Genomic DNA, 45,320 nt, shown 5'->3' with positions numbered 1-45,320 from the left:
CTGTTTCTTGAAACGCTTGTTGGTCTAAATGTTCCTCTGATTTAATGGCAACAGAATAGGTTTTAGTTTTTGCACCTTCTTTAAAACATCCTTCTTGCGTATCTTCTACAGCTTCTTTTAACACGTTCAATTTTTCCTTTACAGCTGGTAGATGAGCGATTTGTGGTTTATTTTCAATAATGGCAATCAATCTTTCACAGTAAGTTAATTCATCTTTTACTTCGTTAGAAGTATTCTTCTTTGGAAATTTTTCTTTCATGGATTTATCAAATTGATACACTGCTTTGCGGGTATGTCTTGATTTTTCTTGTAAAAATTCTTTCGGTGATTTTTGGTTATAACGTGCTTTGGTATGTGTTGCGTCCACAATGATTGTTTTACTTTTGATAATGTTCTTTTCGAGTGCGATTTCAACTGTTTTTCCAATGAGCATATCTAATAAACTTACGTCTTGAAGACGAAGTCTGCGGAATTTTGTGAGTGAGCTTGAATCAATCACGTCATCTTCTGGCGCCATTCCTAAAAAATACTTGAAAGACATGTCATATTTTGAACGTTCGACAAGGTCTACATCAGATACATTAAAAATGGCTTTTAACAATAAGTACTTAAACATTCGAATCGGAGGAATCGCATTTCTTCATTGTCTAAACAATATTTTGTTTTCAATTCTTCTAAAATGAATGAGAAATCCACTAGTTCGTTAATTTGACGAAGCATATTATCTTTTGGCACGACAATATCGTAAATGGCCATATATGGACTTAAGTTGAAAGTCTCTTGGTTTGAAATCATTGAGAACACCACCTGCATTTAGTCTCTCAATTATAAATTAAAAAGGCGAGGTATTCGACGATTGAATCGTCGAATACCTCGCTAAGTGGAACCAATTGAAGTTTTTCAGTGCCCTCATATATTATCGAACTCATGCCCAAACCACTGCCAAATGAAATACCGTATCTAACTTTTAGGTGTCACTTCACTTTACGGTAAGACTTGATAAAGTTTATACTTTCAATTTTCTCAATATGAGCTTTTCACAGTCTTGTAATCTTTCATTTCATATACTCACACATTTTTTTCTTTAGCTAGATTGTTTGTTTACTTTTCTTGATGTCAATCACATGCTTTAACTCCAGAACAGATATTGAAACACATTATTAATCAAAGATAGTAGTCCTACAATCAAAAATCCTGAACCGACAATTTTTTGAGTTTTATTTTTTCTCTTTCTATTTAACAACAAGATAAGTAATCCAATCAAGACACAGACAATGCCGAAAATAATAAAAACGACATTCCCCATTTGAACAACACTTTCATCCACTCTTGGTAAAAATGACGGAATTGGCAAGCCAGATAAATACATATTTTTTCTCCATTCAACTTTTAATTTTATAATCTATTAACGTTTCCGGTTGTTGTTTTAATATTAATTTCATTGGTTGGGTCACCCACGATTTCTGAGCTACATCTTCCATTTTTCACAAAACTTTCTATCTTAATACAGTAATCACTTAAGCTTGGATTGATGGTCAACTCAATAGCTCCTGTGGTTGTTTTGATGAATTCCCTACGGAACAGCTTATTATGAATAACTGTTATTTTCCCTGTAGTGCTTGAAATAAGAGCTTGGCTGTTGTCATCTTCACTGTCTAAGCTACCCATTGTGATATCTCCAGTTGTTGATTTGATGGATACATCTTTTCCAACTAAAGATCGAACAGTTATATTTCCTGTATCGGTTTTAAAAGAGGCATTTGGAACAATAAGATCATCGGCTATGATTGAACCTGTTGTCGATTTGATACCGACTTGCCCCATATAAGATTCTGGCAGTTTAATTTGAACATAAATTCCATTGAAGAAATTTAAAGGCATTAAAGGATTTTCTCTTTTCAATTGAAGAGAAAGCTGGCTACCTTTCAAATTCTCTGTAAAGACAAATGATTTTGCCTGTTCCCTATTCGTAAAATAATATTCAATTTCAAGATGATTACCGGGAATGTGTTCAATCTTTCCCTGACCTCTCTCAAAAAATATATTCAGTTGGTCAATCTTAGATAAATCAAATTTACACGTTTTTTTTTCTGACTCAATCCCTTTAGATTGATAATTGTCATAAACCTTTTTAGCTAATAAACTAGAAATTGTAACTGACGACACCAGAGAAATTAATTTTATAGGTTTCATATTCACACCTCTTTTAGTTCATTCTCTATATTCATAAATTGATAGAATCTGGATGTTGGTTGATATATTTTATTAAATGATCCTGCATCAACGACTTTTCCGTCTTCCATAAAGATTATTGAATCATACTGAGATAGTAAGTTTTGATCCAATTTATGCGTAATTGTAATCAATGTCTGTTCAGGAATATCTAGTAGATCTTTTTCTACCTGATAGGCCGTCTGCATATCCAATGCAGAGGTTCCTTCATCCAGAACTAGCAAAGGTGATTTACGAATCAATGCCCGTGCCATTACAATTCTTTGTTTTTGTCCGCCCGAAAAATTAGAGCCATTTTCTTTTACTGGTATGTCCAATCCGGTTTCATCTATATCAATAAATTGAGAAACACCGCTAGCTGCCATTGCAAGCTTTTGCTCTTTTTCGGTATAAGTCTTGCTCAAACAAATATTATGGGCAATCGTTGTATTGAATAGATAAACGTTCTGATGAATAATAGAACATAAATTCTTTATCCCCTTCTTATCTATCTTTCTAATTTCTTGATTATCATACAAAATTTCTCCATCATAATTGGTTAAAGTCGACGTTAGTAGATTGATCATTGTAGATTTTCCACTGCCGCTTGGTCCGACTACAGCATATTTTTTTCCTTTTTCAAAAATCAGATTTATATTCGATAATACAGGCTGATTTTCTTTATAAGAGAATGTAAGGTTTTTACAGACAATTTTATCCGAAAATGTTGGCTGAGGTAATGCCACTGTTTCCTCTATTTTTTTCACCGTCAATTCTTCTACCTTTGCGATCAATGGGCCAACACTCTTCATTTTTGTAGTATTTTGCATAATCATGATCACTGGACTAATAAAGATGCTAGTCAGCTGAACAATAGCTACTAAAGATCCTAATGTCATTTCTTGATGTAGTACTTGATAGGAACCGATGAAAATAACCAAAAAAATAGTTCCCATAGCAATCACTTCAGATAGTGCTTCATTAACAGCTAATAATTTATCAAATGAAAACTTTGTTTTTACAAGACTCGTGTTAGACTTTTCAAATTCATTGGTACTATCAGATTCCATTTCATAATCTTTGATTACTTCAAAGCCCGAAAATAGATCTTTCGATTTTTCTGTGAATAAAGATGCTTGAACGGAAGTTTTCTCCTGTTTCGTCTGCAATGGTTTACCGAACAGCGCTGGTACTACAGACATGATGATTAGGCAGCCGAATAAACTAAGCGTGATTATCGGACTTAACGTCAGTAGAATAACTAAGGCGAATACAAATACAAATGCATTCTGCAGACATAAAAGTAATGGTTGTAAAAAGTTTTCCTCAATTGCTTTAACATCATTTGTAACGATCGATAAGTAGCTAGCTGTATTTTTTTCAGCGAACTCCTGATGATTTTTCCTCATCACTCCGAGAAAAACATCACTTCTCATAGAGTAGACAATTTTCTTTATCAATTGTTTTCCGCATAATGAATACAGATATTTTACTAAACCCATTCCTAGGAAAAATATGATCGAAAGATACATCATATTTTCGAACGTCGAAAAATCACCATTTGTTGCTGCATCAATAATCTTTTGCAGCAGCAATGCAATCAATGCAGTAGAAGCTCCACTTAAACCTCCCAGTATAGTCGTAATAAGCACAAGCCCTTTATTCTGCTTAAGGTATTTCTTCATATTTCATCTCCTCAAATTATTTATCATGCAGAGGCAAAACATTGTTTGAGTAGAATGTTTTACCTCGCATGCTTTTACTAGTTAAAAAATTTCGAACTCTTCCAATTCGCCATTCATTGGCAATTCTTCGTATACTTCCCGCACGTCTGCCAAATCATTTAGCATTCTTGCAATTTTTTCGGGAGTTTTCAATTTGAATATTTCAATTAAAGGGATTTTCTTATTAAATTCTTTTTCTATACTATAAGATAGAACAGAAGCATTTAGTGAATTCCCACCCATTGCAAAAAAGTCGTCTTCAATACTGATTATTGATTGCTGTAGCACTTTTTCAAATAGATGAACGATTTTTTCTTCCGTTTCATTTGTTGGTAATACTTCATTCCCCGTTCTTTTTTTCATCGTTGGAGCAGGTAAGCTCTTCTTATCCAGCTTTCCGGTTCTACCGAAACTAAATTGTTCAATATATTGATAAAATTCCGGAAGCATATACCCTGGTAAATGTTTAGCCAGTTCATACTTGATTTCAGAATCTAGAAGCTCCTCTGAACCAATAAGATAAGCACATAATGTCTTTTCTCCGTTTTCATTAGTGTAAACAGTTACTGCTGCATTATTGACAGTTGGAATAGCTTTCAGACAACGTTCGATTTCTTCCAGTTCAATCCTAAATCCACGAATTTTTACTTGCTCATCCACTCGACCAATATAGATTACTTGACCCTTCTCATTCACATATCCCAAATCTCCGGTACGGTAGACACGTTGTCCTAGTTGGTCATTAAATGTAAATGTCTGTTCTGTCAATTCACTATTATTTAAATAGCCCCGTGCAAGACCGCATCCTGCAATATATATTTCACCTGGGATACCTATTCCACTTAGTAAATGGTTATTCATACATAGAACACTTGTCTGGTTAATTGGATAACCGATCGAATTTTGTTTATACTCTTCCGCTTCTGAATACTGCTGAACTGTAGCCCATACTGTTACCTCACTAGGACCATAGCAGTTGTACAGCTTAGTAAGATCACTTCCAGCTATACTGCGATATTTATCGATCATCTCTATTGAAACAGCCTCACCACCGAAACATAAAGTCTCAATCTCGACTAATTTTTCAGTTTGTCCGCTTTCAATTGCATAATCTAAAATCATATTGAATAAACTCGGTGTCAATACAACAAAATGGTTAGCCATTTTTTGAAGCATTATTTTAGGATTAGTCAATTCATTTTCTAAAACTATATCTAAAGTAGCTCCTAGCGCTAAAGAAGGGAAAATTTCAAAGACCGATCCGTCAAATATATAGTTGAAACATTGCAAAACAAGAGACTGTTCATTAACCTTCAAAATTGAGTTCAATGATTGAATTAGGTTTACTACTCCTCTGTGCTCCAGCATAACACCCTTAGGATTTCCAGTTGTACCAGATGTGTAGATGACATACATCAACTGATTAGGTTCAACCGGTGGGAGAAAAATATCCTCAGAAGCTGTCAGATTCATTTCATTCATGTTTATGAATATTACGTTTTCATCTGCCTGCTCACTAAGAAGCTTACCTTCTTCATTATTGAATAGAACAAATTTAGTCTGACTGTCTGTCAAGATAAACATCAAGCGGTCGATTGGGTGCTTAGGATCTAAAGGTAAATAGGCACCGCCTGCTTTAATTATCCCTAACATCGCTATAAACATTTCAATTGATTTATCCATCACCAATGCAGAGATATCTTCTAATTGAATTCCCTTCCGTCGGAGCTGACTAGCCAAAATCGTTGATTTCTCATCTAGTTCTCTATAGGTAATCACTTTATCTTCGAATCTAACAGCATTTTTCTCAGGAAAACGAGCTACTGCTTCTCTAAAATAATCCAAAAATGTTATGGAGCTATATTGTTCATAGTTTTGATAATTTTTCTCCAGTAAGAATTGCTGCTCTTTTTCTGGCAGCATCTGTACCGTGCCCACTACTCCCAACGGATCATTCAAAACAGAACCTAAAAGATATAGAAAATGTTCAGATAAACGGGATATTGTTTCTTCTTTGAATAAATCTGTCGCATACTCCCAATATAAATGGTATTGACCACTAAGTTCACTCATGCTCAATGTTATGTCAAATTTCGAAACCTTACTTTTAATTTCCAAGAATGACATTGAAAAATCTGCAGTCTGCATTTTTATATCATTGTCATTTTGAAGTGCAAACATAACACTGAACAGTGGATTACGGGATATGTCTCTTACAACAGTGACCTTGTTTACCAATTCCTCAAGCGGATATGCGTGATTTTGGAAAGCATCTAAACATTTATCTTGAACCCTGTCTGCCAAGTCAATAAATGTTTGCTTTTCATCAATCTGGTTACGAATCGGTAATGTATTGACGAACATTCCAAGCATATTCTGAGTAACCTCATGGTTTCTTCCACTGAAAGGTGTTCCCACAACAATTTCATCCTGCCTGCTATATTTACTCAGCAACAGTGTGAAAGCAGTCATCAATACTGTATATTCTGTATATTTATGCTCCTGACAAAACGCTCTTAAATGGTTCCTCAACTCGTCAGGCATTATACTAATAAAACTTTCCCCTTTATTCGTTGGAATATTCGGTCTTGGATAGTCTGTTCGAATATTCAAAGTAGGAATTTCTCCTGAAAATTCTTCTAACCAATATTTCTCCTGTTCAGATAAATCGACCTGATTCTGCCAGGCAGCAAAATCTTTATAGTGCAGCTCTATTGGGGTAAGCTCTTCTCCTATATACAGAGAAAGCAGTTCTTCAATCCAAATTGTTGTTGAAGCTCCATCGGAAATGATATGGTGAATGTCTACCAATAAAATATTGTCTCCACCTGTTATTTCTATAAAGAGTGCTCGAATCAAACAGTCCTCTGCCAGATCAAATGGCTGGACAAAATCGTCATACATATCTTTTAGTTGCTCTTTTGTCCCTTTTTTACTCTCTAATTTGAAAGTTATCTTATCCTTTACCGCTTGAACAGGATGACCATCCTTCAAATAGAAGTTTGTTCGCAAAGATTCATGACGCTCAATCAGCTGAACAAACGCTTTTTCCAATTGCACCGTATTAACAAAACCTTCAACAGAAAGAGCTGTAGGAATGTTATAGAGTGTCGATTCTTTATGCAACTCACTTAAGAGATACATACGGTTTTGTGCAGGGCTCAACAGATATTCAGCTGTTTCATTGGTAACTGGTTTTATCTGCATAATCGGTTGTTCTTTATGAATTTTTTCCGAATCAATAGTTTTTGAAACTGCTGAAATCGTAGCTAACTCTTTAATTTCCTTGATCGTCAAAGTCACATTGAATACTGCATCGATTTTACTAATTACGCGCATAGTTCTTAAGGAGTGACCACCCAGTTTATAGAAATCTTCCTCCAAACCAATTCCGCTGACTTCAAGCACTTCCTCAAAAATAGTTCCCACAAGCTTCTCAGTTTCTGATCGTGCTTCCCAAGCATCAGGTTGATTCAACTTTCGTTCAATTTTAGGCAGCTTCAACTTATCCACTTTACCATTGCTATTTAGCGGCAAATTAGGTAATTGAATCCACGATATTGGAATCATATACTCCGGTAATACCTCCCGAAGCTTTTGCTTCACAGTTTCAATAGAAATCGTTTCTTTTCCAACAAGATACGCAATCAAGTGAGGATCTCCAGTCTCTTTTTCGACCGTAACATAAGCTTCCTGAACTTCATTCAGCTCAACAAGACGACTGACAATCTCCCCCAATTCGATCCTGAAACCACGAATCTTGATCTGTTCATCTGATCGATCAAGATATTCAATATCTCCCATTTCATTCATTCGAACAATATCGCCTGTTCTATATAATATTTGATTAGGGATTAAAGGATGGGTAATAAACTTTTCTTCCGTCAGTTCTGGACGATTTAAATAGCCTTCAGCCAACCCGTCTCCTCCGATAATCAGCTCTCCAGGCATCCCCACATCACATAACTGTCCATAGACATCAAATAGATAAACTTGTGTATTGGAAATCGGCTTCCCAATAGGCAAAGATGGAAATTTTTCAATATCTTTTACAGGATAATAGGTAGTAAAAGTTGTATTTTCTGTAGGTCCATAAATATTATTTAATTTTACAGACGGTGTTTCTACTAAACACTTGTTCATATGCTGCTCTGAAGCTTTTTCTCCGCCAACATACAATTGAGTCAGACCTTCAAAAGCTTTATTGTCTAAGTCAATCAATGAATTAAATAAAGCAGTAGTTATAAACATTGTTGAAATGTCATGATTTTTAATCATTGCTTTAAATATCTCTACATTGCTGAGTCCGTTTTCAGATGCAACGTACAAATAGCCGCCATTTAGAAGGGCTCCCCAAATTTCAAAGGTTGCCGCATCAAAAGCCATGGATCCAGCTTGAAGTAAACGGATATTCAAAAAATCACAATAGTTTGTATTTATAACTAAACGAATGATACTTCTTTGATTAATTAATACCCCTTTAGGCTTTCCTGTAGTACCGGAAGTATAAATTAAGTACGCCGGAGTAGAAGCCGTAATCGACGGCAGACTGACCTGAGTTGCTGACTTTATTAATTCACTATAATTTATTACTGGGACTGCTAACAGATTAGCTTCATCCTCCATAACAACACATAGTTTACATTGGCTGTCTGTCAAAATCATATTCATTCGCTCTACAGGATAGTTAGGATCTAAAGGTAGATAGGTTGCACCGCTTTTCAATATACCGACCATTAAAATAATAGTAGCCGCACGCTTATCTGAGATAAATCCAACGATATCCTTTTCTTTAATTCCCTGTTCTGCCAGACCAGAAGCAATCTGATCAGAAATTCTATCTACTTCTTCATACGTAAATCTGTCCGATTCATCTTCTAAAACAACTTTATCCGAATAAAGGGATACCTGTTTTTTAAATAATTCAACGATTGAAAGTTCACTTGGATAAGGTACTGGCTGATTATTTAATAGAAGTAATTCTTCTACTCGTTGAGACTCCGTGTGTGCCACATCAGCAATTAGACCATCTGGATTTATGACTATTTTCGTTAATATAGTCATAAAATAACCGGAAAGTCGCTCTATTTCACTTTGAGTATATAAATCATACTTGTATAAAAACGAAAGATTCAAGCCGTCTTTTTCATAAACACTTAATGAAAGTGGATAATGAGTTTCTTCACTTGCATCAATCAAATCTAAATTCAAATCCGATGCATTTTCTTCCATTTTATAGTAATTTTCAAAAGCGATCATTGTTTGTATTAAATTTTCCTGACTAGCTGTCAATAAGTTAATTTCAGCCAATGGATATTTATCGTATTCACTAGAGTTTATTGCCTGATCCTGTACTTTTTTCAATAGCTCAGCTACAGTCATTCCTTCTTCAGTTCTGATTCGAACTGGAATCATGTTAATAAACAGCCCTAACATTTCTTCTGCTCCAGAAATTGCAATATCTCTACCAGATACGATTTTCCCAAATACTGTATCATTTGTATAATTGAATTTATGCAGAACTAAGCCCCAGACTGCCTCAAAAATAGTATTTTTAGTTACCCCATACCCCTTAACCAGTTGGTTAATTTTTTGATTGACTTCAGCAGGAACTTTTTTATCTATCTTACTTACCTTACGGATTCTTTCTTCTTTTATTTCACCTTGTTTATAAAAAGGAGAAATGTGATTGACTGCATCATAATCTTTCAACAGCTCGCGCCAATACTCTCTAGCTTCTGTTTTATTTTGGCTTTCATTTGCCTTGACGATATCACTCAAACTTGCCTGTTTATTTTGTTCCACTTCTTCTTCTAAATCCTTGACAATCTTACCAGTAGTTAATTCTCCGTAAAACTTAGTGAAATCATTCAATAAAATCGACATACACCAGCCGTCCATCGCAATATGGTGGAAAGTGAATATCAGATAATTTTGATCAATTTCCTGCCCCTCTACAATAGTTAATTTAAATGGACTCTCATTTTCTAAATCAAAGCCCTGAAGTATTTTCCTTTGTGCAACTTCTTCAATTTTCTCGTTTTCATCCAAAGTATAGGCATCAAGCAATAAATCATCTTGTTTCAAAATAACTAGTCTCGGCTCAGAATATTGACTGCATGCAACACGACTTCTGATGATTTCATACTTTTTACTCAATAGATCAAGAACTTCTTGAATTACTTTTACATCAAATCTTTTCGGATTACTGTATACTGATTGCACAATATAATTCGTTGATTGAGGCTCAGATAAATAATGATATAGAATTCCTTCCTGCATTGCAGTTAAAGAAATCAGTTTCTCAATTTTTCTACCGCTACCATCAACTGAAGCAACAAGACGTTCCAATTCCAACTCAGGCAGAATCAGTTCTTGGTAAGTCTGTGGTTTTTCAAGTTCTTTCTGACAGTATCCAATAAGTTCAAGAACAGACTCCTTAAATAGTTTCAGTAGATCTTCCATTTCTAGTTTAGTGATTTTTTTAGCATTAAACAGTATTTTTATGTCCATCTGATTATTGATGATAACTATATTGAAGGAAATAGGTGTACTAAAATTATTCTTAGAGCTGAATTCCTCTCCTACAGGAAGATCACTGATTTTAAATTGATCTTCATTTGAAAGTGTTTCATTTCTAAATTGTCCTAAATAATTCAATGTAACTTCTGGCTCAGCAAATGCCGTTTCCTCTTGATAAGCAGTTAGTAAATTATAGCCGATCCCTTTATTAGGAACTCCTTGTAAAGCTCGTTTGATTTGTCCAAAGCTTTCCCGAATGCTTTTCTCTCCATGTTCCACAACAATAGGATACGTAGAGGTAAACCAGCCAACTGTTCTGTCTATATGAATACGTTCATATAAGTCTTCACGTCCATGACCTTCAATCAATACAGATACCTGTTTTTTCTGATGGTACTGACCTAACGACCGAATTAATGCAGCCGTAATACTTTCAAACACAGAAGTATTAAAAGCTTTACCTATTTGATAAAGTAATTGCTCAGTCTGCTCTTGAGATAATGAAGCTTCAATATACCCCTGTTCATATCCTTCAGCATCAGAATTTAAAAACTTGCTTTCTATCACTCGATTAGTAACAGCTTTCCAATAAGGTAATTCTGACTGGGCCTGTACTGTACCGGCAAACTGTTTCAACTGTTCACTCCAAGATTTATAGGATTCTGTTTTTTGTCCTAATCTAACTGGAGAATTCTTTCTTATTTTTTCGTACAGATGATTCAAATCTTCCAACAATATTCTCCACGATATGCCATCGATCACTAAATGATGTACACAAAGGAATAAATAATTCTTTGTGCCAGTTTCAAATACCGCTGCTTTAACCATAGACACTGTTCTGTCTATTTCATGATGAATTTGATCAACATGCTCAGCAATTAGCTGCTCTTTTTCCTTTGAATCTGAAATATGGCTCAAATCATTGATTTGAATCAACTGCTCAGTGATTTCTTCACTTTTCCGAATATACAGCTCCTGTTCTTTTACGATTGTACGTAGAAGGTCATGATGCTTCAGTAATTCAAACATCATTTTTTCTAATATATCAATATCGAGTTTATCGGAGTATTCAAACATCATAGCTTGATTGAAATGATCAGGCTCTTCTAAATTGCTTTGGAGAAATCTTTGCTGAACAGGTGTCGGAATGAAAACACCAGATACTTCACTTTGGTCTATCTTAGTTACTTCAGAATCGCCTAAAGCATTTTGAATATTGATAATCGTTTTTTGCTCCATGATTGTTTTTACATCAAAGTGAATCCCTAACTCACGAAGCTTAGAAACAATTCGAATCGCTTTAATCGAGTCCCCTCCCAGCATGAAGAAACTATCATCGATTCCCATATCTTCTACACCCAGAACTGATTTAAAAACAGCAACAATTTCTCTTTCTTCTTCGGTTCTAGGCATCATGATTTGTTTATTTAGGCTGATTTTCGGCTCAGGTAAAAGTCGCTTAGCTATTTTTCCATTTCTCGTCATCGGGAAATAGTCTACCTGCATAATAACTTGTGGAACCATATAATCTGGTAAAGTTTGCTGAAGATCTTTTTTCAGTTGTTCCATATCCATTTCAGCAGTACCGATTACATATCCTACTAAAGCTTCTGTCTGATTTAATACACTTTTTATACAAACAGCATCCTTTACTCCAGACAACCTACGAATATGCTCTTCCACTTCTGAAAGTTCAACTCTAAAACCTCGAATTTTGACTTGCTCATCGATTCGACCTAAATATTCAATATTTCCTTTTTCGTCCCAACGAGCTAAATCTCCTGTGCGATATAATCGCTGATCAATCACAAATGGATCAGGTAGAAACTTCTCCTTAGTCAACTCAGATTTATTTAAATAGCCTCTAGCAACACCACTGCCTGCAATACAAAGCTCACCAGGTACACCAATTCCGCAAAGCTGATCGTCTCTCATAATATATATCGATACGTTGGCTATTGGCCCGCCAATTTGATTGGAGCCCACGATATTGTTTTCTCCAAAATCATTAGCTGAGCAACAGACAGTTCCTTCAGTTGGACCATAACAATTGGATATTTTACTTAAATCAGCCTTACAGATATTCTTATATTTATCGAGAATATCTTTAGTAACAGGTTCTGCTGCTAAATAAACACGTTTCATCTGAGTCAATAAATGAACCATGTCATTTTCCTTTGCATAGTCGAGAAGTGAGTTGAACAAAGTCGGTACGATTGTAATATGTCTATTCGGCAATAATTTCAATAACCGATCTGGTTCTTTTCGACACTCCTCTGGAACAATTTCTAAAGTATTACCACTTAATAGCGGAGGGAATATCTCCCAAACAGAACCATCAAAAATATAGTTAAAATTTTGTAGAATAATTGCCTCTTCATTATATTCACCAAACTTGCTTTTCCATTTGGCCAAATTAACTACTGAATGATGCTCAATCATTACTCCTTTAGGATTTCCGGTCGTACCTGAGGTATAAATGATATATGCTAGGTCTTCAGGACTAACTGTTTCCACGATAACTTTCGATTTAGTTTCCTGCAGCTGATCCATATTAATGACTGTTAACTTTAATTCTTCTAATTCTTTGCTTAAACTTTGATTATTCGTGATAACTGTATTTATCCGACTGTCATCACAGATATATCGCAACCGTTCCGGTGGATATTCAGTATCCAAAGGAATATACGCCCTTCCAGATTTTAATATACCGAAAATAGAAATAATTGTATCCAACGAAGGCTTTAGATAAACTCCAACTAAAAAATCTTCTGCTTTATGATTTTGCTGTATTATATGAGCAACTCTATTTGCTTTTTCAACCAGCTGTGCATAGGTAAGTTGCTCTGTCCCCATCATCAAAGCTATTTTATCTGGGCATTTTTTTACTATTTCTTCAAACATAGAGTTAATTGTTTCGCCTTTTTTATCTAGCCTACGATCTGATGACAAGGAGGAATTTATACTAAACTCCTTTAACATCAAATTTTGCTCATTAGCGTCAACCATAGAGCTTTCTCCAACTTTTTTCATTGGATTATCAAGAACATCAGCAAGTAATGTTTGATAGTGATGGGCTAATCGCTGAATTGTCGATCTCTTATACAAGGCCTCCATGTAGGTCCATTCAACAAATACCTTCCCATCTTCTTCTATGATAACCGTACTAATATCAAATTTACTTGTCTCATTTTCATATTTTATTGATTCTAAACGTTGTTTATCAAAATAAAAAGTGGAGGCAGGATTGACTTGATAAGCAAAAAACAAATCAAAAATAGGGTTGCGCGAACGATCTTTTTGATGTGGAATCTTTTCAACCAACTTTTCAAAAGGATACGCTTGATGTTGAATAGCTCCTGTAACTTTTTTATTGACTTGCTGAACCAAATCATTAAATGTAGCATTATTTTCAATTTCCGCTTTAATTGCTACGGTATTTACAAACATCCCAATCATATCTTTTGTCGGAGCCAGAACCCTGCCTGACATCGGTGTTCCTAAAATAATTTCTTCGTTTCTTGAATAATGGCTGATTAGTAGCATATATGCGCTCATAAAAATTACATAATTAGAAACACCCATTTTTTTGCTTAGATCATTCGTCTGCCTAATGATTTCGTCACTTAAGGGTATTTCAAGATAGTTTCCTGTATTGTTTCGCTCCTGAGTTCTTTGAAAATCAGTTTTCAACTCAGCAGAATCTACCTCGTCCATGAATTCTGTTAGCCAATACGTCTCATCAGCCTGTAAATTTTGCTTTTCCTGCCAAGCAGCAAAGTCTTTAAACTGCAGTTCGGCCTTTAAAACCTCTTCTCCATTATAGAAGCGGGTCAACTGTGTCAGTAAAGTCTCATAAGACCCCCCATCATAAATGATATGATGGAGGTCCATAAACAGATAGCTGATATTTAATTGTTTGTCATACAAGACTTTTGTCCTCATAAGCGGCGCTTCGCCTAGATCGAATGCTTGAACAAATTTTTTCTGTTCTTTCCTTAAATCAACTGTTTCTTGTTCGTTATAATGATAAATCGGCTGAACTTTCTCACTTATTTGCTGAACAAATAATTCTTTTGTATGAATGAAACTTGTACGTAGTACTTCGTTATGCTCGTGTAATTTTTCCAAAGCTGCATACATTTGCTGTGTATCAATCAAGCCATTTATACGAAATATCATAGGTACATTATAAGCATTTTTCATCTCTTGTATTTCTTCTAAAGCAAAAATCCTTTTCTGCGCTCCTGACATTCTATAACTTTTTTTCATTCAAACCTCCAGCTCTTCTGCTGCTTCTATTTCAAAGTCACAGCCGATTTCTTGATTTTTATTTATTTTTAAACATATATTACGAACTGTCTCGCTTGTATAGATAACCTCTAATGGTAGCGAAACATTCAATTGCTCTTTGATTCCACGAATAACTTCCATAGTCTGTAAAGAGTGTCCACCTAATTCAAAGAAAGAAGTTTCTACTGAAACATGCTCCAGTTTTAAAACCTGACAGAAAATACCTGCAACAACTTCTTCTTCTCTCGTACTTGGCAGAACAATCTCTTGTTCTTCATTAAAGTCCACTTCTGGCAATAATTTCTCATCTACTTTTCCATTAGAATTCAACTTCAGCTCGTCGACCCAAATAAATTTTGATGGAATCATATATCCCGGTAATGCCTCAGACAGATTTTCTTTGACTACCTCCAACATTTGTTCACCGATAAGATATGCTACAATATGCTTTTTCCCTGCATTTTCTACAACAGTAACAAAACTATTTTGGATTCCGGGAATTCCTTTCAGTTTATTTGTAATTTCATTTAATTCAATGCGATAACCTCGAATTTTAATTTGTTTATCGATTCGACCCACATATACAATTTCACCATTAGGTAGCAATTGTCCAAGATCTCCTGTTCGATAGATTCGTTCTTTTGTTCCTAATTCACATTGTGTAAAAGATTTTGCATTCAATTCCGGATTATTTAAATATCCAATAGCAAGACCATTTCCTGCTAAACATATTTCGCCAATCATTCCCACACCACAAACAGATTTTCCATTCAACAAAAAGACTTTAGTATTTTTTAGCGGTTTACCAATAGGTATACACTGTAAATCATCTTTTGGATCAATTAGATGGAATAGCGAGAACGTTGTATTCTCAGTTGGTCCATATATGTTGTGAATCCGACCCAATCCTGTTTGTAAATATTTTTCAACATGAGATCTTGATATTTGTTCCCCTCCAACATAGAGTTGTTCAATATTTTTGAATATTGTTGGATTTAATTCGATCAACTTATTGAATAATGCTGTAGTGATAAACATCGTATCAATCTGATGGTTGTCAATAATATCAGCCAATATAGCGTCGTCTATATATTCTTCTTTCTTACAAAGGGTCAAACAACCACCATTTAATAAGCTGCCCCATATTTCAAAAGTTGACGCATCAAAAGAAAGAGAGCCCATTTGAATAATCTTTTTCTGATCCAATTGCACGTAGTTGGAATTTTTCACCAAATTAATGACGGATGATTGCCCGATAAGAACTCCTTTTGGCTGTCCAGTAGTTCCAGAAGTATACATCACATAGGCATGGCTCCCTGGATAAAAGTCAGATATTTTCTCCGAATTACAAGGAATTGCACTTTCTACTGATTCAATTCTTATTTGTTGATAATTATCTTCATAGCTGTACTTTTTAGAACTTGTTTTAATTAAACCTTTTGCATTCCCATCTTCCAACATAAAGCGGGCTCGTAGAGGAGGAACCGTCTCGTCAATAGGAAGATATACGCAACCAATCTTTATGATCGCCAAAATCCCTATAATCGTTTCTACATTATGATTAGCTTCAATTCCAATTACTGCGCCAGGTGATAGCTTAAGTTCCTTCAGTCTCGCCGCATAATGATCTGACCAGTTATCTAATTCTTTATACGTCCAAGTTCGAGTTAGATTTCGAACAGCTGGTTTATCAGCATACATTTCTACTTGTTCTATAAATAATTGACTCAGACTAGTTTTATTTTCAGGTGGAGAGGTTTCTTGATTAAAGATTGTATATATTTGCTGCTGTTCATTTTCATCTAATAACAATAGGTCAGCTACCAAATCATTTTCATTTTTCATCAAGTTCATCAATAGTACATATAATCGATGACTCATGCGTAAAATAGAATCTCTATTGTATTTTTGATGATCATAGAGTAGCTCAACTGTCAGTACATCCATATGCTTGATGCTTAATGTCAGCGGATATACAGCACGCTCATTCACCTGCTCTAGTTGCAATGTTATAGTACTATTCGGAAGACCGAACTCCTTATCACCAAAGGTCGAAAACTCATACAGACTTTTCAGCTCTATGTTATTTTGCCGCTGAATCTCACTCAGGGAACAGCGGCTGTTCTCAATACTGACCATATTCTGATTCGTTTGTTCTTCAAATAAATCAGATATTCTTTTCCCATTTTTATCTGTTACTCGAACAGGAACCGTATTAATAAACAAGCCTACACTTTCTTCAATTCCTTCTATCGCTATCTCTCTGCCTGAAACGACTTTTCCAAAAACAATATCTTTAGTAAATGTATATTTTTGAAGAAGTACTCCCCAGGCAATTTCAAAAAATGAACTGACTGTCAATGCATTTTTATGACAGAATTGCTCTATCTTTTCTGTTTCCTTTTCAGTTAATAGCAGTTTAACTGGTGTCGTTTCTGAAGTTATTTTCTCTGGTCCTGTCAGAAATTCTCTGGCCGGTTCCAATGCAGATAAAACATTGTTCCAATATTCGTATTGCTTATCTAAAGACTCCGGAGCATCCTGTCTTGTGAATTCTTCAAAAACTTTATTTTCAGTTTGAGTACTGTAAAGACTTTCAAAATCAAATTCTTCGAGCTTATCATAAAAGGCAATCAGATCTCTATAAATAAGTTGACCGCACCAGCCGTCCATTAATATATGATGGAAAGTAAATAGCAACAGGTAATCTTTCTTTGTTTTGATCAAGGTAAACTGAACCAGTTTTTCCATTTCAAAAGTTATTTCTTTCTGTGCATCATTATCGATAATTTCCTGTATTTCAACTTCTGATTTATTCGAGGCATCTATAAAAACGAATAACTGGTCCGTCTTGTCAAGTTTTATCTGTCTAGGTATTGCGACTTCCTGATAGATAATTTTCGATCTTAAAACACCATATTTTTTTGCCAGTAATTCTATAGCTTTTTCTAACTGTATAGTATCTACATCCTCAACAATCCGTAATACATTCTGCACGATGTATTTCCCTGGAAAAGGATTTTTCAATGTTTCATATAACATTCCGCCTTGAGTACTTGTCAGGGGATAAATCGATGCAACAGTCAATCCTTTTTGCTCCAGTGTCTCTTGTACTGCTTCAAATTCTGATATCTTCCAAACATATTCACCAAAATCAGACGGGGTACAGTTGACTCGGTCAATATGTTCTACACAATGTTGGACAGTGTTCTTCAGCTCTCTTTGGAAATTTTCGCTTAAATTATTAATATATTCTTCTGAGAAGTATGCTTGATCAAAACTGAATGTACATGAGAATTTCTTTTCTATCACTACAGTATTAATAGAAATTTTAGTACCAAAGATATTTTCATCATGGACCTCTTTACCAAAAAAACTATTACTCAGCTGAAACATTTTATTTGAAGAATCATCAGCAAATTCACCTAGATAATTGAATGTAATACTTGGCTTTATATTGTTAAGACCAACATCACCTAGCTGACTTAACACTCCATAACCAATACCGTTTTTAGGGACTCTTCGCAGATGTTCTTTGACCTGTTTAATCGCTACCGGTAACTCTTCTTCTAAGTTTTCAACAGCTACCGGATAGACACTAGTAAACCAGCCGACTGTCCTATCTACTTCTATCAGTTCATCTAATATTTCTCTACCATGTCCTTCTAGGCATACCCCCAAAATAGAAGATGGCTGTACGGCTGCCATTGCTCTGAATAGGCTGGTCAACAAAAGGTCATTCATCTCCGTTGCGTATGCCTGATTAGAATTCAGGAGCAAATCTTCAGTAAATGTTTGAGAGAAAGTGACTGTTTGATGCACCATTTGCTGTACTTTTCCAGTCACTGGTTTGGAAGGGGGTGCTATTTTTCTAATCTTCTCTTCAACATCTAGCCAATAATCAATTTCTTTAGTCAGCCCTTTATTTGATAGATATTTCTGAATTTTGTTACTCCACGTTTTAAAAGAGATTGTTTTATCTAATAGCTGAATATCGTTTCCTTTTACTAAACTCTTATACAAGGTGTTCAAATCTTCAATAATCAACCGCCAAGAGACACCATCGACAATTAAATGATGTGCCGTCAGCATCAGGTAATTTTCTTTCTTTCCTTTTATCAGCGAGGCCTTGAATAAAGGCGGTTTAAACATCGTTATACTTTCCTGAATATCATTATTTTTTTTGGTTAAATATTCTTCCTCAGTCATCCCTTCATTATCCAGCGAATAGTCAAATTCAAACAATTCATAGTAGTCATGCTCTCCAATCTGCTTAACTATTTGCTGAATTGAATGATCTTCCCCTTTTTCATAAACAGTTCGTAAAACACAATGGTGCTCAGTTAACTTCTCCAATGATTGTTTTAAAATAGAAAGATCCAATTGCTCTTTTGTGGATAACATGATCGACTGATTGAAATGATTCGGAAACGGTAAATCACTAGCAAAAAATTCTTTTTGAATAGCAGTCAATGGAACAAGACCGGTTGAATCATCTTTTTCTGGAGCCATCTTTGTACGCTCTGCCATCTCTTTTGCAATATCCTTCAATATTTTGTTTTTCATGATTACCTTAATCGAGATGTCGTAGTTCTTCTGACGAATACGAGATACTACTCGAATCGCCTTGATTGAATCTCCACCTAAAGCAATAAAATTATCCTCTATAGAGATTCCCTCATGCCCAAGCACTTCTTCCATTACTTCAATAACAAGCATCTCTTTTACTGTCAGTTTTCTATCATTGTTAATCTTTTTCTTTCTCTTCGGAATCGGTAGTTCTTGCTTGGCGATTTTTCCGTTCAGTGTCTTAGGAAATTCGGACACCCTGATATAATGTTTCGGCATCAAATAATCAGGGAGATAGTGACTCAGCTTTTGATAAAAATGTCCTTCTTCAATTTCCTTCTCACTCACGTAATATGCACATATTTCTAACTGTCCTTGAACAGACTGAATCATTACTAAAGCATCAACTACACCAGTATATTTCCGTAAATAATACTCTATTTCATTTGTTTCCACTCGATATCCGTTAATTTTTATTTGATCATCACTGCGTCCAAGTAAAATAATTTGACCGTCTTTATCCCAATATGCCAGATCACCCGTTCTATATAAACGTTGATTTCCTAATTCAGGGATCCTAACGAATTTCCTTGCGGTCATTTCAGCTTTGTTCAGATATCCTTCACCTACACCAGCACCTCCTATACAAATCTCACCAATCATATCTATTCCGCAAAGAGCATCACCATTCAAAATAAAAATATGGACATTTGAAATTGGTTTGCCGATAGGAACGATCTGACCATCTATAGATTCATCAAAAGTAAATGAGCTGGCACAAACGGTTGCCTCTGTTGGACCGTAATTATTATGAAGCTTCCCCAATTTTGCTCCTGGTAAGCGGCTGTATATTTCTATCAACTCTTGTGTTACTGGTTCAGCAGCTAAAAATAAGTGATCAAAGCTGTTCAGCTGTTCGACTTTCTGATGCTTCTGTGCATAGTCCAAAAGTTCCCTGAAAATGGAGGGTACCATTGTGATTTGGGCGTTTGGTAGCAAAGATAATAACTTTTCAGGATCTTTTCTTTCTTCATCAGATAAAATATGAAGCTCACATCCTGAAACAACACAAGAAAAAATTTCAGGAACGGATCCGTCGAAAATAAAGTTGAAATTTTGTAAAACTTTCGTATCTTCGGTATAGTCTCCATACTTTGTAAGCCAAGCTGCCAAATTGATCACACCGCTTTGTTTCAAAAGTACACCCTTTGGCTGTCCAGTAGTCCCCGATGTATAAATGACATAAGCCAAATCTCCCCGAGGTGCTTTTGGACTTGAACAAGGTTGATTCTTTGTTTCTGCTATGGAAACAACGTTGATCAAATCAAATTGACTATTCAGCTCCATATCAGCTGGTAGTAATCCTGTTAAAATTACATTGACTCCCGCATCTTTCAACATAAATGAAATACGTTCCTTCGGATGGCTTAAGTCAATCGGCAAATAGGCCGCTCCGGCTTTTAATATTCCATAAATGCCAATAATCATGTCCAAGGACCGCTCTGACATTAACGCAATAACTTCATTAGGTTTAACACCTTTTGCCACCAGTTCATAAGCAATTTGATTGGCACGCTCATTTAGTTCTCGGTAAGTCAAGTATGATGTACCAAAAGAAATAGCTTTCCTTTCTCCGTGTAACTCTGCATGTTCTTCTAGATAATCAATTAAATAATCCTTTAGTTCAAATGGCTCATCAGCTTTTACGAAATTACTTAGAATTTTATTTTTTTCTGAATCTGAAACCATTTGTGTAGTCATCTGGTCCGCAGAATCAGCCTTTTTTATTTTTTCTAAAAGCAATTCAATTCGTTCACACCATAAACCTACTTGCTCTTCTGTCACTGAGTCAGCTGTGATGGAAAATGATATAGTTTTCTGATCTTTATGTTTCTGGTAAGCTACACCTATATTTTCTTTCCCTTGTAAAACTTCTTTCTCTATGATGTCAGCTTGATATAGAAAAATACCGTCTGTTATTGTGTCGGTTTTTTCTATTTCTCCTTCATTCAGCACATATACCCCTGTCTTCTTCACTAAATAAACTGATTTATTCAGTAAAAAACGATCAACCTCTTTATAAACAGACCATGCAGTGATGAGGTCTTTCTGCAATTCGCATTCATCAACACTTTGACTGTGATAGTCTGCATTTATGCTAAACATATATTTTTTTGTCATTTGCTATAAACCTCTTTTCCAGATCATCCATTAAATTGTCTAAACAATTTTTCACAAGACTTTCTTCATTTTTTCTCACCGGTAAGGATACTAACAAATTATCTGCATAATTGTTTATATATATTTCCATCGATACTAGATTTGTCGTCATCTGTGAAAAGAGAAGAAAACTGTCATAATCTAATTCGAAAACTCCTTGGAAATTAACAGTAGGCACTTTTTCGATCAGGTCTGTTTGATGAAGTTTTCTTGAAGCCATCAACTCTAAATAGTTTATTTTTTCTTCTTTTTTTATCGATTGAAGAAGACTGATTTCTTCTTCAAGCTCTTTTGACTGATTGATAGTCAGCGGTAAAAGATCTAAAAATGGACCTATTCTTCCTTGATAGTCTCCAGATAACTGCTGTCTGTCTTCTTGTAATAAAAACACTGGAATATCATCCGATGAAAAATTAATTTTTATAATTTCACTGATAATCTTCTGAATAATTAACCATGGACTCTTCTGATACTGCCTTTCAACTTCTGCGCCCATTTTTATCGTGAAAACTGTACAGTAATCGAATTCCAGTATTTTATCAAATTTAGATAAATATTCCTCTACAAACTGAATTCTGCCCTCAATTTCCTTTTGATAGGACAGAGGCTGCTTATCTCTTATTTCTTCTGCATAATCCCTAAAGCTCGCAATACCTGATTGCTGAGGTTCATTCATCTCTAGTATATTTAGTATTTTTCTATGGAATAGAACAGTACTTGTTTTATCCCACACTGAGTGACAGCCGATAAAATGAATATCATAGTGTTTTTCAGTATGTTGTATAATCACAAATTTGCATAATAATGACATTTTAGTGTTAGGTTTATCACCGATTGGATAGTTCTCTACTACTTGATTCAAATAATCTTCCACATCTCCCTGATAACTCGTACGGGAAATAAAATCTATATTAGATAGAGATGGATAAACAATCAACTCTTCTCCATCATAAGCTGAACGCAAAATATTCTCATGAGAACAGATGAGTTGAATAGCTTCAATAATCTGTTCTTTAGTATAAGCACCTACTACATGAATGGTTTCCTTGATATTCTTTCTCACATCTTCTAAATAATATCTTTGAAGGACTGTTGGTTTAAATGTCTCTTCTACTCTCAACGGCTTTGTTACTTGATCAGTTATACAATCTGATTCCTTTTCCGCCTCGAACAAATGTTCACAAATAAACTGTCTGAACTCTTTCTCATTCATCTGAGGGGATAACCAAGTCATATCTTTCGATTGCAAAATAAAATCTGGGATTTTCGATATTTCAACATTTCGGAAAAGATACTGCTGGATTTCCTGCTTCAATTCATAGGTCAGATTTTCTATAAATAACAATGAATATTCTTTCTCTTCTGTACACAGGGTATAAAGGACTGTTTTCCTCTTATACTTGGATAAAGCCAATATTATGGAGTCTTTCTCTGAAATAGATCTCTTCTGCTCAACAAAAGCATTTGAATAATTAGACGTTAGCATTTCTTGTAGATTCTCTGAGGCTGCCTGAATGATCCTCTTCAAAAGTGATATATTTTTCCATCTGTCTTTATTCGGGTAAAAATTAATATGCATTTTTCCTTCAAAAAGCACAGCTGTAATATCTAATGCTCCCCCAATACTGTTCTCTTCACTTATATCCCTTCCATGCTCTAAATCAGATAAAACAAATGCCATCTGTTTCGTCTCTGATCGTTCCATTTCTCCTAAATAATTAAATGTAATATCCGCGAACGGTTCCTCTACTTCACCATTGACAGTCAGCCCGTAGCTAACTCCTCCATGAGGAACTTGTTCAAATACGTCCTTCACATAACCTATTTGCTGCTGTAAAACCTCTTGTTTTGAAAAATCAAAAATGATTGGATAAACACTTGTAAACCAACCAACTGTTCGATCTGTTTCAATCGGTTTGGATAATATTTCTCTTCCATGTCCTTCTAGATTCAGTGCCACTTTCTTTTGTTTACCTGCATCTCCTACAGCTTTAGCAACAGCTGTCATCAATAAATGCTGCATTTCAGCTCCAGTTTTATGACAAATTTCAGTAAGCAGCTTTTTGGTATCCTCTTTATTTAAAACAATTGAACAGTCAAAAGAAGTATCAGCGTCTATTTCCTGTGCAACAGGAAGCTCAGCATGTATTAATTGACTTTCTACTTGTGTCCAATAATCTTTTGTTTTCAGAATTGCTGTTTCATTCTTTTCATTCTCTAGATAATTGGACCAGTCAATAAAGGAAGCTGTTTTTTTAGGTAAAACAATTGATGCTCCTTTTTTCTGTGTTGCGTAAGCATTTTGGAAATCTTCAAATAAAATCCTTAAGGACACTGCATCCATCACCAAATGATGGAACGAAAATAGTAAAAATGTCTTGTCGTCTGTATAAATCAAACCAATTTTAAATAAAGGACCAGATTTAAGATTGATACTGCTCTTGATACGTTCAGCCTGGTAAATCAGCTCTTCTTTCCATGCATCATTCTTACGTAAATCAATGACTTGCAAATCAAAAAATCCTTCTTCAGTAAAATCGTGTATTACCTGTTCTTCGTTTTTGAAAGTTGATCTTAAATTATCATGATGTTTGACCAAACTATTCAATACAGCTCTTAATATATTGCAGTCAACTTTTTCATCCGCTTCAATCAGCAGCGACTGATTGAAATAATGCTGCTTAGTCATTTTTCTCTTGAAAAATGTTTTCTGAATCGGCGTCAGATTAACCTTACCTGAAACAGTTCCTTGAGCGTATTTTACCTCTTGCTCTATCATCAAAGCTTGAGCAATTCCTTCTACTCTTTTCAGACTCAGAATATCACTGACCAAAATCTTATATCCCTGTTCTCTAACTTTTGATACTACCTTGATTGCTTTGATTGAATCTCCACCTAAATCAATAAAACTATCATTTATACTGACTTTTTCTAAACTGAAAATTTCTTTAAACACATCAGCTATTAAGACCTCTTGCTCATTTCGTGGAGCTACAAACGCTTCTGTCATCAATAATGAAGGCTTAGGTAATTTTATCGAATCTAATTTTCCATTGATTGTCTTCGGCAAAGTTTCCAACATAATCATTTGAGATGGGATCATATAATCAGGTAATCTTTTATGAAGTTCTGCCTTGATTATATTCTCAGTTACGGTTTCCTCACAGACAATATAAGCACAAAGAATCGGAGTATTCTCGATTTCTGATAAAATAACAGCTGCTTCTCTTACGTTGGAAATTTGAAGTAATTCCTTTTCAATTTCAGCCAACTCAATTCGGAAACCTCTTAATTTAATCTGCTTATCTTTTCTGCCGATACATTCAATTTTCCCATCACTGTTGATGAATCCCAAATCACCCGTTCTATATAGCTGTTCATTAGATTTGAATGGATGTGAAACAAAGCTGTTTGCTGTCATTTCAGGGCGGTTCCAGTATCCTCGACTGACACCTTGACCTCCAATACAAATCTCACCTTTTATACCAACAGGGCAAATTTGCTCATCCTGCATGATATAAACTTCTGTATTGCCGATTGGTTTTCCTATTGGAATCCGTAATCCTTCCGCTTTTGTAATTTCATTTGTCAGAGCAAACGTTGTTGTTTCTGTAGGTCCATAACCATTAATCAGTTTTATTGTCGGGTTATGGCTGATAAACTTTTTAACATGTCTAACAGATAGATTTTCTCCACCAATCAACAACTGCTTTACAGACTCTCCGAAAGAACTCTTGAGAGATACAAATTCATTGAATAAACTAGAGGTTAACCATAGTGTATTAATTTGATATTCATCAATAATTTGATGGAATTTATCCACATCCAACAATGCATCTTCTTCTGCTAAAAACAGTGTCATACCATTTAAGAGTGTTCCCCAAACTTCGAAGGTTGCTGCATCAAAAGCTAATGAGCCAGTTTGAAGTAAACGAACATCCTTGAAATCAACGTAATCAGTATCTTTGACTAAACGAATGATGTTACGATGTGTTATCATTACACCTTTTGGGGTCCCGGTTGTTCCCGAGGTATAGATCATATAAGCCATTGAATCAAGCGTCGTTTCTATTTCCAAATCTGATAATTCCGTTGGCTCAGTTTCTAGATCAGAAGCAGCGATTATTTCTGCTCCCTGTATAAAGGAAAACTCAGAAACTTTATGATCGATTACAATCAAATAATCTGAACCGCTGTCTGTAACAATCGACTGAGCACGTTTTTCTGGATATTTTGGATCAATTGGTACATAAGCAGCACCGATTCTTACTACAGCTAACATTATTATGATTGATTCGATATCCTTTGTTGAGATAAAACTTACATACTGTCCCGGCTCAATCCCCTTATTTTTTAAAGCCACGGAAGCTTTCATTACTCGCTGATCAAGTTCTTTATATGAAAGCTCATTTTTTCTAAAAACTAAAGCGGTCTTATCCGGATTTTCCCTCACCTGCTGATCGAACAGAGCATTCAAATTATGATATTTTGCTAGATCACTAAAACTGTTCAACGATTCTATTTGTTCCAAATCCTCTGTACTACACAGTCTTATATCATTCAGTATCGTTTCCTTATTCGTAAGCAGTTCCTTTAATATAAATTGAAATCGCTGATTCAGACACTCAATTGTTTCAGGTTTAAATAATTCCGCAGCATATTCCCAATAAATATGATAGGCGCCATCAATCAGACAAAGATTAACAGTTAAATCAAACTTTGCATTTTTATACTCAGTTTCAACTGGTTTCATCTTTGCTTCACCTAGCTGATATAATGACAGATTATCTTCTGATACTGAAAACAGCACATCAAACAGAGGGTTTCTGGATGGATCCCTCGGTACATTCAATTCATCAACCAACTCATCAAAAGGGTACTCTTGATAAGAATAAGCATTTAAGCATTTTTGACGAATCTCTTGAATAAGCGTTTGAAAAGTCTCTTCGTATGGAATTTCATGATGAATAACTAATGTATTTACAAACATACCTAACATATTCAATGTATCTGGATGTGTTCTTCCGCTTACAGGAAACCCAACAGTCACATTTTTCCCCATGGAAACTTTACTTAAAAAGAACATAAACGCTGATAACAAAACCATAAATTCTGTAGCATTCGTTTCATCTGCAATCTTTCTTATTGCCTCTGTCTGTTCTATTTCAAAAATGCTTTTTAAATTATTTCCAACAAAATTTCTATTGGCCGGTCGTAGATAATCATGATTTAAATCAAGCGTTGTTTCTCGTCCTTCCAATTCATTTAACCAATATTCTTTTTCTACGTTCAAACTCTGCTTGTGCTTCCATGCACTATAATTTTTATACTGAATAGTTAGTTCTGGCAATGTGTTTCCGTTGTACAAACATTCCAATTCTTTAATCAATACATCGACAGAGCCGCCATCACAAATAGAATGGTGGATATCAAAAAACATCATGCTCTTTTCAGGATTTATCTTTATCAATTGGACTCTGAATAGCGGTGCCTTATTCATATCAAAAGGTCGAACGAATTTTTCATATAATCTGGTAACTTGTTCTTCTTTTGCTTCAAGATAACTAAAATTAGCTTCACAGCGTTCCTCTATGATTTGTAGGAAGTTTTCGTTGTGGTTAACAAAATAAGTTCTTAGTAGTTCTTGTCTGATAGTAAGTTCATTTAAAGCCCTTTCTAGTTGTAAACTATCAATATTCCCCTCGATTTCTAACATCATAGGTATGTTATAAACTGTACTGTTCTCCAATAGCTGCTCCAACACAAAAATCCTTTTTTGTGAATCACTCATTCTGTATGCTTTTGCCATATTCTTTTCCTAAGCCTCCTTCTAGTTAAATGAATATTTTAACAGTAATCTTCAGTCTCGATTTTCCATACTGTAAACAAACCTGCCATAAGTCCGATCAGTCCTAATGTTACTGCAACTGATAACTTAGAGATGATTCCTCCTGGTCCTGCTGCAGCTGATGTGACAATACACATAATCAAAATAGCCGCTACAATCGTTGCAATAGTCGAACGATTTAACATCCCGACTGTAAAGGTGATCAACCCCATAAAAATAGCTGAAATATTTGTAATTAAAACAGTCAGAATTATTTCCGTAGTAATATTGTATGAGAACATCGGCAAGTTCTGATTCAATACATACATCACTACATTTTGAAAGATTCCACTTATTGACATAAATATAAATGTAATTATAAATACTACTACTAGTTTACTAATGATGATTTTTGTCATTTTGATTGGATATGTGTAAAGCATTAACGCCGTTTTATTTTGAAATTCACTTACAATCAGTGAAGCAATCAACACTGCCTGCCATACGATAAATACGGCTTTGATTAATGTATCGATAATTATAGTTGTACTCAACTCGATTGTCGGCATCCCAGAATCCAATCCACTAATCTGATCAGGAATAAGAAACTTCATCATAATGACTAAAGCAGTGATAAGAAAATTGCATGCTGCTAAAGAAATCAACTGCTGCTTCATATTTATTTTTCCTAATTCAATACTGACATACTTCATATTTTCCTCCTCTTCATGTAGGACTTATTCAAATAGCTCATCAATAACATGCTCAAGTAAAAATTCAAATACTATCTGATGATTGTAAGCAATAGCATCCTTTTCTGATGACAATGTCAGTAATGCAGATAAAATCCCGATAACTTTAGAGAGTGGTTCCTTACAAACCAAATTACTTCTCTCTATCGTTTCACTTAATTTTACCAATGTATGTTCCGAGCTATGAGTAATCAGTCTACTTTCAGGTAATCGATTTAATAATGCCTTGAAATCATTGCTGGACAGTGTTTTGATCCAGTTTCCTCGATCGTATTCCTGATACAATAATTTGAATCCTTCAATAAATCCTTCTTTATTGGGAGATTTCGTTACAGCATCATTCATATGATTAACCATTCGATTTTGTACTTGATCCATGACATCGGCAAACAGGGCCTCTTTACTATCAAAAAAAAGATAGAAAGCTCCTTTAGAAATACCAACTGTATTACAAAGCAAATCAATATTAGTTTTTTTATACCCAATACTCACCCAACTTTTTTCACATTCAATACATAGATTCTCTTTGATTTTTTCTTTTTCTTCTTGTGAAAAACCTCTTGCCATAACTAATGCTCCCTCTCTTCATAGGACTGCACCCCACGATAACCATATGACTAAATTCATTTTTTTAGTCATACGTATTCAAAAAAATTAACTTTGCTGCTTATGTAAAATCGAGACAAAGTATTCTTCCAATTCAATATTTTCTTTTTTCAGCTGTTCCAGTTCCACATGTTCAATCATTTCGCCCTGACTCATAATTGCCACATCAGTTACAATTTTATCGACTTCAGGGATAATATGACTAGATATTAATATAGTGGTCCCCATCTTTTGATTAATTTCCTTCAGTATTTCTCGAATATCAATAATTCCCATTGGATCAAGCCCATTGATTGGTTCGTCTAAAATCAACAACTTGGGAGAGGTTACTAAGGCTCTGGCAATCCCCAATCTTTGTTTCATCCCTAAAGAAAAAGTATCTAATATATCCTCAGCATTCTCTGATAAACCTACAATAGATAAAACATTATCAATATTGCTTAAATATTCTTCATTCATATATTTACAATGGATTTCTAAATTTTTTCTGGCTGATAAACCAGAGTAAAAAACAGGAGTTTCAATAATACAGCCAATACTTGTCAATACATTCTGATTTCTTCTGTCTATAGTTTCGCCAAACAGTTTGACAGTACCTGAATCAGATTTTAATATACCCAAGATTGTTTTCATCAACGTTGTTTTACCTGCTCCATTTGCTCCAAGCAAACCGAATATTGATCCCTGCCTTACTTCCAAAGAAATATTATTTAACAACCTCTTTCCATTGATTGTCTTACAAAGGTTTGTAACTTCAATAACTGTATCCAAAAAATCCCTCCTTAGTTAAAAAGTATATATTTCACACTATAATCTGTCAATAAAAAACAAAACCCCCATTAATATATCCTAAAACTTTTCCGTTTTAATACATTTGTAACATAAAACACCCATCTACAAAAGCAGGTGTATTTCTAATTGTCCACGACTAAAGTCGTAATTCAAGGCTAAAGCACTTCTCAAAGCTTTTACGCTTTATAAGTACATTTAACTTCTTTCAGCAAGTTTCTAGTAGGGAAGCAAAGCGACAGCTACAGATGTTTTTTGTAGCGAAAGCAACGCGGCAGCTACAGATGTTAAATATCTTTAGGTCTCCAAAATCGTTTTATGAAGAATCTTTAAAAAAGAATTTTTATCTTCTTGCAAATAAAAGTGACCACCGTTAAAAAATTCATACTGACATTTTTCTTGAAAAAATTTCTGCCAATTTTGATACTGCTTTAAATCCCCTTTGTCTTGGGCTCCTATAAAAATATGCGGCTGTAAATTTCCCAATGGATATTTCGGATATCTCAATTCAGTCTCATATTGCTTCAATAAAGAAATATCCTGTTGCATTATAGGAAATAGAAGCTTTCCTAATTCTTGATTTGTATGAATCTCATCCGGTTGTTTATGCAGTGACTGAATATATTCCCACATATCTTCAATTGTTTCTATTTTTATTTTTAGATTCATCTCTCCAGGAGGCAATTTAGCTGATATTATCAGTTTTTCAATACTTATATTATATTTTTCATATATTCTCTTTGCTACTTCATAAGCAACAGAACCACCCATGCTATGACCAAAAAATATTAATTCTTCTAAAACCAAATCATTTATTTCAAGTAGTTCTTCCAGCAGGTAATCTACCAGTTCATCCATTGTTTCAGCAAGCGTTTCTGTTAATTTCAGTAAATGTCCAGGATAATCAAGATAAATGGGTAATATTCTTACAGGTTCTTTTATGATAGCACTATAAAACAAGCTTGCTCCACCTGCATGAGGGAAAATAACCACTTTTTTCATATTCCATACTTCTCCTTTTCCATTAATACTCTTACTATTTCGTTTAAGGAAACTCTTTTTAAATCATATTTCAGCTTATTTTTATAGCAAACTGCAGAAGAGTATTTTTCATCAATAAACAAAATTTCAAGCTCTATGTTTTCTAATTGACCCTCTGCAGTATAAATACATATTTCACCATCAGACTCGTTCACATAAAATGAATTTAATGGTGTCGATAGTCCCGTTCCTCTATATTTTAAATAACTCTCCTTTAAGCACCATATTCTGTAAAAATACTGCAGACGTTGTTCATTCAGCTGCTTTAGAATAGCTTTATATTCTCTCTCGTGGAAGAAATCTTCCGCTATGTCCAATTCAATTTCATTAATTTTTTCTATATCAACACCTAATTCCTTATCACTGATACCACACAGCACATATTCCTCAGAATGCGACAGACTGAAATATACATCTGCAACATTATTCAGAAACGGCTTTCCGTATTCATTCTTAATAAATTTTATATCTGAATTTTTCAACAAAGAGTTTTGACATATACCATATCTAATCAATAGCTCTCCCAGAATCGACCGTGTCTGATCATCTTCAAATTTAAGTAAATCGATTGCAGCTCTTCTTTCTTCAGATAAATATTTTTTTAATTCAGTTTTCAATTTTTTATCTGTAAGCTCTTCTATTTTCAAATAATACAGCTTTAACATATTTCCCCCGCAATAATAAGTTTGTTATAACGTACATTTAATAATAGGCAATTATGCCGAGGCGTAATTGCCGCTGTCGCTACAAAAAAATATTTGTAGCTGGCGTTTCACTTTCGTTACTAAAAACTTGCTGAAGAAGTTTCATTTTAAAACATTCATCATAGTAAATAAAAGTCAATCCACAAAGTTAATTATATACTACACACAACAGTATTTTAAGGAAAATTTCACTTAATTTCCATTAATTTCATACATTTTTTTACTCTCTATCTTCTTCATTCTCCAATTGGTTAATCTTATTATTTTACTTAATTTATTAATATTAATAACCATTCTTTACTAAAACTCTTAGTTTTTCACCTACAATAAACATCTTTAATATCAAAAAAAGATCAAGATTAGTATTCACTTCCCTAGTATAATTAGCAATTCTGCAACACTTTCAGTAAAAGCCTTTACGACTAAGTTCTAAAACTTCATTTATGTAATCAGGAATTTCAGGTTCTACAAATTGCTTCCCTATTTTAACTTTACTTTGAATGTAACTTTTATTATGTACTTTCCCTTCTTCAAAAGCTGAAAAAACACATTCAATAATTTGCTGTTTTATTTTTCTTAGTTGTTTAGATTTTTCTTTGGATTTATTCGCTTTATATCTTGCGCCTATTAATCAACATTCATCCGGAACTTTCTAATCGTAGCATAGGACCTCGCCCTTTAATGGAAGTATCTTATTATCGCTTTACAGATTCTTAATCCAAAAGAAAAACCGAAATTCTCTCTTAAGAAATTCCGGTTTTTCTTTTTTTATAGTAGGTTAAACATTTTCAAAAATGGTAAGTATAACATTGCCTAAAAAAAATTAAGTATATCCTTGCCCTTGTGGCAAAAATATACTTAAAATCACAAATGACTCTGTATTTACAGCCACTTTATTTATAGAGATAGCGGGAGTCGCACCCGCTAACATATTTTATGCTTTTTGATAACGAAGTACTGGTGTACGAGCAGCGCGTGTTTCGTCTAGACGAGTTACGACTGTTGTATGTGGTGCTTCTTGTACGATTGATGGGTTTTCTTCAGTTTCTTTTGCAATTTGAATCATCACATCGCAGAATGCATCTAATGTTTCTTTAGATTCTGTTTCTGTTGGCTCGATCATTAATGCCTCTTCCACATTTAATGGGAAGTAAGTTGTTGGTGGATGATAGCCAAAGTCTAACAGACGTTTTGCAATGTCTAAAGTACGAACGCCAAGTTTCTTTTGACGACGACCTGATAATACAAATTCATGTTTACAATGACGGTTATATGGTAGATCGTAGAATGGCTCTAAACGACGCATCATATAGTTTGCGTTTAGTACAGCGTATTCTGTTACAGCTTTTAAGCCATCTGGACCCATTGTACGAATATAAGTATATGCACGTACGTTGATACCAAAGTTACCATAGTAAGGTTTAACACGTCCGATTGATTGTGGGCGCTCGTAATCGAAGTGATATGTTCCTTCTTCTGTTCTTACTAAAACTGGTTTTGGAAGGAATGGAATTAAATCAGCTTTCACTCCTACTGGACCTGAACCTGGGCCACCGCCACCGTGAGGACCTGTAAATGTTTTGTGTAAGTTTAAGTGTACGCAGTCAAAGCCCATATCACCAGGACGTGCTTTACTCATAACTGCGTTTAAGTTTGCACCGTCATAGTATACTTTACCGCCAACAGAGTGAATAAGCTCTGCCATTTCGATAATGTTTTCTTCAAATAGACCAAGTGTATTTGGATTTGTTAGCATTAATGCAGCTGTATCAGAACCAACTACTTTGCGCAAATCTTCAATATCTACTAAGCCATTTTCATCTGATTTCACAGTAATAGTTTCAAAGCCTGCAACTGTTGCAGATGCTGGGTTTGTACCGTGAGCAGAGTCAGGAACAATAACTTTATTACGGTGACCCTCACCATTTGCTTCATGGAATGCGCGGATCATCATTAATGCTGTCCATTCACCATGAGCACCTGCTGCAGGTTGTAATGTCACTTCATCCATACCTGTAATTTCAACTAATGAAGTTTGTAGGTCGTAAAGAAGCTCCATCGCACCTTGAGTTGTTGATTCGTCCTGTAATGGGTGAACATTAGCAAAGCCTGAAATTCGTGCAATGGCCTCGTTAATTTTTGGATTATATTTCATCGTACAAGAACCAAGCGGGTAGAAGCCAGAGTCTACACCGTGGTTACGACGAGAAAGTGCTGTATAGTGACGCATAATATCAAGCTCAGATACTTCTGGTAATTCTGCTGCCTCAGCGCGTACTAAGTTTCCAGGAAGTAAATCGGCAAGATCAACCTCTGGTACATCAAGTGCTTCTAAGCTGTAACCTACGCGACCTTCTTTGGTAATTTCAAAAATGAGTGATTGATTTTCGTTATGCATTAAGAGCCCCCATTTCTGCAACTAGTGCATCAATTTCTTCCTTCGTGCGTAATTCTGTTACTGCGATTAGCACGTGATTTTTTAGAGAGTCATATGTTTGACCTAAAGGATAGCCACCGATGATACCTTTTTCAATTAAGCCTTTATTAATTTCTTTCACACATTTATTTGTCTTCACAACGATTTCGTTAAAGTGTGCACCTTGGAATGCTACTGTGAAACCAGTCGCTTCAAAGGCATTTTTAGCATAGCGTGTTTTCGCAATGTTTTGCATTGCCATTTCACGAACGCCTTCTTTACCTAGAGCAGTCATTGCTACAGAAGCAGCAAGTGCAAGAAGTGCTTGGTTCGAACAAATATTGGACGTTGCTTTATCACGACGGATATGTTGTTCACGTGCTTGTAATGTTAAAACATAACCACGACGACCTTCACCATCAACTGTTTCACCTACAAGACGACCAGGAACTTTACGCATTAACTTCGTAGTTACTGCAAAGAAACCACAGTGTGGACCACCGAATGCTTCAGAAATACCGAAAACCTGTGCATCCCCTACACAAATATCAGCACCTAGCTTACCAGGTGGTGTTAAAATTCCTAGTGCAAGTGGATTCGAAGAGACAACAAATAAACTTTTTGCCTCATGCGCAATATCGCCAATTACTTGCAAGTCCTCTATTTGACCAAAGAAGTTAGGATATTGTGCAATAACAGCTGCCGTATTATCATCTATTAATTCCTTTAAAGCTTCTACATCTGTCACACCATCATTTTGTGGAACAGTAACAATTTCAATGGATTGACCATATGCATATGTAGCAACGACATCACGATACTCAGGGTGAACTGCTTCAGATACTAAAATTTTCTTACGGCGTGTATGGCCAGCTGCAAGCATACCTGCTTCAGCTAACGCTGTTCCTCCATCGTACATAGAAGAGTTTGCAAGATCCATGCCTGTAAGCTCTGCGATCATCGTTTGGAATTCAAAAATTGCTTGTAATTCCCCTTGTGAAATTTCTGGTTGATATGGAGTATACGCTGTGTAAAACTCTGAACGAGAAATAACATGGTCCACGATAACCGGTTTATAGTGGTTGTATACGCCTGCACCTAAAAACGATACGTTAGCATTTGTATCTTTATTTTTCGCAGCCATTGCTGTTAATTCTTTTAATAAAGCTGATTCAGATTTCGCTTCTTTAATATCATATAGGCCTTTAAAACGTACTTTTTCTGGAATATCCTCAAATAACGCATCAACTGAGGATACACCGATTACGTCTAACATTTCTTGTTTATCTTGCTCCGTCATTGGTAAATAACGATGTTTCATAAATGTAGGTCCCTCTTTTCAACTTTTATTTTGAACGCTTGTAAAACGGTGTTTCAACTGTTACTACTTTTAAGTGCTTACCACGAATTTCAATTTCCAATTCAGTTCCGATAGTTGCGAATTGACTGTCAATTAATGCGTGACCAACATTTCGTTTAGAAGAAGGAAGTTGTGTACCTGTTGTCACTTCACCGATTTCCTTACCATCCTTCAACACTTTGTAGCCATGGCGAGGAATTCCTTTATCAATCATTTCAATACCCACAATTTTACGTGACAGCCCAGTTTCTTTTTGTGCCACTAATGCCTCATGACCATTAAAGCCCTCTTTATTTAACTTCACAGCAAAACCAATACCAGCCTCAAGAGGTGAAATTGTCGCTGATAGCTCTTGCCCGTATAATGGAAGACCTGCTTCAAAACGAAGTGTATCACGGCAGCCTAAACCTGCAGGAACTACACCTTTGTCTTTTCCAGCCTCTAAGATTTTACCCCATAATGCTTTAATATCTTCTGGAGAGCCATATAGTTCAAAGCCATCTTCTCCTGTGTAACCGCTACGAGATACTAATGCTTTATGACCAGCAACTTCAACATCTGCTTGGAAACGGAAGTATTTAATCGTTTGTAAATCAGTATCTGTTAATGTTTGAAGAACTTCTTCTGCTAATGGACCTTGAAGGGCAATTTGTGCATAAGCCTCTGATTGGTTGTCTATCGTTACATCATATTGATGTTGATTTTCCATCATCCAATCATAATCTTTTTCAATATTTGCCGCGTTCACGCATAATAAATAATGATTGTCTGCTAATTTATACGTTAATAAATCATCGACAACACCACCATCTTCATAGCACATTGCATTATATTGCGCTTGACCTACTGCAATCTTAGAAATATCATTTGTCAAAAGGTTTTGTAAAAACTCTAGTGAATTAGGTCCAGTTACTAAAATCTCACCCATATGTGATACATCAAATAAGCCAGCACGATTACGTACTGCATCATGCTCTTCTTTAATAGAAGAGAACTGCACTGGTAATTCCCATCCACCGAAGTCAATTGTTTTACCACCATGTTTTGCATATTCTTCAAATAGAGGTGTGCGTTTTAATTCTGTCATTGTTTTTGCCCCCTTATTGTTCGTTACATATTTACTTATAGTAGTTCGTCTGTTTTTTTGTACAGTCATGCTTCCCTTGTTTGTTCATCCAAATAAAGAAAAACGAACAACATTAGTTAAAACATTTAGACATAAAAAAAGACAGACGAACCCCTTTTCGGGATTCTCTGTCCTTGCACCTGAAAGTTACACCAGACTGACTCGCATACATACAATGCCAATCAGCCGGCTTTCCCCTTTGGTGGCTGTAGTACTACAGCACTCTCCAGAGTTGCGTCTTATACGAGTCCTTTTACCTGAGAGATTCATAACATTTTGCTATTTGCTCCTTCGGTGACGTCTATACGTGCTCTCCCCGTACAATCATCCGCCCAAGTTTCAACTTGGTACTATTTAGTATTCAATGAACATTAAGTAACTTTTGTCTATATCCTAACATTAATTGCATTGAAAAGGCAATCATTTTTTATTTTATGTTAAAAAACGAACATTTAAGTATTAACGATACATCAATGTTCGCTTTTTAGCCTTTTAACTTGGAATACTAAATACTCAAGAATTTGGCGGATTGTTCGCCCCTCTGTTAACACTTGTATATGTCCTACTTCACGATAGAACTTTCTTCTGTAATGATACAGCTGCTCTAACTCTTCTTTCGTCGAGCTCTGTACAATCGGTCTGTTCGGATCATGCTGTATTCGTTTGTATATATCTTCGAATGTCGCATCTAAAAAAAACACGAGCCCACTGCGTCTCATTATTTTTCGATTTTCAGCATTAATTGCGACTCCACCACCTGTTGAAATAATACAAGCTTCGTCCCGGAAGTTTTTCAAAAATTCTGTTTCTATTTCCCGAAAACGTGCTTCTCCGTATTTTTCAAATATTTGCGGAATTGTCATACCCTGCTGTCGAACAATCTCATGATCCATATCGTAATAGGGCATCTTTAACAAATAGCTTAAACGTCTTCCTAACGCACTTTTCCCGGAGCCCATAAAACCAACTAAATATATTTTTCGCATTCGAATCACCTTCTTATAACTACGATTCTACACTGTCTGACAAAATTTGTCCTAATAAATTTATCGTAGCTCGAACATTGAGCTTTTCTAGGCCATCATATGTTCGAAACTGAATCTCATAAGACGTACAAAACGTAAGGACAAAAGTAGTTACAAAAAATAATAATCCAATTGCGATTAAAAAAATAGCCCCTCTGTCATTTTTCAAAAACTGGAACATAGAAAGTTCGCTCCTTTTTACTACCACTTGGAAGTTCAACAGCTACTGTTAACATATCTTTTTCATATCGGAACTGGCATTTAGTAATACCAACTAGCATTGGTACATGACCACCATTTACTTGATCACGAATTATATTGCTGTAACAATCAATATTATGAATGGTATCTGCGGCCTGGAAGGTTATTCTCTTTTGATCCTTTCGAAGTGTAAAAGATGAAATATCACTTACATACATATTCAAATCATAAACAAAAAGCTCCCACTTTGATTGCTCATCAGTTAGCATCGTTGTTTTCATTTCAGCAAACCAAAGCATAATAAACACAACAAGATGGGCAATAAGCACAAAAACAACTAATTGAAACATCGCTTCTAATAATGTGTAGCCTCGCTCATTCATCAACTTCACCTGTCAGTTGTATACATTTTTTACGTAATTCCCGCGTATTTTGAAAACTTACGCATACCCCTTGTCCATTCATAAACCACTGAAATTCTATATTATCAATGGTTTTAGTGCCTTCTGTTTGTTGTAGATTGCGGTAATGCTTTAAGCCTTCATAGGCCGTTTCAGCTGCGAACACCTCCAACTTCTTGTTATAAAGAGTCGTTTTCATCGTATAGCTAATTGGTATTAATGTCGTGCATACTAACATAACAATGACTACTGATAATATCGTTTCCACAAATGAATAACCAGATTCATTCAATCCTCGATCTCCCTCGTCCTAATGTAATCACAACTTTTTTCACACCTTGAGGCGTTTTAAAATAAACAGTCCCTGGCGTCATGACGTTTCCATTATAGTTGTACATAATCGTGTAAATTGAACTCGATGCAGGCATAAACTCAACCCCTTTCGGAAAAGGGCGTTCATATAATTCTGTAAAAATATCCTTTTTAATAATGTATCTCTTTGATGAACTTTCAAACTTCATCGAGATATATTCCCTTTGATGCATACTATAAGTTTGTATATATTGAATATCTAATTGAATTTGTGTAAAAAATTGCTCAAGCTCCCTAGTCTCCACTCCTTTTAACGAATATTTGACGACAATTGCTGACAAACACATGAGGATAAACAATACAATTAGCATTTCAACAAATGTATAGCCACGCTCACTCTTATTAGCATCCATCAATTACCAGAACCAGTATCGGTAGAGGTTTTCGCCAATCGTACCTCCCCATCCTTAGTGATTACAATCTCTTCTTTATTAGGGCAGGTCGTTTCATTCTTCTTTAAATAGCCTTTCGCTACCAAATCTTGAATCGTTGGATAATCCATAAAATCTACTCGATACGCCTCCACCTGACCTTGCACCATGCTCACATACGCTTTGCACCCCTTCTCATCGACGGTGGCAAAATGTTTCGTAACATTTGGGATTGTAATTAAAATTAATATGGAAATAATCAGGAGAACTATTAACATTTCAATTAAAGTAAAACCTGTTTGCTGCTTTATACGTTTCATTATTAACCTCCTATACTAGTTCAATCATGTGATATATTGGCAATAATAAACTTACATATGCGGCAACTATGCACATCGCTATAATGATAAAGAAGGTGGGCTGCACGAACACAAGGATTTTATGCAATAGTTGCTCTTGCTTTTCCGTCATTAACTCGCTGTACAATACTAGCTCTTTTCCTAAATAGCCACTTTGTTCTCCATGTTCAACAAATGTTGTAAAATCCTTCTGCCAAACTGTCATCAACTTAACTGCTTGCGTTAGCGTATCACCCAAAACAACGCGATCCTTTATACATAGCGCTAGATATTGTAAAAACGGTTGAAGTCGCTGCTCCTCTAAAATTTGTAGACTTGCCTGTAAAGAAAACCCACTTTGTAGCAGGCTCCCTAAATAAGCAGCAAATTGTCTCGTCAAAGACATTCGTGTATAAATCCGAATCAAAGGAGTTTTTAGAATAATATTTAACTGGCGAGCAATCGGACGTCGTTTGAGAGTAAGGTAAAAAATGAAAATACAACAAAATACCGCAATGCCTATGAACATTAAAGTATCGGGAAGATGCAATAATGCCTTTGACAAAGCAATGCTTGTCTCCTCAGTGCCGGTAGTTCGGCTAGTCACCATTTTTTCGATATTAGGAAAGAATATGGTACGAAACACTAAAAACAACAGCAACAAAAATAAAATAAGTACTACAGGATATAGGAGTAGCTTCATTAATTTTTTCTTCGTCGCTTCACTCAAAGCCATTTGCTTTGCCACGCCTTTTAACGTCTCAATCATATGCCCATTGTTTTCTGCAACTGTAATGGCTACTAAATGCTGTTTTGGAAGTTGTAATGCTTCAAAAACTCCTAAAACACCGACTCCTTGTCTCAGCTTTTCATTGATTAGCTTTTGCATGTCTTCATGTGCTTCAATATGATGAGGTAATAAAATAGAAATAGCCTGCGGGAATAAATAACCTTCCTGCATTAACACACTTAACCGACTAAAAAAATGAGCTTGCTCCCTTACGCGCCATTTTGTTGCCTTATTGTAAGCCAATTGAATTCTTTCAATAAACGTTCGTATTCGCATAGTGATGACTCTCTATCATTTCTTTTTGACCTGCAAGTGTTAACTCATGTGGCAATTCATAGCTAGTTTTTTGCATAATTGCTTTAATGGCCATTTGAAGTTGAACATCGCTTAATATTTCAAACAATGCACGACGTTCTTCCTGTATTATAGGTGATTGGAAAAGTGTTTGAGCGACTATACCTACCACAGTTTGGCGAAGTTCTTCTATTGATACACCCAAGTCCAAAAATCGATAAAGGCAGTTTACCGAATCCTTAGCATGAATGGTTGAGACTACTAAATGACCTGTTAAAGAAGCTTCGATTGCGATTTTTGCAGTCTCTTTATCACGTATTTCACCAATCATAATAACGTCGGGTGAGTGGCGTAAAATAGCCTTTAAGCCTGTAGCATATGTAACGCCAGCTCGTTCGTTTACTTGAATCTGTAAAAGATTAGCTTGATTATTTTCTACAGGGTCTTCTAAAGAAATGACATGACGATTTAGTTCTGTCGAACAGTAATGGATTAGAGAATACAAGGATGTTGATTTACCAGAGCCTGTCGCACCTGTGAAACATAAAAGTCCCTGTTGATGTTTCACTAGTTCCATCAACATGTTTGCTGCATATTCGGAATAAGATAAGGAAGTAAGTGGGAATGCATGATTTTGTAGAAGTAGACGGATAATTAGGCTTTCTTTTAAAAATACGGAGGGAAGTGTCGAGACACGAAAGGCATATTGATCTTGTTCCATAGCTTTTTGGAAAGAGCCGCTTTGGGGTTTTCGCCGCTCGCTAATATCTAATGCCGCTGAAAATTTATAAAAGGAAATCATTCGTTCCGCAAGATTATTTGGTAACTCACCTGCTTGGAGTAGCTTATCATATTTGCGAAAATAAATACGATACCGCTCACTTTCCGGAACTAAAAGTAAATCTGATGCACCGAAATGATAGGCTTTTAGTAAAAGTTGCTCACATTTTCGTTCAACAACCGTTTCAAAATTTTGCATATTCGCACCCCTCTTCTGGTTTATTCGAATATGACCGCTCTATTCGTTATGTCCTAGTATAGATAGGAACTTGCCGGAAGAAAAGCTCTTTTCTTAAATTAAAAATTTGGTATAAAATTTCCTATCAAACATGTTTTTTTGCGATGAAAATGTGGATAGCTTGCTAATTTCCATAAACGATTCGTTCAGTAATATATATACTAAGTCAATAATTTTCTAATTACTACCTTATATTCATCAATCCAAACACATCAAAACATCCTTTAAGACGATTACCAACACGATTAGTTTTCTATAAAATGAAAGAGGCTACCGAAATAATATGGCGGCCTTTTAATTCTTCATATCACCTAATAAAATCTCTTATTTATTAAATAGCAACTTAAAGTAATTATAGGTTCGAGAAGACACATCCAATTCTAATGCCTGCCCTTTAATTTTAACCTTCCATTCTAAATATGATTAGAGAATACAAGGATGTTGACTTACCAGAGCCTGATGCACCTGTCACGAAAGTACAAGTTCTGAAAAATGTATTTCCTTCTATTATATCTGTTATCATCCCAGACAGTCATAGGGCACTGGATATCCTTTGTGTACTTTGTATCACAGATAATTACAAACACAATTAAGACCACCCATCACGGAGTGGGATGCTGAGGCAGAAGCAAAAGCAATAGCGGAAGCGAAGGCGAAAGAAGAAAGCATTCCTAGAGAATATAAATCGGCATTAAAAAAAGCAGAAGTATATGCGAAATCTATGTCCATGTCAAAGGCTGGTATTTATAATCAATTAACTTCTGAACATGGAGAGAAATTCCCAGCAGAAGCTGCTCAATATGCTGTAGATAATATTGTATTCGATTGGAAAGGTAATGCATTGAAAAAAGCTCAAATATACGCTGAAAAAATGAGTATGTCGGATTCAGCTATTTACCAACAATTAACTTCTGAATACGGTGAAAAATTTACTCCTGAAGAAGCTCAATACGCGATTGATAATTTAAAATAAGTAATATCATCAACATAAATGATTGTGGAAGGCACATCGAAGGTCACTCAAATGAGTGGCTTTTTATTATTAAAAATAAACGATTTTTATTATGGTAAATAAGCCTCGTATTGGTTAGAGTTGTCTTTAAAGGTTATTTAAAGAAATTTCCTATAAATACTTTAAAGGAGGATACATAAGTGAGTAAGATATTTAAAAATAGTTTTATTTATCTAGCATTATCACTACTAGTACTAATCAGCTATAACGTTGAAAATGCACATGCTGAAGATGGCTATTCAGAAAATTTAATACCTAAAATGACTTCAAATGAATCAGAGTTTGGTAAAGCATCCTCTTCAAGTAACCACGTTGAAACACCAAGCTGGAAAGCCTTTGATGGCATTGACTACTATGATAGTGGTGGCGCCAACTATGCTTGGGGAACGCCTGAAAAAACAGGGTGGTTAGCATATGAATTCTCAAGTCCAAAAGCAATTAGTAAATATGTAATGAATAATCAAGGAAGTTTTCCAGAACTTTTTCCAAATACATGGACATTTGAGGCGTGGGACGGTTCAAATTGGATAGTATTAGATTCTCATAGCAACGTTACAGTAGACGATTGGAGAAAGAATCCAAAACAAAGCTTCACCTTTGAAAATTCTAGTTATTATAACAAGTACAGGGTTAACATTACACTTACTAATAGCACATATCATGCCGTAAATACAGCAATATCTGAACTACAAATGATGGAAAAAATTTCAACATCACCAAAACCTGAATCAATCTCATTAAATAGAAATGTATTAGAACTTCTAGAAGGTAGCCAAGATAAATTAATAGCAACTGTAACTCCTGATACTGCAAAAGTAATATGGACATCTAGCGATGAATCAATTGCTACTGTAGATCAGAATGGAAATGTTAATGCCATTCGTGAAGGAGAAGCAATCATTACAGCAAAGATAGAAAACACAGATATCGCAGCTACTAGCGCAGTAATTGTTAAAAAACCAAGCAATGGATCTTCAAATGCTATTTTAAGCATTACATTAGTAAATGGTATAACAAAAGAGTATGACGTTACAAATAAAGTACTAGATGACTATTTGAAATGGTTTGAAAGTGCACAAGATACATCAACATTCAAATTTTCTAAAACAATATCCCCTTATAAAAAAGTAACGGAATATATCGTACATGATAAAATCGCCTCATTCGAAGTAAGAGAATACTAAACAAAAAATGACCAGGTACTCACTTTCAATTGAGCGCCTGGTCTTTATTTTGGTGACTTAATAATAAATTTTCAACCTGCGTTTTTAGTGCCATATTAGCATATCGTAGAAACCACATCATTCCCCGCCGTTGCTACATGCACATCACTAAAATACTCATCTATCTTTTCTACTTTAAATAACCTTATTTTCTCTAACCTTATTTTCTCTTTTGCCAACAACCTCTTCTTATTGTAATAATCTTGGGTTATGTCTTTTAATAACTTATCGAGGATTGGTAAATAAACTTTACTCATTTTCAAATTTTCAATTACAGAGTAATCACGTTGCAATGATTGGACAGCCATATCAAGAATCAAAAATTTATGAAATAGTCGCCGTTGTTCAGGATTCAACATACAACTCCACTCCCTACACAAGAACATTCGTTTGTATCATTTCAGAACGAATGTTTGCTTTTTGGCAGGTGAAAATTACAGGAATAAAATTTAAATAGCGTGATTTCCGTTACTATTGCCTAATTTTATATATACAATTTATGCTAAATTTCCTAAAATGGTAATTAGTAGATAAGGTTAGTGAGGAGAATATAATTGAGTAATTTCTCTAATTGTTTAGCCATAAATCCATTTAAGAAAGTACATAGAGATGGGGCTGAGATTGAAATATGTGAATATTGTAATACGATTAAGGAAGAAGAGTGCGAGGAATATCTAAAAAAACAAGTACAAAATAAAAATGATTCAGATCCATTTACTTCAGATCCATTTATCACTAAAATTTTTATATTCGCATGTATTCTGCTAGTGTTTTTTGTTTTATTTTCATTATTGCCATACTTATAAATGAACATTGACCAAGACGGCAATTTGAGCTATCTTGGTCTTTACATTTTAGTTACTACGCTGTGCAATGATAAGTTTTAAACCTTCATAATCACCATTTGTCATAGTTCCATTATCAAATTTATCTAACCACATTTTATCAATAAGCTTTTTATCTACTGCTTGTTTAATATAATCACGTACTGCAGCTTTTGTTGTCGCGTTTGTGAATTGCATTTTTTCATCATCCTTCTCCGTTGGTTTATCTAAGCCGTTTTTAATGTCTAATTTGAATTGTTCCTCTGAAATCCCCATACTCTGCAGATACGAAAATGGATCTCTATGTATTGTACCTTTTAAATTGTCCGTAATCCAACGGTGTGATTTTATACCGTCACCACTGCCATCGAGTACAACAGGTATTCCAGCCTCATTAGCAAGTTCACGTAACACCCAAATATAAGCAGCGTAATCCTTCTTAAATTGCTCCATATCATTTGTACGAGCCAACTCTACTTGTGCATAGCTAAGTGGTTTACCTTTCGGGCCACAACCATATTGCACACGATTAACTGGCGCAACTTGTACAATTTTACCGCCACAGCCTACCCAGTGAGATGTAAATGCATTGGCTTTATTGCGGTTCATGTATGCTATTTCATTTTCTAAAGCGTTTGGACCACAATTGTTTGGATTCCCTGATTCATGGGCAATGACGTATTTAGCAGCTGTCAAAGCATAGTTTGGCAATCCTGACATTAAGCGTTTTTCGATAGCATAAGTCATTGTTTATCACCCTTTCTATCATCGTTATCCATTTGTAATTGTGTAAAAGCATTTACTAAGAATTTAGGTACTTTAATGCCCAACTTTCCTAGATTTTCAATCATACTTATACCTTCCATCCCGATTAAGAACAAGATCATTGCATTAAAATTCCCACTCGCTGTTGCTGAATCGAGTTGTACTGCTGCAATGACCATAAATACCATAGCCGTCTTTTTGATTAAGCCCTTAAACATCTTTTTACTTTCAGTTTTCTTGAAAACTAAACTAACCATAAATCCTAGTGCATAATCGATAGTCATGAATATAACTAACGCTTTAATTAAGTGGTCAATACCTCCGATAAGGTATCCTATCCATGCCATTGCACCGCCAATAAACGATGTATATAATGTGTCTGTTTTCATCTGACACCTTCCTTTTCTGCATAATAAAAGCCCTCCACAGATAATGAACTGCTCCCCAATTATTAGACACTCAATCTAACAATTGGAGGTGCAGTTTTTGTATGGTTAAATTTAAAGAAAAAGTGAAATTAGAAGCT

Annotated in this window: 26 protein-coding genes, 2 pseudogenes and 1 riboswitch; of the genes and pseudogenes, 3 read left to right on the top strand and 25 right to left on the bottom strand. The window is 35.1% G+C overall.

Annotated elements, in window-relative coordinates:
• The 22 genes and pseudogenes from B1B04_RS24035 to comGA all read right to left on the bottom strand — a co-directional run.
• Window positions 1-795 (bottom strand): annotated as a pseudogene (locus tag B1B04_RS24035) (transposase); the annotation flags it as partial.
• 334 nt (window positions 796-1,129) lie between these two features.
• On the bottom strand, window positions 1,130-1,369 hold the full coding sequence (locus B1B04_RS24030; RefSeq protein WP_079563958.1) for an LPXTG cell wall anchor domain-containing protein: 240 nt from the start codon (window positions 1,367-1,369) through the stop codon (window positions 1,130-1,132).
• A gap of 26 nt (window positions 1,370-1,395) precedes the next feature.
• Window positions 1,396-2,193, bottom strand: coding sequence for a DUF4097 family beta strand repeat-containing protein (locus B1B04_RS24025; RefSeq protein WP_079563955.1), 798 nt, complete (start codon window positions 2,191-2,193; stop codon window positions 1,396-1,398).
• Window positions 2,194-2,195: 2 nt separating this feature from the next.
• Window positions 2,196-3,896: an ABC transporter ATP-binding protein gene (locus B1B04_RS24020; protein ID WP_079563953.1), complete on the bottom strand. Its 1,701-nt coding sequence runs from the start codon at window positions 3,894-3,896 to the stop codon at window positions 2,196-2,198.
• Between the two features lie 81 nt (window positions 3,897-3,977).
• The gene (locus tag B1B04_RS24015) at window positions 3,978-14,729 is read right to left on the bottom strand and encodes a non-ribosomal peptide synthetase (protein WP_079563951.1); all 10,752 of its coding nucleotides are present in this window, start codon (window positions 14,727-14,729) and stop codon (window positions 3,978-3,980) included.
• A complete protein-coding gene (locus tag B1B04_RS24010) occupies window positions 14,730-21,500 on the bottom strand; it encodes a non-ribosomal peptide synthetase (protein WP_079563948.1) in 6,771 nt (2,256 codons plus the stop codon).
• Entirely contained in the window at window positions 21,478-27,348 is a 5,871-nt protein-coding gene (locus B1B04_RS24005) for a non-ribosomal peptide synthetase (protein ID WP_079563946.1), read from the bottom strand. The genes B1B04_RS24010 and B1B04_RS24005 overlap by 23 nt, the downstream gene beginning before the upstream one ends.
• Before the next feature lie 38 nt (window positions 27,349-27,386).
• Window positions 27,387-28,079: an ABC transporter permease gene (locus B1B04_RS24000; protein ID WP_079563944.1), complete on the bottom strand. Its 693-nt coding sequence runs from the start codon at window positions 28,077-28,079 to the stop codon at window positions 27,387-27,389.
• A 24-nt stretch (window positions 28,080-28,103) separates the two neighbouring features.
• On the bottom strand, window positions 28,104-28,685 hold the full coding sequence (locus tag B1B04_RS26520) for a TetR/AcrR family transcriptional regulator (protein WP_079563941.1): 582 nt from the start codon (window positions 28,683-28,685) through the stop codon (window positions 28,104-28,106).
• Between the two features lie 87 nt (window positions 28,686-28,772).
• The gene (locus tag B1B04_RS23990; RefSeq protein WP_079563938.1) at window positions 28,773-29,495 is read right to left on the bottom strand and encodes an ABC transporter ATP-binding protein; all 723 of its coding nucleotides are present in this window, start codon (window positions 29,493-29,495) and stop codon (window positions 28,773-28,775) included.
• 315 nt (window positions 29,496-29,810) lie between these two features.
• Complete coding sequence (locus B1B04_RS23985) at window positions 29,811-30,515, bottom strand: thioesterase II family protein (RefSeq protein WP_079563936.1); 705 nt, start codon at window positions 30,513-30,515, stop codon at window positions 29,811-29,813.
• Entirely contained in the window at window positions 30,512-31,219 is a 708-nt protein-coding gene (locus B1B04_RS23980; RefSeq protein WP_079563933.1) for a 4'-phosphopantetheinyl transferase family protein, read from the bottom strand. Before B1B04_RS23980 ends, B1B04_RS23985 begins: the two co-directional genes overlap by 4 nt.
• Before the next feature lie 973 nt (window positions 31,220-32,192).
• On the bottom strand, window positions 32,193-33,656 hold the full coding sequence (gene gcvPB / locus B1B04_RS23975; RefSeq protein WP_079563931.1) for an aminomethyl-transferring glycine dehydrogenase subunit GcvPB: 1,464 nt from the start codon (window positions 33,654-33,656) through the stop codon (window positions 32,193-32,195).
• Window positions 33,649-34,995, bottom strand: a complete 1,347-nt coding sequence (gene gcvPA, locus B1B04_RS23970) for an aminomethyl-transferring glycine dehydrogenase subunit GcvPA (protein ID WP_079563928.1) — start codon at window positions 34,993-34,995, stop codon at window positions 33,649-33,651. Before gcvPA ends, gcvPB begins: the two co-directional genes overlap by 8 nt.
• Window positions 34,996-35,020: 25 nt before the next feature.
• A complete protein-coding gene (gcvT, locus tag B1B04_RS23965; RefSeq protein WP_079563926.1) occupies window positions 35,021-36,121 on the bottom strand; it encodes a glycine cleavage system aminomethyltransferase GcvT in 1,101 nt (366 codons plus the stop codon).
• A 274-nt stretch (window positions 36,122-36,395) separates the two neighbouring features.
• Window positions 36,396-36,488: riboswitch (glycine riboswitch) on the bottom strand.
• Between the two features lie 142 nt (window positions 36,489-36,630).
• Window positions 36,631-37,146 carry a shikimate kinase gene (locus tag B1B04_RS23960; protein ID WP_079563924.1) on the bottom strand — a complete coding sequence of 172 codons (516 nt, stop codon included), beginning with the start codon at window positions 37,144-37,146 and terminating at the stop codon, window positions 36,631-36,633.
• Between the two features lie 197 nt (window positions 37,147-37,343).
• Entirely contained in the window at window positions 37,344-37,769 is a 426-nt protein-coding gene (comGF, locus tag B1B04_RS23950) for a competence type IV pilus minor pilin ComGF (protein ID WP_079563918.1), read from the bottom strand.
• Window positions 37,762-38,079 carry a hypothetical protein gene (locus B1B04_RS23945; RefSeq protein WP_079563915.1) on the bottom strand — a complete coding sequence of 106 codons (318 nt, stop codon included), beginning with the start codon at window positions 38,077-38,079 and terminating at the stop codon, window positions 37,762-37,764. Before B1B04_RS23945 ends, comGF begins: the two co-directional genes overlap by 8 nt.
• A complete protein-coding gene (gene comGD, locus B1B04_RS23940; protein ID WP_079563913.1) occupies window positions 38,072-38,512 on the bottom strand; it encodes a competence type IV pilus minor pilin ComGD in 441 nt (146 codons plus the stop codon). Before comGD ends, B1B04_RS23945 begins: the two co-directional genes overlap by 8 nt.
• On the bottom strand, window positions 38,512-38,850 hold the full coding sequence (comGC, locus tag B1B04_RS23935) for a competence type IV pilus major pilin ComGC (RefSeq protein ID WP_079563910.1): 339 nt from the start codon (window positions 38,848-38,850) through the stop codon (window positions 38,512-38,514). The genes comGD and comGC overlap by 1 nt, the downstream gene beginning before the upstream one ends.
• A gap of 10 nt (window positions 38,851-38,860) precedes the next feature.
• The gene (gene comGB, locus B1B04_RS23930; protein ID WP_079563907.1) at window positions 38,861-39,934 is read right to left on the bottom strand and encodes a competence type IV pilus assembly protein ComGB; all 1,074 of its coding nucleotides are present in this window, start codon (window positions 39,932-39,934) and stop codon (window positions 38,861-38,863) included.
• A complete protein-coding gene (comGA, locus tag B1B04_RS23925; protein WP_079563905.1) occupies window positions 39,912-40,931 on the bottom strand; it encodes a competence type IV pilus ATPase ComGA in 1,020 nt (339 codons plus the stop codon). The genes comGB and comGA overlap by 23 nt, the downstream gene beginning before the upstream one ends.
• 688 nt (window positions 40,932-41,619) lie before the next feature.
• On the opposite strand from comGA, the pseudogene B1B04_RS23920 reads away from it, so the two are divergent.
• Both B1B04_RS23920 and B1B04_RS23915 read left to right on the top strand, forming a co-directional pair.
• Window positions 41,620-41,943 (top strand): annotated as a pseudogene (locus B1B04_RS23920) (Ltp family lipoprotein); the annotation flags it as partial.
• Between the two features lie 179 nt (window positions 41,944-42,122).
• A complete protein-coding gene (locus B1B04_RS23915) occupies window positions 42,123-43,166 on the top strand; it encodes an Ig-like domain-containing protein (protein ID WP_079563900.1) in 1,044 nt (347 codons plus the stop codon).
• Between the two features lie 95 nt (window positions 43,167-43,261).
• Here B1B04_RS23915 and B1B04_RS23910 read toward each other — a convergent pair whose 3' ends face one another.
• Entirely contained in the window at window positions 43,262-43,564 is a 303-nt protein-coding gene (locus B1B04_RS23910) for a YhjD family protein (RefSeq protein WP_170939070.1), read from the bottom strand.
• 195 nt (window positions 43,565-43,759) lie between these two features.
• Here B1B04_RS23910 and B1B04_RS23905 point away from each other — a divergent pair, with 195 nt between their 5' ends.
• Entirely contained in the window at window positions 43,760-44,011 is a 252-nt protein-coding gene (locus tag B1B04_RS23905; RefSeq protein WP_079563898.1) for a hypothetical protein, read from the top strand.
• A 48-nt stretch (window positions 44,012-44,059) separates the two neighbouring features.
• Here the strand turns inward: B1B04_RS23905 and B1B04_RS23900 are convergent, their stop codons facing one another.
• Both B1B04_RS23900 and B1B04_RS23895 read right to left on the bottom strand, forming a co-directional pair.
• On the bottom strand, window positions 44,060-44,776 hold the full coding sequence (locus B1B04_RS23900; protein ID WP_079563895.1) for a peptidoglycan recognition protein family protein: 717 nt from the start codon (window positions 44,774-44,776) through the stop codon (window positions 44,060-44,062).
• On the bottom strand, window positions 44,773-45,183 hold the full coding sequence (locus B1B04_RS23895; RefSeq protein ID WP_079563893.1) for a phage holin family protein: 411 nt from the start codon (window positions 45,181-45,183) through the stop codon (window positions 44,773-44,775). Before B1B04_RS23895 ends, B1B04_RS23900 begins: the two co-directional genes overlap by 4 nt.
• Between the last annotated feature and the right edge of the window lie 137 nt (window positions 45,184-45,320).

It is taken from the genome of Lysinibacillus sp. KCTC 33748, from assembly GCF_002237755.1.
GTDB lineage: Bacteria > Bacillota > Bacilli > Bacillales_A > Planococcaceae > Lysinibacillus.
Note: the sequence above shows the minus strand (reverse complement) of the source record. Positions and strands in the feature narration are given on the sequence as shown.

Excerpts from the sequence above, each read along its gene's own strand:
- B1B04_RS23900 (WP_079563895.1), bottom strand. The coding sequence starts at position 44,776 with ATGACTTATGCTATCGAAAAACGCTTAATGTCAGGATTGCCAAACTAT.
- B1B04_RS23960 (WP_079563924.1), bottom strand. The coding sequence starts at position 37,146 with ATGCGAAAAATATATTTAGTTGGTTTTATGGGCTCCGGGAAAAGTGCG.
- B1B04_RS23980 (WP_079563933.1), bottom strand. The coding sequence starts at position 31,219 with ATGTTAAAGCTGTATTATTTGAAAATAGAAGAGCTTACAGATAAAAAA.
- gcvPB (WP_079563931.1), bottom strand. The coding sequence starts at position 33,656 with ATGCATAACGAAAATCAATCACTCATTTTTGAAATTACCAAAGAAGGT.
- B1B04_RS24010 (WP_079563948.1), bottom strand. The coding sequence starts at position 21,500 with ATGACAAAAAAATATATGTTTAGCATAAATGCAGACTATCACAGTCAA.
- B1B04_RS24005 (WP_079563946.1), bottom strand. The coding sequence starts at position 27,348 with ATGGCAAAAGCATACAGAATGAGTGATTCACAAAAAAGGATTTTTGTG.
- gcvPA (WP_079563928.1), bottom strand. The coding sequence starts at position 34,995 with ATGAAACATCGTTATTTACCAATGACGGAGCAAGATAAACAAGAAATG.
- comGB (WP_079563907.1), bottom strand. The coding sequence starts at position 39,934 with ATGCGAATACGAACGTTTATTGAAAGAATTCAATTGGCTTACAATAAG.
- B1B04_RS26520 (WP_079563941.1), bottom strand. The coding sequence starts at position 28,685 with ATGGCAAGAGGTTTTTCACAAGAAGAAAAAGAAAAAATCAAAGAGAAT.
- B1B04_RS23910 (WP_170939070.1), bottom strand. The coding sequence starts at position 43,564 with ATGTTGAATCCTGAACAACGGCGACTATTTCATAAATTTTTGATTCTT.
- B1B04_RS24030 (WP_079563958.1), bottom strand. The coding sequence starts at position 1,369 with ATGTATTTATCTGGCTTGCCAATTCCGTCATTTTTACCAAGAGTGGAT.
- B1B04_RS24025 (WP_079563955.1), bottom strand. The coding sequence starts at position 2,193 with ATGAAACCTATAAAATTAATTTCTCTGGTGTCGTCAGTTACAATTTCT.
- comGF (WP_079563918.1), bottom strand. The coding sequence starts at position 37,769 with ATGAATGAGCGAGGCTACACATTATTAGAAGCGATGTTTCAATTAGTT.
- comGD (WP_079563913.1), bottom strand. The coding sequence starts at position 38,512 with ATGGATGCTAATAAGAGTGAGCGTGGCTATACATTTGTTGAAATGCTA.
- B1B04_RS23895 (WP_079563893.1), bottom strand. The coding sequence starts at position 45,183 with ATGAAAACAGACACATTATATACATCGTTTATTGGCGGTGCAATGGCA.
- comGA (WP_079563905.1), bottom strand. The coding sequence starts at position 40,931 with ATGCAAAATTTTGAAACGGTTGTTGAACGAAAATGTGAGCAACTTTTA.
- comGC (WP_079563910.1), bottom strand. The coding sequence starts at position 38,850 with ATGAAACGTATAAAGCAGCAAACAGGTTTTACTTTAATTGAAATGTTA.
- B1B04_RS24015 (WP_079563951.1), bottom strand. The coding sequence starts at position 14,729 with ATGAAAAAAAGTTATAGAATGTCAGGAGCGCAGAAAAGGATTTTTGCT.
- B1B04_RS24000 (WP_079563944.1), bottom strand. The coding sequence starts at position 28,079 with ATGAAGTATGTCAGTATTGAATTAGGAAAAATAAATATGAAGCAGCAG.
- gcvT (WP_079563926.1), bottom strand. The coding sequence starts at position 36,121 with ATGACAGAATTAAAACGCACACCTCTATTTGAAGAATATGCAAAACAT.
- B1B04_RS23985 (WP_079563936.1), bottom strand. The coding sequence starts at position 30,515 with ATGAAAAAAGTGGTTATTTTCCCTCATGCAGGTGGAGCAAGCTTGTTT.
- B1B04_RS24020 (WP_079563953.1), bottom strand. The coding sequence starts at position 3,896 with ATGAAGAAATACCTTAAGCAGAATAAAGGGCTTGTGCTTATTACGACT.